Origin of the sequence: Epibacterium ulvae, assembly GCF_018678075.1 — a bacterium.
In the GTDB taxonomy this organism is placed as follows: domain Bacteria; phylum Pseudomonadota; class Alphaproteobacteria; order Rhodobacterales; family Rhodobacteraceae; genus Epibacterium; species Epibacterium ulvae_A.
The window spans coordinates 1-42,268 of sequence record NZ_JAHHIR010000024.1; the positions used below are offsets into that span (position 1 = coordinate 1).

Below are 42,268 nucleotides of genomic sequence, written 5' to 3' on the forward strand. Positions count from 1 at the left end.
GCCGGGCAGTGAACGCGTGGCTGGCCGTGGGACTTCGGAAAATACGGCTCAAGACGCGCCATCTGCGCATCCGACAGCCAGAAGAGATCAGACAGGTTCACCGTTCAATTTTTCGGTCAGTGAATCATGCAAACAAACGGAAATCAATGGGTCCTGACCCTAGTAATGACCCGAAGATTCATCCTGTTCAATATCACCAAAGTGATAGGCCTCCGCGTTGACGCCATAGGTTTGGTTGAACTTGGCCTCGTCCCCCTGCCAGAAATCAGACGTTGTGTCCGACGCCGCGACGTTCAGACCGTGCAGATCCATGATGAAGACTTCGGTGATATAGCCCTCGGACCTCTCAACCTGGTTGCGCAGGAAGTCAGCGGTTGTATTTGACAGCACCGGCGTGATGGTCGGGGTCGCGGATTGGCCCACTTCGGCGCGCCATTGCGCGTCCAGCGTATCAATCATGGCTTGGTCGTAGTCGGCGGTTTTGTTGTTCAGCGCTTTGATGGCCGAAATCAACACTTCGGAATGGGCCCAGTCGCGGATGTTGGACTGCAGATAACGCTCCATCGCAGGGGCAAATTCATTGGCGAGAACCGGAGTAGACAGGGTGGCGGCGGTCAGTGTCAGGCTGGCGGCGGTTAGGGAACAATTTGTTGATTCGTTACTCTTCTAGGCTGGCCTATTTCGACTTGCTCCACCTAGCCTTGGCCAAAAAGATTGGCTGATCGTTAACTCATCGCAAAACACAACTTAAGATGTGATATGCATACTGCGCGCACGCTGCAGCCACATTCCGCAATATGTGGTTGTTGAAATCATACCATTCACCCAATGATTGCACAATCTTAGGTGGCGGGTCGCGTCAATAAGATAGGATCTTACCTGGGTTCATAATGTTATCGGGATCCAGCGCGGATTTGATCGCGGCCATAAAGCGAATGGTTTCGCCCAGCTCGCGCGCCACATAGCTGCGTTTACCTTGCCCGACCCCGTGTTCGCCGGTGCAGGTGCCTTCCATCGCGATGGCGGTGTCGGCCAGCCATTTGAGGTACGAATCAGCGCGCTCCTGTTCGGCGGCGTTGCCCGGTTCCAGCAACAACAGCGCGTGGAAATTGCCGTCGCCCACGTGGCCGACCATGGGGGCCAGCAGGTCCAGCTCTTCTGCTTTGGCGCGGGCTAGGCTCACACATTCGGCCAGACGCGAGATTGGCACGCAGACATCGGTGGACAACCCTTTGGCACCGGGGCGCAAGGCGTGGCTGGCCCAATAGACATCATGGCGGGCCTGCCAAAGCTTGTTGCGCTCTTCGGCTGTTGAGGTGGCGGCGAAATCCTGACCTTCGAATTCTTCCGCGATGGAGGCGAACATGTCGCTTTGTTCTATCACCCCCGCGTCTGAGCCGTGAAATTCCAGCAACAGCAATGGCACTTCGGGCAGGTCGAGTTTTGAATAGGCCTTGGCGGCGCGCACGCTGAGCACATCCAACAGCTCGATCCGGGCGACGGGAATGCCATATTGGATGGTCATCATCACCGCCTGACAGGCCGCTTCGACCGAAGGGAAGGAACAGCGGGCGGATCGGATCGCCTCGGGGACGCCTTGTAGGCGCAGAGTGAGCTCGGTGATAACACCGAGCGTGCCCTCAGATCCGATCAAAAGGCGGGCCATATCATAACCGGCCGAAGATTTCTTGGCCCGGGCGCCTGTGCGGATGATCGTTCCATCGGCCATCACCGCCTCAAGGCTGAGGATATTGTCCTTCATCGTGCCATAGCGCACTGCATTGGTGCCGGACGCGCGGGTTGCCGCCATGCCGCCCAGCGATGCATTGGCACCGGGATCGATGGGAAAGAACAGCCCCTGATCGCGCAAATGGGTGTTGAGCTGTTCACGCGTCACACCGGGCTGCACCACCACATCAAGGTCCGCCGCATGCACCGCCTTGATCTGGTTCATCTGGCTGAGATCAAGGGAAATCCCCCCGGCTGGTGCGTTCAGGTGTCCCTCAAGCGAGGAGCCGGTGCCAAAGGGGATCACCGGGACCTTGCGCAAAGCGCAGAGTTTCACAACCTCGGCCACCTCATCCGTTGAGGTAACAAAAACAACCGCATCCGGGATCTGGTTAGCCATCGAGGTGGTGGTGTGACCGTGTTGTTCGCGCATCGACTGGCCAGTGTGCAAACGGTCCGCGAACCGATCCGAAAGGGCTGCGATAACCGTGGCGATGCCGGCCTCGTTACGGGGCAATGTGGTGATGGCGGCCATGTCGATCTCTCCCGGTCTTAAACACCCGCGAAAGATCGCATGTTAAGCATCTATGTCAATGGGTTGAACACCCGACACCTGTGGCTATTCGCCAAGCGCGATACCTTCGCGACGGGGATCTGCGGCACCTTTTAGCACCTCTCCCACCTCAATCGCGTGGAGGCCAGAGTTGAGACTGCGGGCATTGACCTCAAACCCGGCGAGTTTCATCAAGGGCATAAGAACTTCGGCGCCGGTGCCCTCCTCCATGTCATAGGTGCCAAATCGGTTGACCAGATGCGGCATCGCCAACGCCTGTTGCAGCGGCATGTCCCAATCAGCCCACGCGATGATGGTTTTGGCGACATAGCCGATGATGCGGCTGCCACCGGGGGAGCCGATCACCAGCGCGGGCTTGCCGTCTTCCATCACGATGGTTGGCGCCATCGAGGAGCGCGGACGTTTGCCGGGCTCCAGTCGGTTGGCGATGGGCAGCCCGTCACGGTGGCTGCGGAAAGAGAAATCGGTCAGCTCATTGTTCAACAGGAACCCGCCCGCCATCAGACGCGAGCCAAAGGCGTTTTCGATTGTCGTCGTCATCGACAGCGCATTGCCATAAGCGTCTACGATGGAGATATGCGAGGTCGAGGGCAGTTCCAACGCTTCGTCATCGGCCAAGTTCAGCGCGTGGTCGAATTCTGGCGTTCCGGGTGCGACCTGCGTCAAGGCTTTTTTGCCGCCCAGCAAGCGCGCCCGCTTGGCCAAATAGGCGGGGTCCACCAGGCCATTAGTGGGGACCGGGACAAAGTCGCTGTCGGCCATATACCGGCCACGATCCGCAAAGGCGAGGCGCGAAGCATCGCCGATCAGACGCCAGCTGTCAGGGTGTTGTTCGCCCAGCTCCGCCAGATCGTAATGCCCCAACATGCCGAGGATCTGCCCCACGGTCAGCGCCCCTGATGAAGGCGGGCCCATGCCGCAAACCTCAAATTCGCGGTAGCTGGCGCAGACTGGCGCGCGTTCCTTGACCTCGTAAATCGCCAGATCCATAGCCGACAGAACACCGGGATTGCCCGGTGCCGTGTTCACGGTTCTGACAATGTCAGCCGCCAGCGGACCTGTATAGATCGCATCGGCGCCATGGGTTGCAAGGGCCTGCAATGTCTCTGCATAGCGGGGGTTTTTCAGTGTTTCACCGGCTGTGATCGGCGTGCCACCGGGCAGGAAATATGCGGCTGTTGCGTCAAACCGCGACAGGCGTTCAGCATCGCGTTCAACCAATTGCGCCAATCGGGGCGAGACGGTGAAACCATCGCGCGCCAGATCGGTTGCGGCCTGAAACAAGGTCGGCCAATTCGCACGTCCCCAACGGCGGTGTGCGGTTTCCAGCAACGCGGGCGTGCCCGGCGTGCCAACAGATCGACCGCCAACCACAGCATCAAAGAATTTAAGCGGCTCGCCCGCATCATCCTGAAACAGGCGCGGTGTTGCGGCCAAAGGCGCGGTTTCGCGACCATCCAACGTTGTCAGCTCCCCGGTGGTGCCGTCATACCAGACCAGAAACGCACCACCGCCCAGACCCGAGGATTGCGGCTCCACCAGTCCCAGAACCACCTGGACGGCCACCATTGCATCCGCGGCCGTGCCGCCGGCGCGCAGCACCTCAGCGCCAGCTTCCACCGCCAGCGGGTTGGCGGCTGCGATCATCCAGTTCTCGGCCGTGACCTCTTGGCCTGCGTCCTTGGCTGCCAATGCTGCCTGCACGGCGGGTGACGCAAGAGCGAACGCCCCTTTGGTCGCAGCCTCAGGCGCAACCGCATCGGCGGCCTGTTGAGCAAATGCGGGCGCTGCCAACAGGCAGGCCAGAGCGCTGAGTGAGAGGATGCGCATGGGATTTCTCCGTTTGGGGGCAGTCGACGCCAGAAAAACGCGTTAACCAAGAATTGTCACGGGGTTTATTTCACATGGCAATGAAATAGAACACAGAAACGGCGCCGGGATCGCTGTCACCGCCCAAGAATGCCGCATGTGGTTTCCCCATCCGAGTTCTAGCGCGTTCTAGTCAGACGGCCACGAATTGGGGCGATTTTTGTGTGGGAGCAGCCCTTAGGCAGCGTCGTCTTTGGTCAACTGCCCATAAAACGCGTAGTTGCGGTAGAGGCCTTGGACCACCAGCCTGTCCGTGTCTGCGCGACAGTCACGCATCGCAGCTTCAAGCGTGTCACGGGGGCTCACATGGAACCGTGCGAGCCAGGCCAACAAAAGACGTTGGAACCAGCCGGGCAGGCCTGCGCTGTCGCCAAAATCCACCACATGCAAGCGTCCGCCGGGGGCCAGGTGCCGCTTTGCCTCTGTCAGCGCGCCCTGCCAATCGGGGATCATCGACAGGCTGTAGGAAAGAATGACGTGGTCGAAACCCTCCACATCAAACAGCGCCTTTGGTTCAAATTGGCAGGCATCGCCCTGCGCCAGGGAGACATCCGCACCGAGTTTTGCGCGTGCGGTGGTCAGCATCTGGTCAGAGATATCCAGCCCGAACAGCTGCGCCTCAGGGTAGCGGTTACGGATCAGGGAGAGGTTGCGCCCGGTGCCGCAAGCGACCTCAAGCACCCGCTCACCGGGTTGGACATTCATGCCCTCGATCAGGTGATCGCGTCCCAGCAGGTAATACTTCCGCGTCACGTCATAGATCAGACGTTGGTAGCGATAGGTCTGATCCATCAAGGCGCTGTGTTCGGTAGTATCGCTCATGATGCGGACTTTCGATAGAGATGCACACCGCCGTAGATCGCCGAGCGATCGGTTTCAAACGCGGTTTGCGAGGCATCTGCGTCATAGGACCATTGATCCAGCGTTGCAGCCTGCACCCGGCCCGGCAGGATGTCGTCGGTGCCACCGGTGCGGAACAGCACCCGTGCGCCGGGTTTGGCGGTGCGGGTGATCTCGTCCCACAGCGCGTTGAGCTGCGCATCGGTCATCCAGTCCTGGGCGTCCAACAGAATATAGACCGTTTTCGACTGGTTCGGCGCCTGGGCCAGCACATCGGTGATCGAGCGGTTCCAGACCGTGGCACGCGCGGCTGCACTGCGCAACGCCTCAAAATTCTGCGGTTCGAGATAGGGCGGCACCGGACCGCTGCCGTCGGCCTTGTAAGCGCGGTTGGCGGCCTGCCAGGCAAAGTAATTCTCGGCGATGGGGAAGTCACAAAACAGCTTGCGGGTGCGTTCTTTTAGCACGGGGATGATGTCACCCCCGGCGTCGTCGGCCAGTTTGTCATATTGTGCGGGCGGGATCCCGAGGCCAAACAGCGAGGCACGGCGGCGGGCGAGGAATTTCACCAAACGCGTGTCATAAAGCGGCGCGATCTGGGTGTTGAAAAACGCCTCTTGCTCGGCCAGGGTCTTGGCCTCCAACAGTGGCTGGAAATCGACCCGCGTCACGCGGGCCAGCAGATGCACGGCGCTTAGGAACCGGCCCAGCACGCCAAAGCGGTAAAATCCACGGGTAAACATGGAGATGCGCGATTTCAGCCCGTTGCGGCCACGCCAAAAGGCCTGCGCCTGCGCGTCCAGCTGTGGCAATACGTGGGTTTCCAGCAGGGCCCTGTTTTCACCCCGGTCCGCATGGCCAAAGATCGCGTAAAAGCTGTCGTAGTCCGGCACATGCGCGGCGGCGGCCAGTTTCAACCGGTTCAACTCAACATGCCAGGGTGACAGATCCACCGCGGTCAGCGAAGCAGGTTGGGTCGTCAGATAGGACATCGCGTTGCAGCCGCCAGAGGCGATGCAGATGATGTGGTCGTCTTGGGTCAGCTGCAAGGCGGTCATGTCGCAGACCGGGTCTTCCCAGATTTGCGGATAGACCAGACCACGAAACAGAAAGGCAAAGGCGCGTTCGGACAAAGTATCCAGAGAAAAAGACCGGTTTTCGTAAACCGCGTCTCCGATTGAGGTCGTATGTGTCGCGCTCATGCCTGCTCTTTTCTATTGGTTAACGGTGGTTTTTGTGTCGGCGCGCTTGCGCCGTTTTTGCCGCTTTTCCAGCAGCCGCAACCGGTTGTTGCGCGACTCCCAGTCGATCAAACGCAGATCGCCGTTGTCGTCCTCGACGATTGCGGTGCAGCTTTCGACCCAATCCCCGGTGTTTACATAGTGGATGTCGCCGATCTGGCGGATCGCTGCGTGGTGGATATGGCCGCAAATGACCCCGTCATAGCCGCGTTGGCGGGCGTCTTCTGACAGGGTTTCTTCGAATTTCCCGATGAAATTCACCGCCTGTTTGACCTGATGTTTGGCCCATTTCGACAGGGACCAATATTTGCGCGACCACAGGCCCCGCACCGAGTTGATCTTGGGGTTCAGCCAGATGAGCGCGGAATAGGCGCGGTCTCCGAAATAGGCGAGCCATTTGGCGTTGACGATGACCGTGTCGAATTGATCGCCATGGGTCACAAAGTACCGCATCCCCTTGGCCGAGATGAATTCATCGTGGTCCCTGACCTCAATCCCTCCAAAATGGATGCCGGGAAAGCGGCGCATGACCTCATCATGATTGCCGGGAATGAACACCACACGGGTGCCTTGCCGGGCCTTTTCCAGGATGCACTGAATGACCGTGTTGTGCGAACTTGGCCAGTGCCAGCCACGTTGCAAGCGCCATCCGTCCAGGATGTCGCCGACCAGATACAGCGTTTCGCACTGGTGCTTACCCAGAAAACCCACCAGCAGATCAGCGCGGCACCCTCGCGTTCCAAGATGGACGTCAGAAATAAAAATTGCACGGTACGCTGTCATAGAATGCTCAACTGAACGTTTTTAAATGAATTACAGCGGGAATGTGTCAACGTCATTACAGCCCCCAAAATGTCTGAGAAAATTAGACTTCTAGCGCCTCATCGTATCAGCAAGCCATCAGCCAGCGGCGCAAAACGATGCCCCTGCCTTCACAACATCGAAGGCACAACCAGATCCGGCGGGCGGTGGCCGTCTTCGAATGTTTTGATGTTGAGCAGGACTTTCTCACCCATCTCGACCCGGCCTTCGCGGGTAGCAGAGCCCATATGCGGCAGCAGCACCACATTGGACAGCTCGCGCAGGCGAGGGTTTATTTCATGGCCGTTCTCATAGACGTCCAGCCCGGCGCCTGCGATCTCGGAAGCGCGCAGCATACGGGTCAGGGCGTTTTCATCGATCACCTCCCCGCGTGAGGTGTTGACGATCACCGCATCCGGTTTCAGCAGTTTCAGACGGCGCGCGTTCATCAAGTGATAGGTCGAGGGCGTGGCCGGGCAGTTGACCGAGATCACATCCATCCGGGCCACCATCTGGTCGAGGCTTTCCCAATAGGTCGCCTCGAACCGGTCTTCGATATCGGCGTGCAGCCGACGACGGTTATGGTAGTGGACCTGCATCCCAAAAGCGGCGGCACGGCGCGCCACGGCCTGACCCACGCCGCCCATGCCAAGGATCCCAATACGACGCCCCGCAAGACGACCGCCGAGCAGCGCAGTGGGCGCCCAGCCGGACCAGTCACCCTGTTGCATCAAGGCGAGACCTTCGGGAATGCGGCGCACCACGGCCATGATCAGCGCCATCGCCATATCGGCGGTGTCATCGGTCAAAACGCCGGGCGTGTTAGAGACCAGAATGCCCCGCTGGCGCGCGGTGGCGACATCGATGTGGTCAACGCCTGCACCATAATTGGCAACCAGCTTCAACTGCTCCCCCGCCTGCCCCAACAAGGCGGCGTCGATCGTGTCGGTGACCGTGGGCACAAGGATATCTGCACTTTGCACCGCTTCGATCAGCTCGGGTCGGGTCATCGGGGTGTCGTCATTGCGCAGGGTCACATTGAACAATTCGCTTAGACGGGTTTCCACGGGGTCCGGCAACCGTCGCGTAACAACAACACTCAGTCGTTCTCTGGGCACTTGGGGCTCTCCTCAGCTTTCCACAATGCGGTCTGCTGTGTCATGGTGACCGAGGACGCTGACGGGCACAAGAACCTAAGTTGTTTTGGTTGCAGCTTTCACGCCACTTCGCGTAAGAGACGCCACAAACAGGCAGCACTGGCAACCGCAGCATCCACGCGCCTTGGGTAGGTCAATTGCGAAACACCGAAAAAGAGTGAGCAGGCAGTGACAGGATCGACAATTCAACGCGCTGCAGGGGTACGCGGGCGCGCTTTGGTTTTTTCCCTTCTGTGTGTGGGGTTTTTTCTTGCATGTGTGGTGCCGGGAACGGCGAAGGAGCGGGGTCCGGTGACCAACCTGCCCCTGCCCCGGTTTGTCTCAATGAAAGCGGCCGAGGGCAATGTGCGCCGAGGGCCATCGCTGACCCATCGGATCGACTGGGTGTTCAAACGCCGGGGCATGCCGCTAGAGATCACGGCTGAATACGGCCATTGGCGCCGGGTGCGTGACCGCGATGGCGCCGGTGGTTGGGTGCATTATACGTTGTTGTCCGGGGCCCGTACGGTTTTGATCGAAAATGACATGACCCAGGTGTTCACCCGACCTGACACTCGCGCGCCTGTATCGGCCGCCTTTGAGCTGGGGGTGATTGCGCGTCTGGGGGAATGCAACACCGATTGGTGCAAAGTGACCGCAGGCGGTTATCGCGGTTGGGCACGCAAAGACCAGCTGTGGGGCGTCGCCCCAGATGAGCTGCGCGAATAACCACCCCGGCGCACGCTGTTTTTTGATGCAGTTGCCTGTGCCCGTGATGGGTCTTGCTGGCCCATGCTGCATGCTCTACTTGTCGCCAATTCACTTCATACGTTAAGCAAATGCCAACTGCCCTGCCCGTGCCAGTTGTGCGTGCGCAGGTCTGCGAGCAAACGTTTGAAATAAGTGAAAGGCGCGCCCATGCCCGGCCCCAAAGTGATCCCGGTGATCGGAGATGAACAGCTGCCCGACCGGGTTGATACGGTTGTGATTGGCGGCGGTATTATTGGCGTTAGCACCGCGCTTGAGCTGGCTGAAAAAGGCCAGCGGGTGGCGCTGTGTGAAAAGGGTGGCATCGCGCAGGAGCAAAGTTCGCGCAATTGGGGTTGGGTGCGGATTTCGCGGCGTGACAAACGGGAGATTCCGCTGATGGCCGAGGCCTTGCGGATCTGGCCCAAGCTGAAAGAGCGCACCGGGCGGGATCTGGGGTATACGCAGGCCGGCATCGCCTTTGCCTGTGAAACCGATGCTGAAATCGCCCAGTTTGAAAACTGGTCCGAGCATCTGAAACCCTTTCAGTTGGAATGTGGCTTTCGCAGCGGGCAGGATCTGGCAGATATGCTGCCCAGCGCCTCCGTGCGTCCCAAGGCGGTGTTCTACACCCCCACCGATGGGCGCGCCGAACCACAAAAAGCAGCCCCCGCAATTGCCGAAGCGGCCCGCGATCGCGGTGCGGCGATCCTGACCCAATGTGCGGTGCGCGGTGTGGAAAGCGCCGGTGGCCAGGTCAGCGGCGTGGTGACCGAACGCGGGCGCATCGCCTGTGATGCGGTGGTGCTGGCCGGCGGGGCTTGGTCGCGGCTCTTTTCTGGCAATCTGGGCATTGAATTGCCACAGCTGAAGGTACTGAACACCGTGCTGCGCACCGCCCCCATCGAGGGCGGGCCTGAGACGTCTTATTGGGAAGAAGGGCTGGGTCTGCGCAAGCGTCAAGATGGCGGCTATACGCTGGCCAATGGCACCTTGCACCACGCGGATATTGTCCCAGACAGCTTCCGTCTGGCGCGCGCGTTCCTGCCGGCGTTTCGCAAAAACTGGCGCGCGCTGAAGCCGCGGGTAGGCACCAGGTTCCTGGAAGAAGCCCGCTATGCCCGGCGCTGGTCGATGGAGGATGTCACCCCGTTTGAACAGACCCGCGTGTTGGATCCCAAGCCAAGCGACGCTTTGGTACGGCAGATCCAGGCCACCGCCGCCAAACGGTTTTCCGTGTTCAAAGATGCCAAGATCGAACAGACCTGGGCCGGGATGATTGATGTGACGCCCGATGCGGTGCCCGTGATCTCAGTCGTGGATACGTTGCCGGGGTTCTTTATCGCGACCGGGTTTTCCGGGCATGGGTTTGGCATTGGTCCCGCTGCCGGTCGGTTGATGGCCGAGCTGGTGATGGGCGTCACCCCTTGTGTGGATCCAACCCCCTATCGGCTGTCCCGTTTCGCTGACGGAACGCCGATGATTGTGGACGCCGGGTTCTAGCGGGTTCGGGGTCCTAAGGGCGCATGGATTGCCCGTTGTAAAACAGGTGCACCTTGTCCGGGTTTGCCCCCATGCGCACGCTTAGCCCGCGCAGCTCTTTGCGGTTGCCAGCAAGCTTGGCGATCAGCGCATCACCGCCCGAGGGCGCGTCAATATAGAGCAATGTCACCTCTCCCAGGGCTTCGGTGATATCGACGCGCGCCTCAAACAGGGATGGGCCGTCGGTTTCAAACAGATCCTCGGGGCGCACACCAATATTGACCCTTTTGCCCTGATCCGCGGCAGTGGTGGCGATGTCCGACACCGCAATGCCGCCGCCATCCAATGCAACGGCGGTTTGCGCTCCGGTTTTGGTGATTTCGCCCGGCAAAAGGTTCATCGCAGGTGAGCCGATGAATTGCGCCACAAATTCATTTTCGGGACGTTCATACAGATCCAACGGAGTGCCAACCTGGGCGATACCTTTGTTGGCCAGCACCACGATGCGGCTGGCCAGTGTCATCGCCTCCACCTGGTCATGAGTGACATAGATCATGGTACGATCGGGCATTGCTTCTTTGAGGCGCGCGATCTCAATTCGGGTGGCGACGCGCAGGGCGGCGTCCAGGTTTGAGAGCGGCTCGTCAAACAGATAGACCTTGGGATCGCGCACAATGGAACGGCCGATGGCGACCCGCTGACGTTGCCCGCCCGACAGTTCCTTGGGCAAACGATCCAGATAGCTGTCGAGCTGCAGAACCTTGGCGGCGTTTTCCACCGCTGCGTCGATCTCGGCCTTGGATTTCTTGGCGATTTTGAGCGCAAAGGCCATATTGTCGCGCACGGTCATATGTGGATAAAGCGCATAGGATTGAAACACCATCGCGATGCCACGTTGGGCGGGGGGCGTGTCGTTCACCACATGCCCGTCGATTGTCAGCTCACCGCCTGAAATTTTCTCCAACCCGGCGATCATACGCAACAGGGTGGATTTCCCGCATCCCGACGGGCCGACAAAGACGATCAACTCGCCCTGCTCGATCTCTAGGTTAATGTCGTGCAACACATTGACGCTTTTAGCATAGGTCTTGGCGATGCCGCTTAGTTTCAGTTCAGCCATCTTCCTGCTCCTCCCGCTTTACAGCGATGCAATACTCCCACGCTCCCAGCGAAATCTGAGTGCCACGCAAATCAACCGCGCCATCCAGACCTGTGGCTGCATTCTCCCAAGAACCATCTGGCAAGGTCAGGGCGGCGTTATCCTCACCGAGGTTGAAGGCGCAGAACACCTCTTGGTTCGTGCTGGTGCGGTGAAAGCTCAGCACGTCCACGGCGACATCCATGCGGTCCTGCGCCCCGGTTCTGAGGGCGGGGAGTGCGGCGCGCACGGCGATGGCCTTGCGGTAGTGGTGCAAGACCGAACCCCGCGCGGCTTCCTGTAGATCCACAGCGATTTCGCGTTGATTTTCGCTGACGGGCAACCAAGGTTTGACCGAGGCAAAGCCTGCGTTGTCGCCCGCCGTGTCCCAGACCATGGGCGTGCGACAACCATCGCGCCCTTTGAATTCGGGCCAGAATTCAATGCCATAGGGATCTTGCAGATCCTCAAATGCCACCTCTGCTTCGGGCAGACCCAGCTCTTCGCCCTGATAGAGGCAGACCGAGCCGCGCAAGCACATCAACAGGGCGGCATATGTGCGCAGGGCCGCATCGCTCAGCTGCCAGCGGCTGCCGTGGCGTACAACATCGTGGTTGGAAAAGGCCCAACAGGCCCAGGCGCCTTTGCCGATGGTGTCGAGGCGTGTGAACACCTCTTTGACCGCTTTGGCCGTGACCGGGTCGGGGCCCAGAAATTCAAAGGCGTAACACATGTGCATGCGATCATCGCCCTGGGTGTATTCGCCCATAATCTCCAACCCACGCTGGGCATCGCCGACCTCACCCAGACAGGCGCGGGCGTTGTACTGATCGGTCAGACTGCGCAGCCGTTCCAGAAAGATCAGGTTCTCTGGCTGGTTCTTGGAATAGAGGTGACGCTGGTGATTGTATGGGTTCACCGTGGGGGCAATGCTGCCATTGCGTTCCTCGGGCGGCAGGGGCGGATTGCTGCGCAACTCCTTGTCGTGGAAGTAGAAATTAATCGTGTCCAGACGGAAGCCATCGACGCCCCGTTCCAACCAGAACCGGGCAATGTCCAACAAGGCCTCTTGCACTGCGGCACAGTGAAAGTTCAGATCTGGCTGCGAGGTCAGGAAATTGTGCAGATAATATTGTTCACGCCGACTGTCCCATTGCCAAGCAGAGCCGCCAAAGATCGACAGCCAATTGTTGGGCGGGGTGCCATCGGGCTGTGGGTCGGCCCAGACGTACCAATCGGATTTGGAGTTTGCGCGGTTGGCGCGGCTTTCGCCAAACCACGGGTGCTGGTCCGAGGTATGGGACAACACGAGGTCGATCATCACCTTGAGCCCCAGCTCATGGGCGCGCGCCAACAGGGCGTCGAAATCCGCAAGGCTGCCGAACATCGGGTCCACATCGCGGTAATCGCTGACGTCGTAGCCAAAATCCTTCATCGGGGATTTGAAAAAGGGCGAGATCCAGATCGCATCCACCCCGAGGGAGGCCACATAGGGCAGCCGGTTGGTGATCCCTTGCAGGTCGCCAATACCATCGCCGTTGCTGTCCTGAAAACTGCGTGGGTAGATTTGATAAATCACACCGCCCTGCCACCAATCAGTGTCCTGGGCCAGATGCGTGGAAGTTTGCACGTTCATTTGTCTTTCCTATTTCACGGAACCGGCGAGAAGCCCGCGGACCAGGTATCTTTGCAATGTGAAGAAGACCGCCAGCGGCACCGCGATGGAGACAAAGGCGGATGTCGCCAGGATCTCCCAGTTGCCGCCACGGGTGCCGAGCAGCTCAACCAGTTTTTGGGTCATCACCGTGGTCTCTCCGGTGGCGTCCACCAAGAACACTTTGGCCACCAGAAGGTCGTTCCAAGTCCACAGGAACTGGAAGATCGCAAAGGAGGCCAGCGCCGGGAAGCTGAGCGGCAGGATGATACGGGTGAAGATCTGATATTCGGTGGCCCCATCCACGCGGGCGTTTTCGATAATGTCGCGCGGCAGACCGACCATGTAATTGCGCAACAGATAAATCGCGAGCGGCAGACTAAAGCCGGTGTGGGCCATCCAGACGCCCAGATACCCTTTGCCGATGCCAATGCCGAGGTGCAGTTTCAACAAGGGGATCAAGGCCAGCTGCAACGGCACAACCAAGAGCGCGACGATGGCCGCAACCAACAGCGCCCGCCCCGGAAACTCCATCCACGCCAGCGCATACGCCGCAAATGCGGCAACCAGGATCGGGATGATCGTCGCCGGGATCGTCACCGTCAGGGTTGAGAAAAACGCTTGGCTCATCCCTTCGATATTGTCAGGGTCAAACAGGATGTTGCGGTAGTTGTTCAGGGTGAATTCAGGCGCAACCGTGGTGCCCAGAAACACTCGCTGGCCGCGCGACCCGGTAAAAGCCGCACTGTGTTCCATCCGGTAGCGCCCATTGGCCATCACGCTGATCGTGCCCCCCTTGCGCAGCTCTGCCACCTCGCCGGGGACAAAGGCATCGACAGCGCGCGATGAAATACCCCAGCTGCGGATTGTGGCGTCTTGTCCGTCCTCCAGCAGGGCGCCCTCGATCACGAACAGCGGGCCGTCTTGCACCTGTGTGTCCGGCGCTGCGGTGCGCAGGGTCACGGTCTGTTCGGACGGGAACAGGGATTTCCACCAACCGCTGGTGGAAATCTGGTCGGTCGTGCGAAAGGACGACACAAACAGCCCCAGGGTCGGAAACACCCAAAGAGCGACCAGAATGACAACAGAGATATTGGTGACCCAAGTGAGGGTGGATTTGGTTCCGGCGATATTGTCCATTGTCTTTCCCTCAGCGCATTTCATTGCGGGCGTTGCGGACGTTCCAGACCAGGATCGGCAAAACCAGAACCATGATCACAATCGCCGCCGCCGACCCGACGCCCCAGTCATTGGCGCGAAACAGCTTGTCGAACATGTAGTTGGCGAGCACCTGCGTCTCCCACTGGCCGTTGGTCATGGTGAAGACGATGTCGAACACTTTCAGCACCGTGATGGTGATGGTGGTCCAGACCACCAGAATGGTTGTTTTTATCTGCGGGACCTTGATTTTAAAGAAGATCTGCATCGGGCTGGCCCCGTCGACAATGGCGGCTTCAACCGTTTCTTCGGGAATACCGCGCAGGGCCGCCGACAGGATCACCATGGCAAAACCGGTCTGGATCCAGATCAGAACGAGCATTAAGAAGAAGTTGTTCCACACCGGCATGGTCAACCAGGTCAGCGGGGCCTCACCCCCCATGAACATATAGATCGCGTTGAAAATCCCGATTTGATCTTGATCTGCCGGGCGCACATCATAGACCAGTTTCCAGATCACCGAGGCCCCCACGAACGAGATCGCCATCGGCATGAAAATCAGCGATTTGGCGATATTGCCCCAGCGGATACGATCGGTCAGTTGCGCGGCCAACAGGCCGAAACCGGTTGCGCCAGCCGGCACGACAAGAAGCCACAGTATATTGTTGCGCAGGGCTTCCCAGAATTTGGGTTCTTTTGACATCTGGACGTAATTGTCAAAACCAACCCATTGAATTCCCCCACCCGGAACGCGTTCCGTGAGTGAAAGCCGCAAAGTTTCAACCACCGGGTAGGCAAGATACACCCCCACCGCACAAAGCGCCGGAAAGAGAAAAAGCCACGGACGGACCAGATTGGCACGGTTGATGTTGCGACCCGCGTGAGGGCCGCGTGGGGGAAACAGGACCTTGTCCACAATCTGATTGGACAGGGCAAAATAGGCGACGCATGCGGTGACGCCAAAGATAATAATCGACAGCCCCTGAAGTGCCGGATGCATGGTCATCACTCTCACTTTTTATGGTGGAATACGGTTCGGAAATCAGGGCAGCAGGGGATGTACCGCGCTGCCCTGGAGGATTGTGTGAGGCTGCTATTTCAAGGCATCCCACGAGGCCTGGATTTCATCCGCCACCTGTTGTGCGGGTTTGCCACCGGCGTAGTCCACCATGCCGGTCCAGAACGCGCCAGCGCCAACACCGCCGGGCATCAAGTCCGACGCATCAAAGCGGAAAGTTGTGGCCCCCAGCAGGATCTCGTTCATTTTGCGCAGCGTCGGATCGGAGAACTTGGACGCGTCCACCCCTTTGTGCGGGGTCAGGAACCCTTGGCGTGCCATCCAGATTTCATGGGACGCAGGATCCTGGAAATAGGCGATCAGATCATGGGCGGCCTGATTTTCTTTGGTGATTGCCCAGACCGTGCCGGCGCCCAGAACCGGAGTGCCCAGATCCTTGTCCGCATAGGCTGGGAAGTAGAAAAAGTCCGCGTCCTCACCCACAATTGTGCCTTCGGGGAAGAAGGACGGGATGAAAGAAGCCTGGCGGTGCATGTAGCACTGTGGCGGTGCGTCAAACATGCCCTTGGGGCTGTCGCGGAAGTCTGTTGTGGCCACGGCCCCTGCGCCGCCCGCCACGTAATCCTCGTTTCGTGCAAAGGCGCCGAATTCCTCGATTGCGGCGACAACTTTGGGGTCGTTGAATTTCAATCCATTGCTGACCCAGGCGTCGTAATCCGCTGGGCTCTGGGTGCGCAGCATCAGGTCCTCGACCCAATCGGTGGCCGGCCAACCGGTGGCGCCACCTGATCCCAGACCGATGCACCAGGGCGTTTCGCCGTCGGCAACGATCTGATCGGTCAGCGCTTTCAGCTCCTCCATCGTGGTCGGAACTTCATAGCCTGCGTCCTCAAAATTTTCCGGCAGATACCAGACCAGCGATTTCACATCGACTTTGTAGAAGAAACCAAACAGATCTTTTGCACCATCAGGTCCGGCAAAAGTGCCCAGATCGACCCAGGATTGGCCCGCAGCATAGTTTTCGCTAATCCAGTCGCCAGTGCCATCCGCAAGCGGTGTCAGGAACCCGCCCTTGGCCAGTTCCGCCGCCAGACCGGGCTGCGGGAAGATCGCGATATTGGGGGCCGAGCCCGCCTCGGCATCAATGCGGATCTGCTGTTCGAAACTGTCAGAGCCCACATAGGACACAGTGTGACCGGTCGCGGCCTCGAACCCCTCCAGCACGGCCTCGACGTTCAATTGGTCCGGGCCAAGCCAGGGGCCAAACACGGTAAGATCTTCTGCCAAAACAGGGCCAGACATCACAGCCAGCGCCGCAGCGCCGCTCAAAATCGACGTTTTCATCATTCTCCTCCCATACACGCAAAGCGCAAGAAATCAGCAAAGCGACTCATTATTCAAAGCGCTTTGAGTCAGACTTGTAACGGAACCTCCCCTTGTATTGTCAACAACAAATAGAGACTTCGTTATTTATCGCGTTATTTTCAGGAATTTTGCGCAAACCGATCACAAAGTCATTGACCCACCGGTTCCTCTTCCTGCAAAAGATGATACCAATATTTAAAGCGCTTTGGATGATATGAACCTCAAGACTCTTGCCGAACAACTGGGACTTTCTCAAACCACGGTCAGCCGGGCGCTGAACGGGTATCCAGAGGTGAGCGAAGCCACGCGACTGCGAGTGGAACAGGCGGCGGAGCAATTTGGCTACCGCCCCAACAGCCGTGCCAAAGGGTTGGCAACCGGACGTGCGATGATGATCGGCCACGTCATTCCGACCTCAAACAAACATGAGATGGTGAACCCGGTTTTTGGCGATTTTGTTGCCGGCGCATCCGAGGCCTACGCCAAGTTTGGCTACGATATGATGTTTGCACGGGTGCGCGACGGCAATACGGAACAGGCCTACCGGGAGCTGCTGGCCAAACGGGCGGTGGACGGCGTGGTGCTGCAAGGTCCGCTGATCAATGACAGCCGGATTGCCCTGTTGAACAAGATGGGCCTGCCCTTTGTCGTGCATGGACGCTCTACCGGTGTGAGCGCGCCCTATAGCTGGGTCGATGTGAACAACAAACGGGCTTTTCAACGGGCAACCGAGTTTCTGATTGATCTGGGCCATCGCCGCATTGCGTTGTTGAACGGGTTGGAGACGATGGATTTCGCCCAGCGACGTCGCGACGGCTATGTCACGGCTATGGAGGATCGCGGCGTGCCCGTGGATCCCGCGCTGATGCGCGCTCAGGAAATGACCGAGGTCTTTGGCCACCAGGAAACCATGGCAATGTTGGCGATGGATCACCCGCCGACCGCGATTTTGACATCCTCGATGATCACCGCAATCGGGGTGCGGCGCGCGATCGAAGAGTCTGGCCTCAAGATGGGGCGCGATATCTCGGTCATCACCCATGACGACGACCTGTCGTATCTGAAAAACGGCCGAGACGTGCCGATCTTTACCGCGCTGCGCTCTTCCGTTCGCAACGCAGGCGAGATCGCAGCCGCCATGTTGGCCGAGCTGATCGACAGCCCCGACCAGCCGCCAATGAACCGGATGTTGGAAGCCGAACTGGTTGTCGGCAGCTCCACCGCCCCTGCCCCACGGGATTGAAACCATGCTCTTCAAACGCTCTGATTTTCCGACAGATTTCCAATTTGGCGTTGCAACCTCTGCTTATCAGATCGAGGGCCATGCCTTTGGCGGGGCGGGTGCAACCCATTGGGACACCTTTGCCGCAACCCCCGGCAATGTGGTGCGCGCAGAGGACGGGGCACAGGGGTGCGACCATTACCACCGCTACGGCGAAGACTTTGACCTGATCGCGGCGGCGGGGCTGGATTGTTATCGGTTTTCCACCAGCTGGGCGCGGGTGATGCCCGAGGGGCGTGGCACCGTGAACCAGGAGGGTCTGGATTATTACGACCGGTTGACGGACGCGATGCTGGAGCGGGGGATCAAACCCTGCGCGACCCTCTATCACTGGGAGCTACCGGCCCCGCTGGCCGATCTGGGCGGGTGGCGCAACCGGGATATTGCCGGCTGGTTTGGTGATTTCGCCGAGGTGATCATGGGTCGTATCGGCGACCGTATGCACAGTGTTGCGCCGATCAACGAACCCTGGTGTGTCAGCTGGTTGAGCCATTTTCTGGGCCACCACGCCCCCGGCCTGCGCGATATTCGCGCCACGGCCCACGCCATGCACCACGTGCTGCTGGCCCATGGCACCGCAATCGAGCGGATGCGCGGCATGGGGCTGGGAAACCTTGGCGCGATCTTCAATATGGAGTGGGCCGACCCGGTTGATGATAGTCCGGAGGCGCGCAAGGCCGCGGATACCTATGACGCCTATTACAACCGCTTCTTCCTGAGCGGGATCTTCCACAAACGCTATCCCGATCTGGTGCTCGAGGGGCTTGAACCCCATATGCCCACGGGCTGGCAGGATGATTTTGACACCATCGCCCAGCCGGTGGATTGGTGCGGGGTCAATTACTATACGCGCAAGCTGATCGCGCCCAACGACGGTCCCTGGCCGCACCACCACGAGGTCGACGGCCCGCTGCCCAAGACGCAGATGGGCTGGGAGATCTACCCGGAGGGGCTTTACAAATTCCTGAAACGCACCGCCGCGGAATATACCGGTGATCTGCCCCTTCACATCACCGAAAATGGCATGGCCAATGCGGATGTGATCACCGATGGCGCCATCCATGACACCGCGCGGATTGACTACATCAACCAACATTTGGATGCGGTGCGAAAGGCGGTTGCAGACGGGGTGCCGGTGGAGGGTTACTTCCTGTGGTCGCTGCTGGACAACTATGAATGGGCGCTGGGATATGAGAAACGCTTTGGCATGGTGCACGTGGATTTTGACACGATGAAACGCACGCCCAAGGCCTCGTTCCTGGCGCTCAAAGACGCGTTGGGGCGGTAAAAACCGCCCCGAAACATTCTATTCAAGCTGCGTCACAGATACAGTTTACGCCAGATAGCGCTGCAGGGTTGCCCGCGTGCCATCGGCCCACAGATGGGTCAGCCATTTGGTAAAAGCATCGCGGAACTGCGCGTTCTCGGCCAGATCACCGTAAATTTGCGGCTGTTCCAGCCATTTGGACGGATCTGTTTGCGCCGCTTTGGCCAGATCATGGAGACGGTCCCAATCGGGGTCGTTGGCCTCGATCACGCTGCCGTCATCGCGGGTGCCTGCGCACATGCGCGCCCAGAGCGCCTCAACCAGGCTGAGCCCCTCGATCGAGCCACCGGCGGCAAGGGAATCCGACAGGATTGGCAACAGGAAGCCGGTGTGGCGTGACGACCCATCAAAAGCCACCCGCCGGGTTGTGTCACGGATCCGTGGGTTGCTGAACCGACCGCGTACCAGGGCCACGTAGTCTTTGACCGCCATGCCGGGCACCGGCTTTACGGTGGGGGACATTTCTTCGGCCTGAACCTTGTCGAAAAACGCGCTGATGTCGGGGTCTGACATACAGTCAGAGATGGTTTCCAGCGACAGCAATTCACCGGCGTTGGCAAGAACCTGGTGGCCTGCGTTTAGGATGCGGATCTTCACCGCTTCATAGTTCTCAACAACATCGGTGAAGGTTGCGCCGACATTTCCCCAAGCCGGGCGTCCGGCGCAGAAGTCATCCTCGATCACCCATTGGCGGTAGTTTTCATGGGTCACCGGCGCCGCATCGTCGATGCCAAGGCTTTGGGCCAGCGCGATCTCATCCGGGCCGGTGGCGGGCACGATGCAGTCCACCATCGAGTTCGGGAAAGACGCGTTTGCAGCGATCCATTCGCCCAGGACCGGGTCCTGCAGCTTGGCCAGCCCTACCACCAGATCACGGGTGATATAGCCGTTGCCCTGCAGGTTATCGCAGCTTTGCACCGTAAAGGGGCCAAGGCCGGCGGCGCGGCGCGCGGCAAAGGCTGCGGTAATCGAGCCAAAGGCCGTGGTTGGGCGAGTTGGGTTGATGACGTCCTTTTGCAGATCCGCGTGGCTCAGATCTGGCACACCGGTTGCAGGATCCAGGAAATAGCCGCCTTCGGTCACGGTCAGCGCGACAATGCGGATCTTGGGATCGGACATCGCCTGGATCAAGGGCGCGTTGCCGTCCACGATCGGCACATAGTCGATCATGGAGCCTGTGACCTCAGCGGAGGTGCCGCTGGGGTCCAGTTCGATAAGAGTGGTCAGGCAATCCTGCTTCAGCAGGCGGTCGCGCATGTGGGTGTCGTATTGACGTACGCCCGCTCCCAGGATTGCCCAGTTGTGCCCCTCACCTTTTTGCATCAGTTGGTGGGTATACCAGGCCTGATGAGCCCGGTGGAAGTTACCCAGCCCGATGTGCACAATGCCCGCAGTCAGGGAGGTGCGGTCATAGGTGGGGCGCGAAATAGCCTGAGGCAACTGCGCCAGGCTTGCGTTGGACAGCTTAACAGCTGCCTTCTCATGATTTGTGTTGTCCATCAGCTCATCCACTGTCCGCCATCGACGTTGTAAGTCTGGGCGACGACGTAATTGGCCTCTTCGCTGGCCAGAAACACCGCCATACCCACGAGATCTTCGGCACGACCCATGCGCCCAAACGGTACGCTGTCGCCGACTTCTTTCTTCTTTTGCCCCGGAGCCTTGCCTTCGTATTTCGCAAAAAAGGCATCGACCCCGTCCCAATGTTCGCCGTCGACCACGCCGGGGGCGATGGCATTGACGTTGATACCGTGCTGGATCAGATCCAGACCGGCGGATTGGGTCAGGCTGATGGTCGCGGCTTTGGTGGCGCAATAGACCCCAACCAAAGCTTCACCGCGACGACCGGCCTGGCTGGCCAAATTGATAATTTTGCCGCCCTGCCCGCGCGCAATCATGTGACGGGCCACCGCTTGCAAGGTGAACAGCGTGCCCGAGACGTTGACATCAAACACACGGTCATAGTCCTGGCGCGTGATCTCCACGATGGGCGCGGCGGTAAAAAGGGCTGCGTTGTTGATCAGGATGTCGATCTGACCGAGGGTGTCGATCACCTCGTTCACAGCCTGATCAATGCTGTCTTGGCGGGTGACATCCAAAGCCACCGCATGCGCCGCCGGACCAAGGTCCCGTGCGACGCGTTTGGCTGCGTCAAAATTGATGTCGGCAATGGCCACATTGGCGCCTTCACGGACATAGGCCTGGGCAAACGCCAGTCCTATGCCACGTGCCGCGCCTGTGATCAGCGCGCATTTGCCCGCCAGTCGCATCATTCGACCCGCAAACCTTGTTGGTCAAACTTGTGCAGTTGGTCCATTTGCGGCGTCAGATAGATCGTGTCGCCATGGCGTGCTTCGATGTCACCGGTGATACGCACGGTGATCATCTCGCCCAAACCAGTGTCATGCACGTGAATGAACGTGTCAGAGCCGAGGTGCTCTGCAACGCCAACCCGACCTTTCCACATGCCGTCGGTCTTGCTGACGTCGATGTGTTCAGGACGGATACCAACACCCGTTGCACCCAGCTTTTGCGCCTCTTCCCCGTGGATGATGTTCATCTTGGGAGAGCCGATAAAGCCCGCAACAAATTCATTGCGCGGTTTGTGGTACAGCTCCAACGGGCTGCCGACCTGTTCGATATGACCGGCGCGCAGCACCACGATCTTGTCCGCCATGGTCATGGCTTCGACCTGATCGTGGGTCACATAGATCATCGTGGTCTTCAGGCGCTCGTGCAGCTCGCTGATTTCAAGGCGCATGCCAACCCGCAGGGCCGCATCCAAGTTCGACAAAGGTTCGTCGAACAGAAAGGCCGAGGGTTCACGCACAATCGAACGACCAATCGCCACTCGCTGACGCTGACCACCCGACAGCTGGCCCGGCTTGCGGTCCAGATAGTCGGTCAGGTTCAACGCTTTGGCAGCAGCTTCGATCCGACGATTTTGCTCGTCCTCGGGCATTTTCGCCATCTTCATCGGGAAGGCGATATTTTTGCGCACCGACATATGCGGATACAAAGCGTAGCTCTGGAACACCATGGCCAGACCGCGTTTTGCAGGCGGCACTTCGGTGGCATCGGCATCATCGATCACAATGCGACCGCTGGTGGTGTCTTCCAGACCTGCGATCAGGCGCAACAGGGTGGATTTACCGCAGCCCGACGGGCCAACAAACACTGTAAATTCACCGTCTTCGATGGTCAGGTCCAGTGGCGGAATAACTTCGACCTCGCCAAACTTTTTCTGGACTTTCTCAAGTACAATACGTCCCATAAGTCTATTCCTTATTTCACGGCGCCGAAGGTCAGGCCGCTGACAAGTTGTTTCTGGCTGAACCAGCCCAAGATCAGGATCGGCGCAATCGCCATCGTCGATGCCGCGCTAAGCTTGGCGTAGAACAGGCCTTCCGGGCTGGAATAGCTTGCAATGAACGCTGTCAGCGGTGCCGCTTTGGCGGCTGTCAGGTTCAAGGTCCAGAAGGCTTCGTTCCAGGCCAGGATGACGTTCAACAGCAAGGTCGATGCAATGCCGGGGATCGCCATGGGGGTCAGGATGTGGATCACTTCCTCTTTGAGAGAGGCGCCATCCATACGGGCCGCTTCCAGGATCTCACCAGGGATTTCCTTGAAGTAGGTGTAAAGCATCCAGACAATGATCGGCAGGTTGATCAGCATCAGCACGATCATCAGACCAATTTTGGTATCCAGCAGACCCATTCTGATAAAGATCAGATAAATCGGATACAGAACACCAACCGCTGGCAACATCTTGGTGGAGAGCATCCACAACAGGATGTCTTTGGTGCGCTTACTGGGCACAAAGGCCATCGACCAGGCTGCCGGAATAGCGATGATAATGCCTAATACGGTGGACCCGCCGGCGATAATGATCGAATTCCACAAAAAGCGCGCATAGTCAGAGCGCTCTAGGACGGTCGCGTAGTTTTCTAAGGTCCAGTCAAACCCCAAAAAGACGGGAGGGTCTGCAATCGCCACCGCTTCGGTTTTGAAACTGGTGAGAATGGTCCACAGGATCGGAAAGAAGATCAGCAAGCCAACGGCCCAAGCGGCGGTCGTATTGATGATTTTTCGTTTTTGCGTAACTGCACGTGCCATATGGGTGCCTCCTCACGCGTCCAGATTTTTGCCGACGATGCGCATCAGGAAGATGGCAACGATATTGGCAAGAATGATTGCATAGACACCACCAGCAGAGCCCAGTCCGATGTTCTGGCTTTCAAGCACGCGCTGGAAAATCAGATAGGTCAGGGTTTTGGTACCAAAGGCACCCTGGGTGGTGACGAAGATCTCTGCAAAGATCGACAACAAGAAGATCGTTTGGATCAGCAACACAATGGTGATCGCACGGCCCAGGTGGGGCAAAACGATATAGCCAAAGCGTGCCAGCGGGGTTGCACCATCCATTTCAGATGCTTCCAGCTGTTCGCCGTCCAAAGATTGGATCGCGGTCAGCAGGATCAGGGTCGCAAAGGGCAGCCATTGCCAGCTGACGATCAAGATGATCGATTCCAGCGAGGCTTCGGTCAGCCAGACCATGGGTTCAGCGCCAAAGAACTTCCACAGATGGGCGAACAGACCGTTCACCGGATCCATGAACATGTTCTTCCACACCAACGCCGAAACGGTAGGCATCACAAAGAACGGCGCGATCACCAGGATCCGTACGATACCTTGGCCCCACATGGGCTGGTTCAACAGAATGGCGAGCAAAACGCCCAGCACGATGGTGATAATCAGAACACCGCCAACAATTGTGAGCGTTGTCCAGACGGACGGCCAAAACGAGCTTGAGGTTACAAAGCGGACGTAGTTGTCAAAACCAACCCAGCCGAGGTCACCTCCACGTAGCGGCAGATATTTCTTGAACGAAAACCACAGGGTCATCGTGAGCGGGACGAGCATCCAGCCCAGAAGCAAGACGACCGCCGGGGCCATCATCAGGCGGGCTGCGGATCGGGAATGCTGTGTGGCCATGACACACCTCCATTGTTCGCGGACGATAGGTTCCGCATTTGATTATGTTGGCCGATTTTAAAGAAGGGGCCGGTGAACCACCCTAGGGTCATCCACCGGCGGAGGAAGGGAGATTAGTAGCCTGCGGCTTCCATCTCATCCACGGTCAGGGCTTGCGCCTTGGCCAGGGCTTCTGCAGGGGTCTGTTGACCGGCCAGTGCGGCCGAGAACTCTTGCCCTACTTGGGTTGCGATACCGGCAAACTCCGGAATAGCTGCGAATTGAACACCAACATATGGAACCGGATCAACTGTTGGGTTTACCGGATCTGCCGACAGGATGCTTTCCAGCGTCATTTTGGCAAAAGGCACAGCCTGGTAGTTCGGGTTCTCATAGAGAGAGGTACGCGCACCGGGCGGTACATTGGCCCAACCTTCTTTGGCTGCGACCAGCTCGATATAGGCTTTGGATGTTGCCCACTGGATGAATTCCTTGGCAGCACCTTCTTTTTGAGTGCCTGCGGGGATGGCCAATGCCCATGCCCAGAGCCAGTTACCGCGTTTGCCCAGACCCGTGTCAGGTGCCAGTGCAAAGCCGACCTTGTCGGCCACGGTGGAGTCATCAGGATTGGTCACAAAGGACGCCGCAACGGTTGCGTCGATCCACATGCCGCATTTACCCTGTTGGAACAGCGACAGGTTTTCGTTGAAACCGTTGTTAGACGCACCTGGAGGGCCCGCATCGTTCATCAGATCGATGTAGAAGTTCAGCGTGTTGGACCAGGCTTCGCTGTCAAACTGAGGCTTCCAGTTTTCGTCGAACCAACGTGCACCAAACGCGTTCGAGGTCGCGGTGAGGAACGCCATGTTCTCGCCCCAACCGGCTTTGCCGCGCAGACAGATGCCGTAGATTTCGTTTTCTTTGTCGGTCATCTTGCGCGCAGCGTCTGCAACGACTTCCCAGGTGGGAGCGTCAGGCATTTCGATGCCTGCTTTTTCCATCAGGTCCGTGCGATACATGATCATGGAGCTTTCGCCGTAGAAAGGCGCAGCATAAAGCGTGCCGTCCAGCGAAAGACCACCACGCATGGCGGGCAGGATGTCGTCTGCGTCATATTCAGCAGGCAGGTCGTCCAGCGACACGAGCCAGCCGTTTTTGGCCCAGATCGGTGTTTCGTACATGCCGATGGTCATAATGTCGAACTGACCACCTTTGGCCGAGATGTCGGTGGTCACACGCTGGCGGAGAACGTTCTCTTCCAGGGTAACCCACTCAACTTCGTGACCGGTTTGCGCAGTGAAATCATCGGTAAGACCCTGCATGCGGATCATGTCACCGTTGTTCACCGTGGCGATGGTAATTGTATCCGCCATTGCGCCGCTTGCGGCCAATGCTGATACGGCAACCGCCGCACTGAATGCGTTCTTGAGATACATCCGTGTCCTCCCTAGTTGTCTGGATGTCGTGCTAAAACGCTACCTTCAAAAGCACTTCGCGTCAATTTTATTTTTACGCGCGTAAATTTTTAAAGATTTTCCCAAGTGCTAACAAGTAGTTACCAGCACAATTACGCAGAACCTCGCATGACCAATTTTCCATCAAAAAGTGTCTCTTCGCGCATTTTTTCAGCGGATCCCGACTCAATCACCTCAAAAAGTGATTCAGCGCTTTTTGTGGCAATCGACTCATAGTCTTGGGACACTGTTGTGAGGGTCGGACAAGTGTAACGCGAGAACGGATGGTCATCGTGCCCTGCCACACGCAAGGCGCACCCGTCGCCCAAACCAACCCGCATACCCTTTTGATATGCCGCTGACAGAAATCCAATCGCCAGACGGTCATTGCTGCATAGAACAGTGTCCGTTGGCAGACTGCGCTCTTCCAAAACCCGGGAACCTTCGCGGAAACCGATCGCCTCGAACTCCCAGCCGTCGCCGTCCACCTGGATCAGCTGCGGCTCATGACCCAAGGCTTCCATTGCCGCGACATAGGCCTGACGGCGCTTGAACGCATTTGGATTGCTAGGCAGTCGCATCTCAAAGAACGACGGAGGCTCACCTGTGCGGCACAGATAATCCACAATCAAATTAATGCTTTGCTGATTGTTAGACCCAACAAAAGCCTCACCGATAGTTTCAAGATTAGCGTCAAACAGAACCGTTGGGACATCCTGACTGAACTCCGCAATCCGTTCGGGGTCTGATCCGCGGCCAAGGGGGGCCAACAAGACGCCAGCGGGCTTCATCAGCCGAAGACTGTTCAGGTTCTCAACCTCCAGATCTGCGTCCCCGTGTGAGCCCAACAGAACCGGCCGGTATCCAGCCGCGATCACCAGATCCTCCATGTGACGCGCCATTTCGGCAAAGAACGGGTCCGCAAGGTAGGGAACGATCACGCCGATGTTCTTGGTCAGACGTCGGTTCTGATTGATCGCGTACATATTCGGCTGGTAATCGAACTGATCCAACGCGCGCTCAATGCGCTCACGCGTTGTTGCCCGCACACTGGTCGGGTCGTTAAAATACTTCGATATTGTTGGCCTGGAGATGCCACTGACGCTGGCAAACTCCTCCATATTTTTGATTTTCGGTTCACTCATTCAAGTTCTGAGCCTTCTTTCCTCCAACACCGGCTTGGATCCTACTCCCATCCTCACCAACGCACACACGTGTTATATTTACGCGCGATAATTTTTACAATGTCACATTCGACGCCTTCGGCAAAGCCGTTTAAGGTTCGACGCCCAGTTTTCATCGAAATCGCGCAGCTGTTCCTAGGGTATAGCCCCATCGCAGAGTTCTACAATCAGATCGGACAAATAGCGTCACATACCCGCAAAGCCATACTTCACTGCAGCTGGAGACTTCAAACGAGATCAAAACCTTAAAAACGGCTCACGACAGACACACAACCATGCCACCGGACTGCGCGCGCCCTTTCACAATCGGCGCTGATCGCTCCCCAGCCTCAGGGAGCAATTGGGGCCACAAAAAACCTCGTGAGGCTTGCAGAAAGCAGCATTCATGAGCCGCATTGCACCAAAGATGCTGATCCGGTTTCCAGAAATTGATGATCCGCCCATCTGTGGGCTTGAGCTGCCACAAGACACCATGGCAGTGGGGACAAGCCCCCTGTAGCGTGCCATATGCGCGGCAACGGTCCGCCCAGACCAACGGAGACGAGTTTGAATATCCCGTTCATCATATACGACCAACTGCGTTTTGACTATCTGAGCTGCGCGGGCCATCCGTCGTTACACACGCCAAATTTTGATCGCGTCGCACACCGCGGGGTGCGGTTTACCATCGCCTATGTGCAATCGCCGATCTGCGGCGCGTCAAGGATAAGCTTTTACACCTGGCGCTATGCCTCCTCTCATGGGGCGCAAAGGAACGGGTTCCCGCTCCGGGTCGAGGAGGCGACGCTCGGCGATCACCTGCGTGAACGTGGGATAGCCTGTTGGCTGTTGGGCAAGACCCATATGAAGGTCGGCGCCAAAGGCATGGAGCGCCCCTGGGCCTTGCCCCCGGCAGCACCATCGGCGCGCGGCAGGCGGACTGTGGTTTTGACCCCTGGGCCCGCGATGATGGTCTGTGGGGCGCCGGGCCGGATGGGTTTTATGACCAGAAACGCTCTCCCTATAACGAATACCTGAAGTCAAAAGGCTACGATGGGGACAACCCCCTGGGCCGATTATGCCAATGCAAGCGTCGAAGAGGGTGAGATCGCCAGCGGTTGGATGTTTGACAACGCCGACAAACCCGCAAACATCCGCGAAGAGGACAGCGAAACACCCTGGCTGACGTCTGAGGCCATCAAATTCGTGGACCAAGCCACGGGCCCACGGTGCGCGCATGTGTCCTTTATCAAGCCGCACTGGCCCTATATTGCGCCTGCCCCCTATCACGACATGTATGGGGTCAAAGACATCAAACCGGTGCAACGCGCAGCCACCGAATTGCAAGATCCCCACCCGGTTCTGGCCGCCTATCACGACACCCGCGTGGCCGATGCGTTTCAACAAGAAAGCGTCCGCGACAAGGTGATCCCCGCCTATATGGGGCTGATCAAACAATGCGACGACCAGTTGGGACGTCTGTTGGATCATCTGGAGGCCAGCGGGCAGATGGGCGACACGATGATCGTCCTGACCTCTGATCACGGCGATTATCTGGGCGATCACTGGCTGGGGGAGAAAAATTTCTTCCACGAAGCCTCGGGCAAGATTCCGATGATCGTCTGCGATCCACGCACCGAGGCTGACGCCACGCGCTGCACGACATGTGATGCTCTGGTCGACGCCATCGATTTGGCGGCCACTTTTGTTGATGTTGCAGGCGACACTCTGCCCGATCCTATCCTCGTAGGGCGCTCGCTTTTGCCTTGGCTGCACGGTGAGGATTCGCAGGACTGGCGCGATTATGTCATCAGCGAATACGATTATCCGCTACGCCGCGTGCGGCAGCGCTTGGTGTTTCCAACCGCGATGCGCGCATGTTCATGGTGTTTGATGGCCGCTGGAAACTGATCCATTTCGAAGGCGGCTTCCGGCCCATGTTGTTCGACCTGAAAAACGACCCCGAGGAATTTACCGATCTTGGCGCGGACCCGCCCATAAAGATGAGATCGCGCGTATGTATCGCCATTTGTCCAAATGGGGGCTGCGCATGTCGCAACGGGTCACCATGTCTGATGACGATATCGCCGCCTCTCGCGGTCGCTCAGCCCGGCGCAGCATCCTGCCGTTTCTGGTCGATGGCAGCGAAGTGGACGCGGAATTAACGCAGACCTATCGCAGACCGGCACGCCAGATGCATTTCAAGGACTGACTTCTGCGCCAGCGCGTCTGACTGGACTTAATTTTGGAACGCATTGGCTCCAACCTTCAAACACATTCTCACTGTCCATTGACAGCCTGGAAGTCGTAAACGCCGACTTTACCTAGATCAACCTAGTGGGTGGCCTGGAGGCATCAAAATCGGGAATACTCAAATCCCCACGGTAGGAAAACGCAGAGGCCACTAAATCGAAGTCCTCGCCATTTTATAGACGATGAGCTGCTCATCACCTTTGACCGTCATGCGTGGCTTACGTTCCACAATACTACCCAAGGCATCAGACTAGCAAAAAATCACAATAGCTGCTGGATGACCATTTGTCGCAACGTGCTCTCAGCATGCAGTGTTTGCCCACAACCGTTCCTTGCGCAAAACAGTGGCACTGAACAACGCAACGCAAATCTATAGGGGTTCAGGAAACGCTGGGGTTGGTTTTCTTGGCTGCAGCAGAAGCCTGTTCTGTCCACGTAAGGCGGATGTCCACGCTGCAGCGGCCGTCGGTTCTATCGGCTTTGATCATCAGGCTCAGCAATTTGTCCAACGGCAGGGTCAGCGCGTTGTCATCGTCGTTCAGCGTCAGCTCGCCCTTGCCGATGGCCTTGGTCAGCGCTTCCAAGAGCGCTTTGACTGATTTTCTATCCTGCAAAGACTCGTGCAGAAACTTGCCATCTGGGTGATCCATGATCCATCCGTTTTATCGCGCAAACAATTCGGGTTTGAAGTGTTTGGCCTTGGGGTAATCCACACTCAGACCAACTACGTCGCCACTTGGATAGATCAATGTGGCGCCAACGCCAATGCCTTGTAACCCTTCAAGCGCCCGCGAAGCGCGGTCCAAGGTGACGTCGCCTTCGAGGTGAAGCAGACCGTTCTTGGTCAAAATCCGCTGCCCTGCGTGATTGTTCACATGGCCCTGCACGACCATTTTGATGCCCATACGAAACAGTGCGTCTACGCCGTGGGAGGTCAGCTGCTTGTCGGTCCGACGGTATTTCGTGCGCACCATATTGGCCACTTCACCCGTGTAAAACCGGAACGGGCCCATATGGGCGTCTCGCAGGAACTTGCGGTTCACTGCGTCTGGGCCTTCCTCGGCCAACATCTGGCTCATGCGATCGCATAGTCCTGCGTGTACAAACAGCAGCGACCCGCTGCGTTTGACGGCTTTCATCTGCTGGAAGAACCAATTGTAGGCCCCCGTCTCATCCAGGAAAAGCCTGCGGCACTGCATGATCGCCGCATAGGTCTGCCGCATCGTCAGGCCGGCCCGTGCGATGGCTGCATCAAATCCTGCGACCTTTTCATCCATTTTGCAGAGTTCTTTTTGCACGATTTCGGCCGACAAAAAGCCCCCTGCCTCTGCCGGAAACCGCTCAAACCAATCGTTATCCGGGAACAGTTTCGCGCGGCACGTCGCCTCATCCGGGACGGAGGCCGTGATATCTGTCAGATCAAACCGGTTGCTGATTTCACACAAAAGCGGGATGGCTTTGCGCGCCATTCGGACAAACAGATGTTCCGTCAGAGATGTGCGCGGCAGGTCCAACGCCGCTAAGGCCACGAACAAGCGCAGATCATGGTTGCCGGCCAGAAGATGGACGTCGGCATCCGTGGACAACAAAGCCCCGATTGCATCCAGCAAGTCCAGATTGCTTGGCCCTTTGTCCAGGCAATCGCCGCCGATAACGATCTGAGCGCGGTGGCCAAAATCCGTCAGCTCAAATGCGCGGATGCCCAGTCCCGTTCGACGAATGGTGCCAGCCGCAACAAGTGAGCGCAAAAAGCCCTCGGCGTCGGCATGAGGGTCCGAGATAAAGACCACCGGACGCTCCGGCCACGCCCATGGCCCATGCGACGCAGCGGCGCGAATGCTGTTTTGCACGTTCAGCAGGCTGTTGCGGCTGCCGCTCGCGGAATGCGTCTGATCCAGCGGCCACACTTCGCAATCGGTTGGCAGGTGATGAAGTTCTGAAAACTCGTCAAACACGGTGGGGAGGAGGTTTTGGTGGCTGTCCAGCTGAGGTAATATTTCGACCACCTATTCGGTCCCCTAATCGACTTCGTTTTCCGATCGTTTGCGGTGCTTCCAATCACCGGCATAGTGGGACCATGTACCCTGCGCACTGTAACGGAACAGTAACGGTTTGGCGTGGAACATGCTGAGGCGCGGAATTTCTTCACGCGCAAGAAGGCCAAGTTTAAACGCTGCATGACGAAATGATGCGCCATGCCCGAAAAACAGGGTCAAATCGGGGTTTGAACCGGTCTCAGTTTCATCCATGATACGTTGGATATACTGCGCGACACGGGTTCCAGCCTCCATCAGAGACTCGGCCCCATGAAGCGGCAATCGGTAGTCGCTGTCAGATTTCCAGCCCCGCGGCGGCGCATCAACCCTTGGGTCTTCGCGCAAGACAGTTTCGATTTCCGTGAGCGTCAGGTTGGCAGCGCTGCCAACAGAACGTTCCGACAGGTCCGGCACCTGTGTGATGGATGCCCCCTGCCCTAACCCGCCTAGATTACCCAGCGCGACCTTGGCCGTCTGCCAGGCGCGCAACTGCAACGACGAGTGCACCTGCGGGTCCAACGTCCAGCCGTTTTCCTGTACAAAATCCGCGAGTTCCAAACCGCAGGCCGCAGCCTGTTGCATACCTTCATCGGTCAAAGGATAGGGTTGCAACGCCGAAGGACACCCCGGTTTCTGATGGTAGGCCCCGTGACGGATGAATGCTACGTATCTGTCCGTCAATTTTGCGCACCCTTGGCGGAGAACAGCGTCTGGCCAAATGCGGCCATTGCATCAAAATCCACCTTGCCGGTCACTTCCTTGACCCGAACGCCCGCCAAAGCTTGCAGGTAATCTGAGGCAATACAGGGTTCAAAATCCCGCAGGAATTCTTGGTTCGGTTTTTGATAGAAAGGACCGGCGCTTTTCATGATCGCGCTCAGAAGATCGGGGCGCTCTGCCAAATCAACCTCTACCAATTGTGTATCCGCCGCCGCATCACGGCTCCAGTTCAACACCCAAAAATCAGTGAGCGGCGCATCATATTGCACCCGGTCGGGGCCATAAATGTCCGCGACAATCAGGTCGTATTTTTCTTCGAGCTCCCACAGATCACCAGATGGCATCTCAGCAAGTTCTGCCAAGCGTTCCGTGGTGAGCATTCTATGCAAACGCGAATTGTGCAGGATCGTGCCCGGATTGATCCGTGGTTCTTTTGGAATGCCAAGGGCCTTTGGAAACGGCTGCTCGGCTTGCACCAACAAACGATCATTGCTGACAAATGACACGCCGGGCATATCCATAAACCGCAGCATTGACGTTGATTTTCCGCCGCCGGACAGACCCGCAACCGCGAGGCTACGCGCTCCATTGGTGACGGCGGCGGCGTGACAAATCTGCCATCCCGCACACAGGCCTATGTTCAGAATTTGGGTGTTGAGGAAATTCACCACCTGATTTGAATGCGCGCCACAGGGACCAAATGCGACCACTGCATCCGTGGACTGCAAGAAGGTCACGCCGGTACGCTGCTTGTACACAAGACGACCGTCGTCGAGGTCGAAAATCGCGTCCTTCCGCCCTGTTTTTCCCGGTTCACGCGCCCAGTCGATCCAATCTGGCGGATCACGCAAAGCCTGCCCATCCAAGACTTCAACCGTTGCATCTGCCTCACCCGGAGCAACCAGCGCATAACGATAATACTGCTTCAGCTCTTCATAAAGCGGCGCGGCGCAGATCAGTTTTACCCGAATATGACCAACACCGATCCAAATCGGGTCGGACTTGGCCAGCACACTGCGATCAAGTTGCCCCAAGACGTCGGCACATGTCTGAACACTCATGTCGAAACCTTTTTGATCACGGCATCAGCCACCATTGCTGCGGCATCCACGCCGCAGCCTTCCTTGGCCCCTCTGAAGCCGCCAAAGGCCGACACTTCAAACACAATGGGTCCGGTTTCGGTCAAAGCGACATCGACAGTTGTAAAGGTCAGCCCAAACGGTTCCTGCGCCTTGCGCGCCAGTTTGATCAGCGCCGCATCCGGTTCAAATGGCGCATATTTTCCGCCGCTGTGGATGGTGGTGTTCCATGTGTCGGATCCCGAAACACGCGCATAGGTGCAGACGTAGTCCCCGTCCAGAAACACCATGCCCAGATCCTGACCGGACAGGTCCAGTTTCTGCTGGATGTACATCATCGGGTTTTCTTTGGCGAATGCGGCGATGGCGGCTTCGGCGTCGGTGCCATCTTCGATGATTTCCATGCCACGAGCCTTGGTCGAATAGAGCGGTTTGAAAACTGCGCTGCCAAAACGTTTGACAGCATCGCGCGCCGCCGCGTGGTCTTCGGTGATCACGGTCGGTGGCATTGGCGCATCAGCTGCCCGCAAGGACACGGTACAGGCCAGGCGGTCGATCAGCCGAATAATCGCCTCGGGATTGCTGAACACACGCACGCCGCGCGCCTCAGCTATGCGCAGCAGCTCGAGCCGGTCTAAAACATCCGGGCTATAGGTCTCATTGATTTTTTTGACGATCAACGCGTCATAGGTACAAAGGTCTTCCCCTGCGTACATGAGCTGCAGGGTTTCCGTGTCGAGCGACACCTTGGCCATATCAATGACGGTGCGAAACCCGGTGCGCTCTTCGACAGCATCAGCAAGGGCTTCGGTTGACCATTTACCAGGCGTGCCAATTATTCCGATCCGCAAATCAGTCAATGAATAGCTCCTTGATGGGTAGTTTTAATCTGTGTTCGCCGCCTTGGGGACATGCCAAGGCGACTTCCAAAAGGTAGCGCGCACGTTCGAACATGCGCTGCGCGTGTGAATTGTCCAAAACGAACCGGGTCGAGGTGGCAAAAGATCGGGCCAGCCCCAAAGCCAGCCGGTATTCGAACGTTTTGTCATTTTGTGAGCGGGCGAATTTGCGAACCGTGGCGTGGAATTCAGATGCGACCAAGGCAACCCGACGCCGGATCAGCGGATCCTGAACCTGGAGCCGGTAGTTCGACACCATAAAGACAGAAACATCCTGCACGTAATCCATGGACCTGGACCGGTGCAGATCGATGAAATGCACTTTCTTTTCCTCAGAGTCATAAATCACGTTGTCGAGGTTGAAATCCCCGTGGATATGCACGGAAAACGGCGCAGGTAGGTCTTTTTCCCGCGCGTGTGCCTGCTCGACGAGATCCCCGAACTTGGGCAGCGACAACGCCCCAATACGCGATGCGCGGGATGCAAATTCGGGATGGACCCGCCAGATATCCTTCATCCGACGCGCCAATTGCTCCATTGACGCCATCTGGGCCGCCTCGCTGGTGCGGGTGCGTTTCCAGACATCGCGCAGCGTGCGGGACAGGGCCGTTTGCGCCTCGCTCAGCATCGCGTCGCTTTCATTCAGCAGAATATTCTCAAAAGTCTCGCCCTTGAGATACTCAATGAGCAGCGCCGCCGATTTGCCGCTCTTTTTGTAGGACAGGATCTTGGGCGCGAGGCCCGGATAGATCGAATGCCAGCTGCGCACACCCGCACGTTCTTCGCGCACTTTGTTCAGCTCTCCGTCTTTGAAAACGGCCGTGAAATCATCGCCGTATTCCGAACGCCCGCGCACACTGGAAATCGCGCTTCCGGACCGGGTTTCGGCAATGGGTTCCAGCTCAAGGCTTTCGCCGGTGATCTCCCCATCTGACAGCATGTCCCGCAATGCGAAATACCGATCAAAGTGGACGGATTGCCCGATGTTCACCGACAAAATCGCCTCGCTGATACCCTGCAGCGCGTCGCCCATGCGGTGCACCTCATAGGCCGCAAGCAGCGCGTTGGCCAAATCCTCGGTGTGCTTGGTCTTGCTCATGTCGCGCGTGTAGGTGCGAAACAAACGATCGTAAATGTCATCTAACTTGGACTTGCCATGCCCGATCTCAATCGCTTTGGAGCTGTCTTGGGCCTCAAAGGCGGGCAAGATTTCCTTGATGCTTTTGCGCACCGATTTGATTGCTTTGGGATAGGCTTCATGGCGCAGCAACCCGGGATGGTGCACCTTTTCCGCATGTTCCAAACTGCGGCGCGACATACGGGCGATCAGATCCAGATTCCGCGCGGCATAGGCGCTGTTTTGCAGCAAAAGACGACGATTGGCCGAGACTTTCTTGCGCGTAAGCCCTTGGATACTCGCGCTTTGGACGCGGTTCCAAAGATTGTAGGAGTAACCTGCACGCAAAATGACCTTTTGTGCGACAGACGCGTCAGGGCATTCATAAAACCGCTGAAGATTGCTGAGCTGCCCATCCAGTTCAGCACACAAAAGACGCAGGTTTTCTTCCGCAGCGCGGGGCAGATCAACCATTTAAGACGCCTACGTATGTGGGTGCAGCTGTATCCGTCAAAACACGCACATAGGATGGTTTGAACAGATGAGCGTCCGAAGTCAAATCAGCCCAGATCGTGGCCGTTTGCGATGGGTCGGGATGTGGACCCACCTGCGGCACATACCCCTCGGGCAAGCTGCATTCAAACAGGAATTCAATCTGGTGGCGTAGCCCATCCCGTTTCACTTTTTGGACCTCGGCAACATGCAGCAATCCATGAACCGCAACCTCTGCTCCGATTTCCTCCGCGCATTCACGTCGCACACAGTCTTCCAGGGTTTCTCCAAGCTCTTGCTTGCCGCCCGGCAGGGTCAGATATTGTCCGCGCGCGGGGCGTTCTTTTAATTGCACCAACAAGCTGTTGTCCCTTCGGATCACCGCCCGAGCCGTTGGGCGGATCGGATCGATAAATTTAGTCATTGTGTCATCCATCTGGTGATATACCCGTTGGAAAACGGAATTATTACAATGCCCCAAGGGGTCGGAGGCTTTTAACCATGCCAGACCTGAAAATCGCCCGCAATGTGCATTTCCCGGATGCATTGAGGATCGCGCGTGCCAAAAGCCTGCCAAACCTGGGGCCAAGGCTACTGTTCTTCAGCGGCGGTTCAGCGTTGAATGGGATATCACGGCGGCTGAAATATTACACGCATAACTCTTGCCACCTGATCACCCCGTTTGACAGCGGCGGCAGCTCGCAAGTGTTGCGCGAAGCCTTTGACATGCCGGCCGTCGGTGATCTGCGCTCCCGGTTGATGGCCCTTGCGGATGAGACGGAACTGGGACAGCCGGATATTTTCCAGTTGTTCACTTATCGATTTTCGAAAGAGGCCAAAAACCGCGACCTTGAGAATGAGTTCGCATCGGTGCTGTCTGGAGAACATGATTTGATGCACGCAGTGTCGCAGCCGATGCGCAGTCTGATCCTGTCGCAGCTGCGTGTCTTTGCGCAGCACAAACCGGATGATTTCTGCCTCAAGGGTGCAAGCCTTGGAAACCTGATCCTTGCGGGCGGCTATCTAGCGAATGAGCGCGCCTTGGAGCCGGTGCTGTTTTTGATGTCGAAAATGGTTGCCGTGCAAGGAACCGTGCGCTCCATTGTGGATCGCAATCTCGACCTTGGGGCGCGTTTGGCAGACGGCACGACAATTGTTGGCCAGCGCCAAATCACCGGCAAGGAAGTCGCGCCCATCTCCTCTCCGATCGAGGATCTGTATTTCGTTCAAAACGGAGAGGCGATCGCGGGCAAAGACGTCAAGCTTCCAAAGCGAAACCGAAAACATATCGAACACGCCGACCTGATCTGCTACCCGCCGGGCAGCCTTTATACCAGCGTCATCGCCAATCTTCTGCCGCGTGAAACAGGGCGAACGATTGCGCGGCAAGGCGTTCCAAAAGTCTACATTCCCAGCCTTGGCCAAGACCCGGAATGTGTGGGAATGGATCTGTCGGACCGGGTTACGGCCTTGTTGAAAACACTGTGCTTGGATGCCGGTGCAGACTGCCGCGCGAGCGATCTGATTTCCGCCGTGATCTGCGATCAGGACGCCGTCGATGCAAGCGAACTGAAAGACATGTCCAAGACCCACAACATTCCCTATGTCGCCCTGCCCCTGCGCCACAAAAGTGAGATGGAAAAATACAACCCCGAGCGGGTGTGCGACGCGCTTTTGTCCTTGATCTGACGCGTCCACACGCGACGATCAGCAGGTTCATTTGAAACTAACGAAAAAACCTTCACCAAAGCGTCACGCAATCTTCTCAAGAATCAAGAAATTAGACCTCCATGAATGACTTTCGTTCGAAAGTTGACCTCTCTGGAGATGTGCGATGAAATCCCTTCTGACAGCCGCAGCCTTTGCCTGCGTCGCCTCTGCAAGCTTTGCGGATACGCTGACCCTTTATACGTCCCAGCCGAACGCGGACGCACAAAAGACCGTGGATGCTTTCATGGCTGCCAACCCCGGCACCGAAGTTGAATGGGTGCGCGACGGCACAACAAAACTGATGGCGCGTCTGCGGGCCGAAATCGAAGCCGGCAACCCGCAGCCTGACGTATTGCTGATCGCTGATACCGTAACTTTGGAAGGCATGGCCCAAGACGGTCTGCTGATCGCATATCAATCTCCAGAAGCTGCGGCTTATGATCCTGCTCTGTTTAGCGCGGAAGGGTTCTACCACTCTACCAAGCTGATCACCACGGGCATCGTCTACAACAGCGGCGCAGAAAAAGCGCCTGCCTCCTGGGCCGATCTGAAAGACGAAGCGCTGAAGGGTCAAATCGCAATGCCGTCGCCGCTCTATTCTGGTGCTGCATTGATCCACCTGGCGACGCTGACAGGCGACGAAACCCTGGGTTGGGAGTACTACTCCGAGTTGGCCACGAACGAAGCCCGCGCCCAAGGCGGCAATGGCGGCACCTTCAAAGCGGTTGCGGCAGGCGAAAAGCCCTATGGCATGGTTGTCGACTTCCTGGCGATCCGCAACAAAGCAGAAGGCTCCCCGGTCGAATTCGTCTTCCCCGAAGAAGGCGTATCCTATGTGACCGAGCCTGTTGCGATCATGTCTTCGGCCAAAAACGTGGAAAGCGCGCAAAAGTTCGTTGATTTCGTACTGAGCCAAGCGGGCCAGGATCTGGTGCTCGACATGGGTTACATCCCAGCGCGCAACGACATGGGCGTGCCTGCTGGCTTCCCTGCGCGCGAAAACATCAAGCTGATGGCATTTGACCCGGCGGTTGCGCTGGAAAACGCCGAAGCAAACAAAGCGAAATTCGCTGACCTCTTTGGCGCCAACTAATGACGCCGCTTAAAGGTTTTGGAAGCAGCCGGTCCGAGGGTCGGCTGCTTTCTATAGTGCTCCTCATTGCGATCACGCTGACCTTGACGCCTGTGGTACGCCTGTTTGTCGAAGGCGTGACGGACGGCGACCAGCTCAGCCTGAACCTTATGCAAGAGGTGCTGCGCGACGACACAACCCGCACCGCATTGCTGCATTCCCTGATCACCGCCGGATTAGGCACGCTGGTGTCAGTCGTGATTGGCGGGGCCTTTGCGTTTCTGGTGGCGCTTACGGATCTGCGGGCCAAAGCGGCCTTGGTCTTTTGTCTTATGATCCCGATGATGATCCCTCCGCAGATCACCGCCCTGTCGTGGACGCAGATCATGGGTCCGTCCTCTGTTCTGTTGAAAACGCTGGGCATGGCACCGCCGCTTGGCGCGCCGCAGCCGCTTTATTCCCCTCAGGGTATCATTTTGCTGTTGGGCATTCAGCATACATCGATCATTTTTCTGACGCTGCGCGCAGGACTGCGTGCCATCCCGCAAGACGTGGTTGAGGCCGCGCGTATCAGCGGTGCCAAGGGGCTGCGGGTCTGGTGGCAGATCATCGTGCCGCTGTGCCTGCCCAGTCTGGCGGCCGGCATCGCCATCACCTTTGTGACCGCTTTGGGGAACTTTGGCATTCCGGCAATGCTTGGCATCCCGGCGGGTTATGTGACCCTGCCGACGCTGATTTATCAAAAACTGGCCGGGCTCGGCACCAACGTCCTGGCAGAGGTCGCCGTATTAGCCATATTGATCGGCGCCGTCGCCATCTGCGGCATTCTCATCCAACGGTTCTTTCAGTCTCGCCAACGGGTGCATCTGGTCGGCTCCACCTCACGCCCCCTTGCGATCCCGCTGGGTCCGGCGCGGCTGGCAACTGAATGCAGCTTGTGGCTGGTGGTCGCCGCCATCTTAGTGCTGCCCATGTTGGGTCTTCTTGCGACATCCCTGGTGCCGGCCTATGGCGTTCCGTTGCGATTGGATACGATGACCTTGTCCTCATGGCATGAAGCCCTGTTCCGCCAACCCGCCACCCGCCGCGCATTTGTGAATTCCTTCAACCTGTCATTTGGCGCAGCACTGGCGTTGATCGCAATCTGCCTGCCCCTGGCCTGGTTGATGGAGCGTAATCCCACCCGATTGGGCCGCCTGTTCGATGGGCTTGTGGATCTGCCCTATGCGTTGCCCGGCGTGGTGCTGGCCATTGCCATGATCCTGTTGTTGATCAATCTCCCGTTCACAGAGGCGACGCTTTATGGGACGATTTGGATCATCTTTCTGGCCTATCTTGCGCGGTTCATGACCGTCATGTTCCGCCCCATTCAAGCCAGCATCCGCCAGTTGGATCCGGCAATGAACGAGGCCGCGCAATCCGTCGGGGCCTCCCTGTTTCAGCGCCTGCGCTCCATCATTTTACCGCTTTCGGCCCCTGCGGCGGTCGCCGGTGCGATCCTGGTGTTTCTGACCGCCTTTAACGAGCTGACCGTATCCGCCCTGTTGTGGTCGTCGGGGACCGAAACCCTGGGTGTGATGATCTTTAACCTTGATGACAGTGGCGAAACCGTCATGGCCTCGGCGCTGGCGATGACCATTGTGCTGGTTGTCATGGTCTTGATGGGGGCAATCCAGCTTGCGGCCCGTCACCTTCCAAAAGGAGTTGTCCCGTGGCAGACATAAATTTGCGCGCCGTTGAAAAACACTTTGACGGCGTCCCTGCCCTGCATGCCATTTCCGCCACGTTTCAAGACGGTGAGTTCGTGGCCCTGCTGGGTCCGTCCGGATGCGGCAAGTCAACACTGCTGCGTTTGATCGCCGGGTTTGAGATGCCTTCGGCAGGCGCGATCGCAATTGGAGCGACTGAGATGTCCAATGGTCAGACCGGACATAATGTTCCCCCTGAGGAACGCAATATCGGCTTTGTGTTCCAGTCCTACGCGTTGTGGCCGCATATGACCGTGCGTCGAAATGTGTCCTATCCGCTGGAAGTGCGACGAACGAACAAGGCAACCTTGCGCGAACAGACCGACGCCGCGCTCAGCGCGACCAGTTTGATACCCTATGCAGACCGCATGCCATCCGAACTGTCCGGCGGTCAGCGCCAGCGCGTTGCCCTTGCGCGCTGTCTGGTCTCCAACCCCAATGCGGTGCTGCTTGATGAACCGTTGGCAAATCTGGACGTGGCGTTGCGTGCTTCGATGCAAGACGTGTTCTCGGATTTCCACCGCCGCACCGGCGCGACGATGGTCTATGTGACCCATGATCAGAGCGAAGCCATGGCGATGGCAGATCGTATCGCGGTAATGTCAGAAGGGCGCATCGTTCAATTTGACACGCCACAAGCGCTCTATGCACAGCCGCGCAGCCGTTTTGTGGCTGGGTTTGTCGGTGAAGGCACCGTTTTGCCGATTTCAGAAGTCGCGCGAGACGACGCGTGCGTCACCGCCAAACTGTTTGGAGCCAAAATCGCCATCCAGACCGACAGCCCGAACCCGGATCTGATCTGCCTGCGGCCTGAAAACATAGAGATCTCTGAGACGGGTGACATACGTGCTATCGTACAGCGCAGCACCTATCTGGGTGGGCGCTATCGTCTGACACTTGAGGCATCTTCCGGTGCGCAACTGATCGCAGAAAGCCGCGCGCATTTTCCAGTTGGGACACAGCTGGGCGTCTCGGTTCATGCGCCTTGGGCGTTTGCTGAGACGTAAAGAGCCCTTGGGTAATGTTTGCGAGGGTGTCCTGCAAACGATAGGCGGAAGGCCCCGCAACAGGAACCTTCCAGATTATCTATTCAGCCAAAACTTCAACTCGTACGTTGATAAAGTCGATACCGTTGTCCGGCGTGTCGGGCGCTTTGGGCGATCCAAAGGTCTTCCTGTTCACGTGGAGGGCCAGCATGCCGAAGTTATTGGCTTCGCTGCCTTGATCGACGGTGCTGAAATGGCTGACCTCTTGCCCATCCGCACTCAACGCGCCTGAGACTTCGATACCTTCGGCCAGTTTGGTAACCTTCAAAGTGCCGGTGTAGGATTTGCCCGCTTCAAACTGATAAGCTTCTCCACCGCCATCAAGACGCGCGTAGTGATGTACAGCCGACAAGATCAAAGTTCTCGCTTGGCGGACGATCCGTGCGCAAGTTGAACAGCCCTTCGCCCAACCGTTCGGTCAGGACAGGTTCCGCCGGTTTCTCAACCGATGTGCCGCAGCCTTAAGCCGCAATTTCTTCAACACTGTTCCAGCTGTTGCTGCCATTGCCGTTGCCTTCAATCCGAACGTAACGGACCTGAACGGCATCAAACTCAAAGGGTTCGAAATCAAGCGTTGTGCCTGTCGTCTCCCGCGCAGGCACAGTTGTTTCAAAATTTGTACCGTCGGTTGAAGCCTGAATGGAGAACGCGGACTTGCGGCTGTCTCCCTTGTACCAAGTGACACCAGGCAATTTTAGCGCCTGCGTAGCCACTAGATCCAGCGTCAGATGTTTTGGAGTGCCCATAGATTCATTGGACCAACGCGATTCGGAATCAAGAACCCCATCGATGGAATTCTCTGGACCGCGTGTCGTCATATTGCCCATCATCCGTTGCCGAAATGATTGTCAGCTACCCGGTTGCATCGCAGGCCACATTTGCGGAGGCCTATCCTCCCAGTACCGATGCCGCACCAAAGCAGATGGGGTGGATGGCTCCTGCTCCATCGGCGTCGCAATGCGCCATAGTGCAGTTGTAATGAACTGCTCAGAGAGGAGCCACCCAATGCAAGTTACAACAGTTGGTCTCGATTTAGCCAAGAACGTCTTTCAGATCCACGGGATCACCCAAGACGGCGAAGTCGCGTTTAATCGCCCGCTGCGGCGCGCTCAGATGCTATCATCCTTTTAGCGTTTGCCACACTC

36 protein-coding genes and 2 pseudogenes are annotated in these 42,268 nt (G+C 57.7%); 10 read left to right on the top strand and 28 right to left on the bottom strand.

The window, feature by feature from the left end; genetic code table 11:
• Positions 1 to 159: 159 nt before the first annotated feature.
• The 7 genes from KMP13_RS05885 to KMP13_RS05915 form a co-directional block, all read right to left on the bottom strand.
• Positions 160 to 564 carry a hypothetical protein gene (locus tag KMP13_RS05885; protein WP_215264712.1) on the bottom strand — a complete coding sequence of 135 codons (405 nt, stop codon included), beginning with the start codon at positions 562 to 564 and terminating at the stop codon, positions 160 to 162.
• A 295-nt stretch (positions 565 to 859) separates the two neighbouring features.
• Positions 860 to 2,263 (bottom strand): FAD-binding oxidoreductase, encoded by a 1,404-nt coding sequence (locus KMP13_RS05890; protein WP_215264714.1) that lies wholly within the window; start codon positions 2,261 to 2,263, stop codon positions 860 to 862.
• A gap of 84 nt (positions 2,264 to 2,347) precedes the next feature.
• A complete protein-coding gene (ggt, locus tag KMP13_RS05895; protein WP_215264716.1) occupies positions 2,348 to 4,132 on the bottom strand; it encodes a gamma-glutamyltransferase in 1,785 nt (594 codons plus the stop codon).
• Between the two features lie 216 nt (positions 4,133 to 4,348).
• Complete coding sequence (locus KMP13_RS05900; protein ID WP_215264717.1) at positions 4,349 to 4,993, bottom strand: class I SAM-dependent methyltransferase; 645 nt, start codon at positions 4,991 to 4,993, stop codon at positions 4,349 to 4,351.
• Positions 4,990 to 6,213, bottom strand: a complete 1,224-nt coding sequence (locus KMP13_RS05905) for a DUF3419 family protein (protein ID WP_215264719.1) — start codon at positions 6,211 to 6,213, stop codon at positions 4,990 to 4,992. The genes KMP13_RS05900 and KMP13_RS05905 overlap by 4 nt, the downstream gene beginning before the upstream one ends.
• A gap of 12 nt (positions 6,214 to 6,225) precedes the next feature.
• Positions 6,226 to 7,035, bottom strand: coding sequence for a UDP-2,3-diacylglucosamine diphosphatase (locus KMP13_RS05910; protein WP_215264720.1), 810 nt, complete (start codon positions 7,033 to 7,035; stop codon positions 6,226 to 6,228).
• A gap of 149 nt (positions 7,036 to 7,184) precedes the next feature.
• On the bottom strand, positions 7,185 to 8,171 hold the full coding sequence (locus KMP13_RS05915; RefSeq protein WP_215264721.1) for a 2-hydroxyacid dehydrogenase: 987 nt from the start codon (positions 8,169 to 8,171) through the stop codon (positions 7,185 to 7,187).
• A 255-nt stretch (positions 8,172 to 8,426) separates the two neighbouring features.
• Between KMP13_RS05915 and KMP13_RS05920 the strand changes: the two genes are divergently transcribed.
• Both KMP13_RS05920 and KMP13_RS05925 read left to right on the top strand, forming a co-directional pair.
• A complete protein-coding gene (locus KMP13_RS05920; protein WP_435370340.1) occupies positions 8,427 to 8,918 on the top strand; it encodes an SH3 domain-containing protein in 492 nt (163 codons plus the stop codon).
• Between the two features lie 189 nt (positions 8,919 to 9,107).
• Positions 9,108 to 10,439, top strand: a complete 1,332-nt coding sequence (locus tag KMP13_RS05925; RefSeq protein ID WP_215264723.1) for an NAD(P)/FAD-dependent oxidoreductase — start codon at positions 9,108 to 9,110, stop codon at positions 10,437 to 10,439.
• Positions 10,440 to 10,452: 13 nt separating this feature from the next.
• On the opposite strand, the gene KMP13_RS05930 is transcribed toward KMP13_RS05925, so the two are convergent.
• The 5 genes from KMP13_RS05930 to KMP13_RS05950 form a co-directional block, all read right to left on the bottom strand.
• Positions 10,453 to 11,538, bottom strand: a complete 1,086-nt coding sequence (locus tag KMP13_RS05930) for an ABC transporter ATP-binding protein (protein WP_215264726.1) — start codon at positions 11,536 to 11,538, stop codon at positions 10,453 to 10,455.
• Positions 11,531 to 13,192 (bottom strand): alpha-amylase family glycosyl hydrolase, encoded by a 1,662-nt coding sequence (locus KMP13_RS05935; protein ID WP_215264727.1) that lies wholly within the window; start codon positions 13,190 to 13,192, stop codon positions 11,531 to 11,533. Before KMP13_RS05935 ends, KMP13_RS05930 begins: the two co-directional genes overlap by 8 nt.
• A gap of 9 nt (positions 13,193 to 13,201) precedes the next feature.
• Positions 13,202 to 14,350 (bottom strand): carbohydrate ABC transporter permease, encoded by a 1,149-nt coding sequence (locus tag KMP13_RS05940; RefSeq protein ID WP_215264729.1) that lies wholly within the window; start codon positions 14,348 to 14,350, stop codon positions 13,202 to 13,204.
• 10 nt (positions 14,351 to 14,360) lie between these two features.
• Positions 14,361 to 15,368, bottom strand: coding sequence for a carbohydrate ABC transporter permease (locus KMP13_RS05945; protein ID WP_215264766.1), 1,008 nt, complete (start codon positions 15,366 to 15,368; stop codon positions 14,361 to 14,363).
• 93 nt (positions 15,369 to 15,461) lie between these two features.
• Positions 15,462 to 16,730, bottom strand: coding sequence for an ABC transporter substrate-binding protein (locus KMP13_RS05950; RefSeq protein WP_215264731.1), 1,269 nt, complete (start codon positions 16,728 to 16,730; stop codon positions 15,462 to 15,464).
• 235 nt (positions 16,731 to 16,965) lie between these two features.
• Between KMP13_RS05950 and KMP13_RS05955 the strand changes: the two genes are divergently transcribed.
• Both KMP13_RS05955 and KMP13_RS05960 read left to right on the top strand, forming a co-directional pair.
• On the top strand, positions 16,966 to 17,994 hold the full coding sequence (locus tag KMP13_RS05955) for a LacI family DNA-binding transcriptional regulator (RefSeq protein WP_215264732.1): 1,029 nt from the start codon (positions 16,966 to 16,968) through the stop codon (positions 17,992 to 17,994).
• Between the two features lie 4 nt (positions 17,995 to 17,998).
• A complete protein-coding gene (locus KMP13_RS05960; protein WP_215264734.1) occupies positions 17,999 to 19,321 on the top strand; it encodes a GH1 family beta-glucosidase in 1,323 nt (440 codons plus the stop codon).
• Between the two features lie 45 nt (positions 19,322 to 19,366).
• Here the strand turns inward: KMP13_RS05960 and KMP13_RS05965 are convergent, their stop codons facing one another.
• The 7 genes from KMP13_RS05965 to KMP13_RS05995 all read right to left on the bottom strand — a co-directional run bounded on the left by KMP13_RS05965 (position 19,367) and on the right by KMP13_RS05995 (position 26,933).
• Positions 19,367 to 20,860: a mannitol dehydrogenase family protein gene (locus KMP13_RS05965; protein ID WP_215264735.1), complete on the bottom strand. Its 1,494-nt coding sequence runs from the start codon at positions 20,858 to 20,860 to the stop codon at positions 19,367 to 19,369.
• Complete coding sequence (locus KMP13_RS05970) at positions 20,860 to 21,630, bottom strand: L-iditol 2-dehydrogenase (protein ID WP_215264768.1); 771 nt, start codon at positions 21,628 to 21,630, stop codon at positions 20,860 to 20,862. Before KMP13_RS05970 ends, KMP13_RS05965 begins: the two co-directional genes overlap by 1 nt.
• A complete protein-coding gene (locus KMP13_RS05975) occupies positions 21,630 to 22,634 on the bottom strand; it encodes an ABC transporter ATP-binding protein (protein ID WP_215264737.1) in 1,005 nt (334 codons plus the stop codon). Before KMP13_RS05975 ends, KMP13_RS05970 begins: the two co-directional genes overlap by 1 nt.
• An 11-nt stretch (positions 22,635 to 22,645) precedes the next feature.
• On the bottom strand, positions 22,646 to 23,476 hold the full coding sequence (locus KMP13_RS05980) for a carbohydrate ABC transporter permease (protein ID WP_215264739.1): 831 nt from the start codon (positions 23,474 to 23,476) through the stop codon (positions 22,646 to 22,648).
• Positions 23,477 to 23,488: 12 nt separating this feature from the next.
• Positions 23,489 to 24,355 carry a carbohydrate ABC transporter permease gene (locus KMP13_RS05985; RefSeq protein WP_215264740.1) on the bottom strand — a complete coding sequence of 289 codons (867 nt, stop codon included), beginning with the start codon at positions 24,353 to 24,355 and terminating at the stop codon, positions 23,489 to 23,491.
• A gap of 113 nt (positions 24,356 to 24,468) precedes the next feature.
• Entirely contained in the window at positions 24,469 to 25,770 is a 1,302-nt protein-coding gene (locus KMP13_RS05990) for an ABC transporter substrate-binding protein (RefSeq protein WP_215264742.1), read from the bottom strand.
• A 131-nt stretch (positions 25,771 to 25,901) separates the two neighbouring features.
• Positions 25,902 to 26,933: a LacI family DNA-binding transcriptional regulator gene (locus KMP13_RS05995; protein ID WP_215264744.1), complete on the bottom strand. Its 1,032-nt coding sequence runs from the start codon at positions 26,931 to 26,933 to the stop codon at positions 25,902 to 25,904.
• Between the two features lie 585 nt (positions 26,934 to 27,518).
• On the opposite strand from KMP13_RS05995, the pseudogene KMP13_RS06000 reads away from it, so the two are divergent.
• Positions 27,519 to 29,163: pseudogene (locus KMP13_RS06000) on the top strand (sulfatase-like hydrolase/transferase).
• 421 nt (positions 29,164 to 29,584) lie between these two features.
• Here the strand turns inward: KMP13_RS06000 and KMP13_RS06005 are convergent.
• From KMP13_RS06005 to KMP13_RS06035, 7 genes are read right to left on the bottom strand one after another with little or no spacing between them, the layout of a single operon-like run.
• Entirely contained in the window at positions 29,585 to 29,854 is a 270-nt protein-coding gene (locus KMP13_RS06005; protein ID WP_215264745.1) for an amphi-Trp domain-containing protein, read from the bottom strand.
• Positions 29,855 to 29,866: 12 nt separating this feature from the next.
• On the bottom strand, positions 29,867 to 31,210 hold the full coding sequence (locus tag KMP13_RS06010; RefSeq protein WP_215264746.1) for a metallophosphoesterase family protein: 1,344 nt from the start codon (positions 31,208 to 31,210) through the stop codon (positions 29,867 to 29,869).
• A gap of 12 nt (positions 31,211 to 31,222) precedes the next feature.
• Positions 31,223 to 31,921, bottom strand: coding sequence for a histidine phosphatase family protein (locus tag KMP13_RS06015; protein WP_215264748.1), 699 nt, complete (start codon positions 31,919 to 31,921; stop codon positions 31,223 to 31,225).
• Positions 31,918 to 33,021 (bottom strand): HprK-related kinase B, encoded by a 1,104-nt coding sequence (locus KMP13_RS06020; RefSeq protein ID WP_215264749.1) that lies wholly within the window; start codon positions 33,019 to 33,021, stop codon positions 31,918 to 31,920. The genes KMP13_RS06015 and KMP13_RS06020 overlap by 4 nt, the downstream gene beginning before the upstream one ends.
• The gene (locus KMP13_RS06025; protein WP_215264750.1) at positions 33,018 to 33,899 is read right to left on the bottom strand and encodes a GAK system ATP-grasp enzyme; all 882 of its coding nucleotides are present in this window, start codon (positions 33,897 to 33,899) and stop codon (positions 33,018 to 33,020) included. The genes KMP13_RS06020 and KMP13_RS06025 overlap by 4 nt, the downstream gene beginning before the upstream one ends.
• Positions 33,892 to 35,529: a phosphotransferase gene (locus tag KMP13_RS06030; RefSeq protein WP_215264752.1), complete on the bottom strand. Its 1,638-nt coding sequence runs from the start codon at positions 35,527 to 35,529 to the stop codon at positions 33,892 to 33,894. The genes KMP13_RS06025 and KMP13_RS06030 overlap by 8 nt, the downstream gene beginning before the upstream one ends.
• A complete protein-coding gene (locus KMP13_RS06035; protein ID WP_251363701.1) occupies positions 35,522 to 35,971 on the bottom strand; it encodes an NUDIX domain-containing protein in 450 nt (149 codons plus the stop codon). The genes KMP13_RS06030 and KMP13_RS06035 overlap by 8 nt, the downstream gene beginning before the upstream one ends.
• 77 nt (positions 35,972 to 36,048) lie before the next feature.
• Here KMP13_RS06035 and KMP13_RS06040 point away from each other — a divergent pair, with 77 nt between their 5' ends.
• The 4 genes from KMP13_RS06040 to KMP13_RS06055 all read left to right on the top strand — a co-directional run bounded on the left by KMP13_RS06040 (position 36,049) and on the right by KMP13_RS06055 (position 41,084).
• Complete coding sequence (locus KMP13_RS06040; protein ID WP_215264755.1) at positions 36,049 to 37,236, top strand: GAK system CofD-like protein; 1,188 nt, start codon at positions 36,049 to 36,051, stop codon at positions 37,234 to 37,236.
• Positions 37,237 to 37,381: 145 nt separating this feature from the next.
• Positions 37,382 to 38,350 carry an ABC transporter substrate-binding protein gene (locus KMP13_RS06045; protein WP_215264757.1) on the top strand — a complete coding sequence of 323 codons (969 nt, stop codon included), beginning with the start codon at positions 37,382 to 37,384 and terminating at the stop codon, positions 38,348 to 38,350.
• Positions 38,350 to 40,053 carry an ABC transporter permease gene (locus tag KMP13_RS06050; RefSeq protein WP_215264759.1) on the top strand — a complete coding sequence of 568 codons (1,704 nt, stop codon included), beginning with the start codon at positions 38,350 to 38,352 and terminating at the stop codon, positions 40,051 to 40,053. Before KMP13_RS06045 ends, KMP13_RS06050 begins: the two co-directional genes overlap by 1 nt.
• A complete protein-coding gene (locus KMP13_RS06055; protein ID WP_215264760.1) occupies positions 40,041 to 41,084 on the top strand; it encodes an ABC transporter ATP-binding protein in 1,044 nt (347 codons plus the stop codon). The genes KMP13_RS06050 and KMP13_RS06055 overlap by 13 nt, the downstream gene beginning before the upstream one ends.
• 79 nt (positions 41,085 to 41,163) lie before the next feature.
• On the opposite strand, the gene KMP13_RS06060 is transcribed toward KMP13_RS06055, so the two are convergent.
• Complete coding sequence (locus KMP13_RS06060; RefSeq protein WP_215264762.1) at positions 41,164 to 41,475, bottom strand: hypothetical protein; 312 nt, start codon at positions 41,473 to 41,475, stop codon at positions 41,164 to 41,166.
• A gap of 109 nt (positions 41,476 to 41,584) precedes the next feature.
• Positions 41,585 to 41,941 carry a discoidin domain-containing protein gene (locus KMP13_RS06065; RefSeq protein ID WP_215264763.1) on the bottom strand — a complete coding sequence of 119 codons (357 nt, stop codon included), beginning with the start codon at positions 41,939 to 41,941 and terminating at the stop codon, positions 41,585 to 41,587.
• A 187-nt stretch (positions 41,942 to 42,128) separates the two neighbouring features.
• Between KMP13_RS06065 and KMP13_RS06070 the strand changes: the two are divergent.
• Positions 42,129 to 42,251: pseudogene (locus tag KMP13_RS06070) on the top strand (IS110 family transposase); the annotation flags it as partial.
• Between the last annotated feature and the right edge of the window lie 17 nt (positions 42,252 to 42,268).

What these genes read in the sequence shown, in the direction of transcription:
- KMP13_RS05965 (WP_215264735.1), bottom strand. Translation starts at nt 20,860, where the DNA reads ATGGACAACACAAATCATGAGAAGGCAGCTGTTAAGCTGTCCAACGCA.
- KMP13_RS05990 (WP_215264742.1), bottom strand. Translation starts at nt 25,770, where the DNA reads ATGTATCTCAAGAACGCATTCAGTGCGGCGGTTGCCGTATCAGCATTG.
- KMP13_RS05940 (WP_215264729.1), bottom strand. Translation starts at nt 14,350, where the DNA reads ATGGACAATATCGCCGGAACCAAATCCACCCTCACTTGGGTCACCAAT.
- KMP13_RS05885 (WP_215264712.1), bottom strand. Translation starts at nt 564, where the DNA reads ATGGAGCGTTATCTGCAGTCCAACATCCGCGACTGGGCCCATTCCGAA.
- KMP13_RS06030 (WP_215264752.1), bottom strand. Translation starts at nt 35,529, where the DNA reads ATGGTTGATCTGCCCCGCGCTGCGGAAGAAAACCTGCGTCTTTTGTGT.
- KMP13_RS06065 (WP_215264763.1), bottom strand. Translation starts at nt 41,941, where the DNA reads ATGACGACACGCGGTCCAGAGAATTCCATCGATGGGGTTCTTGATTCC.
- KMP13_RS05930 (WP_215264726.1), bottom strand. Translation starts at nt 11,538, where the DNA reads ATGGCTGAACTGAAACTAAGCGGCATCGCCAAGACCTATGCTAAAAGC.
- KMP13_RS05935 (WP_215264727.1), bottom strand. Translation starts at nt 13,192, where the DNA reads ATGAACGTGCAAACTTCCACGCATCTGGCCCAGGACACTGATTGGTGG.
- KMP13_RS05995 (WP_215264744.1), bottom strand. Translation starts at nt 26,933, where the DNA reads ATGAGTGAACCGAAAATCAAAAATATGGAGGAGTTTGCCAGCGTCAGT.
- KMP13_RS05890 (WP_215264714.1), bottom strand. Translation starts at nt 2,263, where the DNA reads ATGGCCGCCATCACCACATTGCCCCGTAACGAGGCCGGCATCGCCACG.
- KMP13_RS06005 (WP_215264745.1), bottom strand. Translation starts at nt 29,854, where the DNA reads ATGGATCACCCAGATGGCAAGTTTCTGCACGAGTCTTTGCAGGATAGA.
- KMP13_RS05905 (WP_215264719.1), bottom strand. Translation starts at nt 6,213, where the DNA reads ATGAGCGCGACACATACGACCTCAATCGGAGACGCGGTTTACGAAAAC.
- KMP13_RS05925 (WP_215264723.1), top strand. Translation starts at nt 9,108, where the DNA reads ATGCCCGGCCCCAAAGTGATCCCGGTGATCGGAGATGAACAGCTGCCC.
- ggt (WP_215264716.1), bottom strand. Translation starts at nt 4,132, where the DNA reads ATGCGCATCCTCTCACTCAGCGCTCTGGCCTGCCTGTTGGCAGCGCCC.
- KMP13_RS05980 (WP_215264739.1), bottom strand. Translation starts at nt 23,476, where the DNA reads ATGGCACGTGCAGTTACGCAAAAACGAAAAATCATCAATACGACCGCC.
- KMP13_RS05985 (WP_215264740.1), bottom strand. Translation starts at nt 24,355, where the DNA reads ATGGCCACACAGCATTCCCGATCCGCAGCCCGCCTGATGATGGCCCCG.
- KMP13_RS05970 (WP_215264768.1), bottom strand. Translation starts at nt 21,630, where the DNA reads ATGCGACTGGCGGGCAAATGCGCGCTGATCACAGGCGCGGCACGTGGC.
- KMP13_RS05945 (WP_215264766.1), bottom strand. Translation starts at nt 15,368, where the DNA reads ATGCATCCGGCACTTCAGGGGCTGTCGATTATTATCTTTGGCGTCACC.
- KMP13_RS05960 (WP_215264734.1), top strand. Translation starts at nt 17,999, where the DNA reads ATGCTCTTCAAACGCTCTGATTTTCCGACAGATTTCCAATTTGGCGTT.
- KMP13_RS05955 (WP_215264732.1), top strand. Translation starts at nt 16,966, where the DNA reads ATGAACCTCAAGACTCTTGCCGAACAACTGGGACTTTCTCAAACCACG.
- KMP13_RS06050 (WP_215264759.1), top strand. Translation starts at nt 38,350, where the DNA reads ATGACGCCGCTTAAAGGTTTTGGAAGCAGCCGGTCCGAGGGTCGGCTG.
- KMP13_RS05950 (WP_215264731.1), bottom strand. Translation starts at nt 16,730, where the DNA reads ATGAAAACGTCGATTTTGAGCGGCGCTGCGGCGCTGGCTGTGATGTCT.
- KMP13_RS06040 (WP_215264755.1), top strand. Translation starts at nt 36,049, where the DNA reads ATGCCAGACCTGAAAATCGCCCGCAATGTGCATTTCCCGGATGCATTG.
- KMP13_RS06020 (WP_215264749.1), bottom strand. Translation starts at nt 33,021, where the DNA reads ATGAGTGTTCAGACATGTGCCGACGTCTTGGGGCAACTTGATCGCAGT.
- KMP13_RS06045 (WP_215264757.1), top strand. Translation starts at nt 37,382, where the DNA reads ATGAAATCCCTTCTGACAGCCGCAGCCTTTGCCTGCGTCGCCTCTGCA.
- KMP13_RS06035 (WP_251363701.1), bottom strand. Translation starts at nt 35,971, where the DNA reads ATGACTAAATTTATCGATCCGATCCGCCCAACGGCTCGGGCGGTGATC.
- KMP13_RS05975 (WP_215264737.1), bottom strand. Translation starts at nt 22,634, where the DNA reads ATGGGACGTATTGTACTTGAGAAAGTCCAGAAAAAGTTTGGCGAGGTC.
- KMP13_RS05900 (WP_215264717.1), bottom strand. Translation starts at nt 4,993, where the DNA reads ATGAGCGATACTACCGAACACAGCGCCTTGATGGATCAGACCTATCGC.
- KMP13_RS05910 (WP_215264720.1), bottom strand. Translation starts at nt 7,035, where the DNA reads ATGACAGCGTACCGTGCAATTTTTATTTCTGACGTCCATCTTGGAACG.